64 protein-coding genes, 1 pseudogene and 2 riboswitches (2 of these 67 only partly in view) are annotated in these 57,391 nt (G+C 35.1%); of the genes and pseudogenes, 18 read left to right on the top strand and 47 right to left on the bottom strand.

Annotation, left to right across the window (positions count from 1 at the left end; genetic code table 11):
• Together SPD89_RS04745 and SPD89_RS04740 are read left to right on the top strand one after the other, a co-directional pair.
• Positions 1-347: the end of an ABC transporter ATP-binding protein gene (locus tag SPD89_RS04745; RefSeq protein WP_336260813.1), read on the top strand. The gene continues 460 nt to the left of window position 1, outside the view; the window shows 347 of its 807 coding nt (coding positions 461-807); its start codon lies beyond the left edge, outside the window; the stop codon is at positions 345-347.
• Positions 331-1,137, top strand: coding sequence for an ABC transporter permease (locus SPD89_RS04740; protein WP_336260812.1), 807 nt, complete (start codon positions 331-333; stop codon positions 1,135-1,137). Before SPD89_RS04745 ends, SPD89_RS04740 begins: the two co-directional genes overlap by 17 nt.
• Positions 1,138-1,475: 338 nt before the next feature.
• Here the strand turns inward: SPD89_RS04740 and ytkD are convergent, their stop codons facing one another.
• The 7 genes from ytkD to SPD89_RS04705 all read right to left on the bottom strand — a co-directional run bounded on the left by ytkD (position 1,476) and on the right by SPD89_RS04705 (position 9,986).
• Entirely contained in the window at positions 1,476-1,955 is a 480-nt protein-coding gene (gene ytkD, locus SPD89_RS04735; RefSeq protein ID WP_336260811.1) for an RNA deprotection pyrophosphohydrolase, read from the bottom strand.
• 83 nt (positions 1,956-2,038) lie between these two features.
• On the bottom strand, positions 2,039-2,371 hold the full coding sequence (locus tag SPD89_RS04730; RefSeq protein ID WP_336260810.1) for a hydrolase: 333 nt from the start codon (positions 2,369-2,371) through the stop codon (positions 2,039-2,041).
• A gap of 447 nt (positions 2,372-2,818) precedes the next feature.
• Positions 2,819-4,267: an o-succinylbenzoate--CoA ligase gene (locus tag SPD89_RS04725; RefSeq protein ID WP_336260809.1), complete on the bottom strand. Its 1,449-nt coding sequence runs from the start codon at positions 4,265-4,267 to the stop codon at positions 2,819-2,821.
• Positions 4,268-4,944: 677 nt separating this feature from the next.
• On the bottom strand, positions 4,945-5,763 hold the full coding sequence (gene menB / locus SPD89_RS04720; RefSeq protein ID WP_336260808.1) for a 1,4-dihydroxy-2-naphthoyl-CoA synthase: 819 nt from the start codon (positions 5,761-5,763) through the stop codon (positions 4,945-4,947).
• A 276-nt stretch (positions 5,764-6,039) separates the two neighbouring features.
• A complete protein-coding gene (gene menH / locus SPD89_RS04715; RefSeq protein ID WP_336260807.1) occupies positions 6,040-6,864 on the bottom strand; it encodes a 2-succinyl-6-hydroxy-2,4-cyclohexadiene-1-carboxylate synthase in 825 nt (274 codons plus the stop codon).
• The gene (gene menD, locus SPD89_RS04710; RefSeq protein ID WP_336260806.1) at positions 6,857-8,596 is read right to left on the bottom strand and encodes a 2-succinyl-5-enolpyruvyl-6-hydroxy-3-cyclohexene-1-carboxylic-acid synthase; all 1,740 of its coding nucleotides are present in this window, start codon (positions 8,594-8,596) and stop codon (positions 6,857-6,859) included. The genes menH and menD overlap by 8 nt, the downstream gene beginning before the upstream one ends.
• The gene (locus tag SPD89_RS04705; protein ID WP_336260805.1) at positions 8,583-9,986 is read right to left on the bottom strand and encodes an isochorismate synthase; all 1,404 of its coding nucleotides are present in this window, start codon (positions 9,984-9,986) and stop codon (positions 8,583-8,585) included. Before SPD89_RS04705 ends, menD begins: the two co-directional genes overlap by 14 nt.
• 227 nt (positions 9,987-10,213) lie before the next feature.
• On the opposite strand from SPD89_RS04705, the gene SPD89_RS04700 reads away from it, so the two are divergent.
• Genes SPD89_RS04700 through SPD89_RS04690 form a run of 3 tightly spaced genes read left to right on the top strand, consistent with a single transcriptional unit; the run spans position 10,214 to position 12,351 of the window.
• Positions 10,214-11,149 (top strand): 1,4-dihydroxy-2-naphthoate polyprenyltransferase, encoded by a 936-nt coding sequence (locus SPD89_RS04700; protein ID WP_336260804.1) that lies wholly within the window; start codon positions 10,214-10,216, stop codon positions 11,147-11,149.
• A gap of 20 nt (positions 11,150-11,169) precedes the next feature.
• Entirely contained in the window at positions 11,170-11,547 is a 378-nt protein-coding gene (locus SPD89_RS04695) for a hotdog fold thioesterase (RefSeq protein ID WP_336260803.1), read from the top strand.
• A 30-nt stretch (positions 11,548-11,577) separates the two neighbouring features.
• Entirely contained in the window at positions 11,578-12,351 is a 774-nt protein-coding gene (locus SPD89_RS04690) for an NRDE family protein (RefSeq protein WP_336260802.1), read from the top strand.
• Between the two features lie 298 nt (positions 12,352-12,649).
• Here the strand turns inward: SPD89_RS04690 and SPD89_RS04685 are convergent, their stop codons facing one another.
• Positions 12,650-13,237, bottom strand: coding sequence for an ECF transporter S component (locus SPD89_RS04685; protein ID WP_442961052.1), 588 nt, complete (start codon positions 13,235-13,237; stop codon positions 12,650-12,652).
• Positions 13,238-13,390: 153 nt separating this feature from the next.
• Positions 13,391-13,537, bottom strand: a riboswitch (FMN riboswitch).
• Positions 13,538-13,821: 284 nt separating this feature from the next.
• On the opposite strand from SPD89_RS04685, the gene SPD89_RS04680 reads away from it, so the two are divergent.
• Complete coding sequence (locus SPD89_RS04680) at positions 13,822-14,364, top strand: thioredoxin family protein (protein WP_336260801.1); 543 nt, start codon at positions 13,822-13,824, stop codon at positions 14,362-14,364.
• A gap of 920 nt (positions 14,365-15,284) precedes the next feature.
• Positions 15,285-16,466, top strand: coding sequence for a MalY/PatB family protein (locus SPD89_RS04675; RefSeq protein ID WP_336260800.1), 1,182 nt, complete (start codon positions 15,285-15,287; stop codon positions 16,464-16,466).
• 13 nt (positions 16,467-16,479) lie between these two features.
• Here SPD89_RS04675 and SPD89_RS04670 read toward each other — a convergent pair whose 3' ends face one another.
• Positions 16,480-17,055 carry a superoxide dismutase family protein gene (locus tag SPD89_RS04670; RefSeq protein WP_336260799.1) on the bottom strand — a complete coding sequence of 192 codons (576 nt, stop codon included), beginning with the start codon at positions 17,053-17,055 and terminating at the stop codon, positions 16,480-16,482.
• Between the two features lie 116 nt (positions 17,056-17,171).
• Positions 17,172-17,375, bottom strand: a complete 204-nt coding sequence (locus SPD89_RS04665; RefSeq protein ID WP_442961051.1) for a hypothetical protein — start codon at positions 17,373-17,375, stop codon at positions 17,172-17,174.
• Between the two features lie 652 nt (positions 17,376-18,027).
• Between SPD89_RS04665 and kapB the strand changes: the two genes are divergently transcribed.
• The 3 genes from kapB (at position 18,028) to SPD89_RS04650 (ending at position 19,699) form a co-directional block, all read left to right on the top strand.
• A complete protein-coding gene (kapB, locus tag SPD89_RS04660; protein WP_336260798.1) occupies positions 18,028-18,429 on the top strand; it encodes a sporulation phosphorelay system protein KapB in 402 nt (133 codons plus the stop codon).
• 14 nt (positions 18,430-18,443) lie between these two features.
• On the top strand, positions 18,444-19,151 hold the full coding sequence (gene deoD, locus SPD89_RS04655; protein ID WP_336260797.1) for a purine-nucleoside phosphorylase: 708 nt from the start codon (positions 18,444-18,446) through the stop codon (positions 19,149-19,151).
• 68 nt (positions 19,152-19,219) lie between these two features.
• On the top strand, positions 19,220-19,699 hold the full coding sequence (locus SPD89_RS04650; RefSeq protein ID WP_336260796.1) for a divergent PAP2 family protein: 480 nt from the start codon (positions 19,220-19,222) through the stop codon (positions 19,697-19,699).
• A 54-nt stretch (positions 19,700-19,753) separates the two neighbouring features.
• On the opposite strand, the gene SPD89_RS04645 is transcribed toward SPD89_RS04650, so the two are convergent.
• Complete coding sequence (locus tag SPD89_RS04645) at positions 19,754-20,449, bottom strand: 3D domain-containing protein (protein ID WP_336260795.1); 696 nt, start codon at positions 20,447-20,449, stop codon at positions 19,754-19,756.
• 116 nt (positions 20,450-20,565) lie between these two features.
• The gene (locus SPD89_RS04640; protein ID WP_336260794.1) at positions 20,566-20,877 is read right to left on the bottom strand and encodes a YuiB family protein; all 312 of its coding nucleotides are present in this window, start codon (positions 20,875-20,877) and stop codon (positions 20,566-20,568) included.
• A 497-nt stretch (positions 20,878-21,374) separates the two neighbouring features.
• Between SPD89_RS04640 and SPD89_RS04635 the strand changes: the two genes are divergently transcribed.
• Positions 21,375-22,361, top strand: a complete 987-nt coding sequence (locus tag SPD89_RS04635) for an NAD(P)/FAD-dependent oxidoreductase (RefSeq protein ID WP_336260793.1) — start codon at positions 21,375-21,377, stop codon at positions 22,359-22,361.
• A 394-nt stretch (positions 22,362-22,755) separates the two neighbouring features.
• Here SPD89_RS04635 and SPD89_RS04630 read toward each other — a convergent pair whose 3' ends face one another.
• Positions 22,756-23,112: a HesB/IscA family protein gene (locus SPD89_RS04630; protein ID WP_336260792.1), complete on the bottom strand. Its 357-nt coding sequence runs from the start codon at positions 23,110-23,112 to the stop codon at positions 22,756-22,758.
• Between the two features lie 103 nt (positions 23,113-23,215).
• A complete protein-coding gene (locus SPD89_RS04625) occupies positions 23,216-23,542 on the bottom strand; it encodes a YuzD family protein (protein ID WP_336260791.1) in 327 nt (108 codons plus the stop codon).
• Between the two features lie 158 nt (positions 23,543-23,700).
• Here SPD89_RS04625 and SPD89_RS04620 point away from each other — a divergent pair, with 158 nt between their 5' ends.
• Positions 23,701-23,952, top strand: a complete 252-nt coding sequence (locus SPD89_RS04620; RefSeq protein ID WP_336260790.1) for a NifU family protein — start codon at positions 23,701-23,703, stop codon at positions 23,950-23,952.
• Positions 23,953-23,997: 45 nt separating this feature from the next.
• Here SPD89_RS04620 and SPD89_RS04615 read toward each other — a convergent pair whose 3' ends face one another.
• The gene (locus SPD89_RS04615) at positions 23,998-24,963 is read right to left on the bottom strand and encodes a 2-hydroxyacid dehydrogenase (protein ID WP_336260789.1); all 966 of its coding nucleotides are present in this window, start codon (positions 24,961-24,963) and stop codon (positions 23,998-24,000) included.
• Positions 24,964-25,119: 156 nt separating this feature from the next.
• Between SPD89_RS04615 and SPD89_RS04610 the strand changes: the two genes are divergently transcribed.
• Positions 25,120-25,620 (top strand): phosphatidylglycerophosphatase A family protein, encoded by a 501-nt coding sequence (locus SPD89_RS04610; RefSeq protein ID WP_336260788.1) that lies wholly within the window; start codon positions 25,120-25,122, stop codon positions 25,618-25,620.
• 294 nt (positions 25,621-25,914) lie between these two features.
• Here SPD89_RS04610 and SPD89_RS04605 read toward each other — a convergent pair whose 3' ends face one another.
• The 3 genes from SPD89_RS04605 to SPD89_RS04595 all read right to left on the bottom strand — a co-directional run bounded on the left by SPD89_RS04605 (position 25,915) and on the right by SPD89_RS04595 (position 27,894).
• The gene (locus SPD89_RS04605) at positions 25,915-26,700 is read right to left on the bottom strand and encodes a TIGR01457 family HAD-type hydrolase (protein ID WP_336260787.1); all 786 of its coding nucleotides are present in this window, start codon (positions 26,698-26,700) and stop codon (positions 25,915-25,917) included.
• A gap of 109 nt (positions 26,701-26,809) precedes the next feature.
• Complete coding sequence (locus SPD89_RS04600; RefSeq protein WP_336260786.1) at positions 26,810-27,442, bottom strand: helix-turn-helix transcriptional regulator; 633 nt, start codon at positions 27,440-27,442, stop codon at positions 26,810-26,812.
• A gap of 11 nt (positions 27,443-27,453) precedes the next feature.
• Complete coding sequence (locus SPD89_RS04595; RefSeq protein WP_336260785.1) at positions 27,454-27,894, bottom strand: DUF86 domain-containing protein; 441 nt, start codon at positions 27,892-27,894, stop codon at positions 27,454-27,456.
• 143 nt (positions 27,895-28,037) lie between these two features.
• Between SPD89_RS04595 and SPD89_RS04590 the strand changes: the two genes are divergently transcribed.
• Both SPD89_RS04590 and SPD89_RS04585 read left to right on the top strand, forming a co-directional pair.
• On the top strand, positions 28,038-29,489 hold the full coding sequence (locus SPD89_RS04590; protein WP_336260784.1) for an amidase: 1,452 nt from the start codon (positions 28,038-28,040) through the stop codon (positions 29,487-29,489).
• A gap of 74 nt (positions 29,490-29,563) precedes the next feature.
• Positions 29,564-29,839 (top strand): hypothetical protein, encoded by a 276-nt coding sequence (locus tag SPD89_RS04585; protein WP_336260822.1) that lies wholly within the window; start codon positions 29,564-29,566, stop codon positions 29,837-29,839.
• Between the two features lie 56 nt (positions 29,840-29,895).
• On the opposite strand, the gene SPD89_RS04580 is transcribed toward SPD89_RS04585, so the two are convergent.
• Entirely contained in the window at positions 29,896-30,168 is a 273-nt protein-coding gene (locus SPD89_RS04580) for a YutD family protein (protein ID WP_336260783.1), read from the bottom strand.
• A 128-nt stretch (positions 30,169-30,296) separates the two neighbouring features.
• On the opposite strand from SPD89_RS04580, the gene SPD89_RS04575 reads away from it, so the two are divergent.
• Positions 30,297-31,289: a M23 family metallopeptidase gene (locus SPD89_RS04575; RefSeq protein WP_442961050.1), complete on the top strand. Its 993-nt coding sequence runs from the start codon at positions 30,297-30,299 to the stop codon at positions 31,287-31,289.
• A gap of 210 nt (positions 31,290-31,499) precedes the next feature.
• Here SPD89_RS04575 and SPD89_RS04570 read toward each other — a convergent pair whose 3' ends face one another.
• The 6 genes from SPD89_RS04570 to SPD89_RS04545 all read right to left on the bottom strand — a co-directional run bounded on the left by SPD89_RS04570 (position 31,500) and on the right by SPD89_RS04545 (position 36,970).
• Positions 31,500-31,604 carry a methionine/alanine import family NSS transporter small subunit gene (locus SPD89_RS04570; protein WP_336257425.1) on the bottom strand — a complete coding sequence of 35 codons (105 nt, stop codon included), beginning with the start codon at positions 31,602-31,604 and terminating at the stop codon, positions 31,500-31,502.
• A gap of 40 nt (positions 31,605-31,644) precedes the next feature.
• Complete coding sequence (locus SPD89_RS04565; protein ID WP_336260782.1) at positions 31,645-33,183, bottom strand: sodium-dependent transporter; 1,539 nt, start codon at positions 33,181-33,183, stop codon at positions 31,645-31,647.
• Positions 33,184-33,360: 177 nt separating this feature from the next.
• Positions 33,361-34,137, bottom strand: coding sequence for a sporulation protein YunB (yunB, locus tag SPD89_RS04560; RefSeq protein WP_336260781.1), 777 nt, complete (start codon positions 34,135-34,137; stop codon positions 33,361-33,363).
• 222 nt (positions 34,138-34,359) lie between these two features.
• Positions 34,360-34,662, bottom strand: a complete 303-nt coding sequence (locus SPD89_RS04555) for a YunC family protein (protein ID WP_336260780.1) — start codon at positions 34,660-34,662, stop codon at positions 34,360-34,362.
• 60 nt (positions 34,663-34,722) lie between these two features.
• Positions 34,723-36,126, bottom strand: coding sequence for a bifunctional metallophosphatase/5'-nucleotidase (locus SPD89_RS04550; RefSeq protein ID WP_336260779.1), 1,404 nt, complete (start codon positions 36,124-36,126; stop codon positions 34,723-34,725).
• Positions 36,127-36,142: 16 nt separating this feature from the next.
• Positions 36,143-36,970, bottom strand: a complete 828-nt coding sequence (locus SPD89_RS04545) for a sulfite exporter TauE/SafE family protein (RefSeq protein WP_336260778.1) — start codon at positions 36,968-36,970, stop codon at positions 36,143-36,145.
• A 349-nt stretch (positions 36,971-37,319) separates the two neighbouring features.
• Between SPD89_RS04545 and SPD89_RS04540 the strand changes: the two genes are divergently transcribed.
• Positions 37,320-37,592: a hypothetical protein gene (locus tag SPD89_RS04540; protein ID WP_336260777.1), complete on the top strand. Its 273-nt coding sequence runs from the start codon at positions 37,320-37,322 to the stop codon at positions 37,590-37,592.
• Positions 37,593-38,041: 449 nt separating this feature from the next.
• On the opposite strand, the gene SPD89_RS04535 is transcribed toward SPD89_RS04540, so the two are convergent.
• The 7 genes from SPD89_RS04535 to SPD89_RS04505 all read right to left on the bottom strand — a co-directional run bounded on the left by SPD89_RS04535 (position 38,042) and on the right by SPD89_RS04505 (position 41,349).
• The gene (locus SPD89_RS04535) at positions 38,042-38,758 is read right to left on the bottom strand and encodes a DUF4355 domain-containing protein (protein WP_336260776.1); all 717 of its coding nucleotides are present in this window, start codon (positions 38,756-38,758) and stop codon (positions 38,042-38,044) included.
• Between the two features lie 214 nt (positions 38,759-38,972).
• Positions 38,973-39,140, bottom strand: coding sequence for a hypothetical protein (locus SPD89_RS04530; RefSeq protein ID WP_336260827.1), 168 nt, complete (start codon positions 39,138-39,140; stop codon positions 38,973-38,975).
• A complete protein-coding gene (locus SPD89_RS04525; protein ID WP_336260775.1) occupies positions 39,124-39,267 on the bottom strand; it encodes a hypothetical protein in 144 nt (47 codons plus the stop codon). The genes SPD89_RS04530 and SPD89_RS04525 overlap by 17 nt, the downstream gene beginning before the upstream one ends.
• Positions 39,268-39,315: 48 nt before the next feature.
• Positions 39,316-39,477 (bottom strand): hypothetical protein, encoded by a 162-nt coding sequence (locus tag SPD89_RS04520; RefSeq protein WP_336260774.1) that lies wholly within the window; start codon positions 39,475-39,477, stop codon positions 39,316-39,318.
• 74 nt (positions 39,478-39,551) lie between these two features.
• Entirely contained in the window at positions 39,552-39,929 is a 378-nt protein-coding gene (locus SPD89_RS04515; protein ID WP_336260773.1) for a phage terminase large subunit, read from the bottom strand.
• A gap of 73 nt (positions 39,930-40,002) precedes the next feature.
• Entirely contained in the window at positions 40,003-40,605 is a 603-nt protein-coding gene (locus SPD89_RS04510; RefSeq protein WP_336260772.1) for a hypothetical protein, read from the bottom strand.
• 144 nt (positions 40,606-40,749) lie between these two features.
• A complete protein-coding gene (locus SPD89_RS04505) occupies positions 40,750-41,349 on the bottom strand; it encodes a DUF4352 domain-containing protein (RefSeq protein ID WP_336260771.1) in 600 nt (199 codons plus the stop codon).
• Positions 41,350-41,555: 206 nt separating this feature from the next.
• On the opposite strand from SPD89_RS04505, the pseudogene SPD89_RS22880 reads away from it, so the two are divergent.
• A pseudogene (locus SPD89_RS22880) lies at positions 41,556-42,276 on the top strand (site-specific integrase).
• Positions 42,277-42,280: 4 nt separating this feature from the next.
• Here SPD89_RS22880 and sufB read toward each other — a convergent pair.
• The 15 genes from sufB to SPD89_RS04420 all read right to left on the bottom strand — a co-directional run.
• A complete protein-coding gene (sufB, locus tag SPD89_RS04490; RefSeq protein ID WP_336260768.1) occupies positions 42,281-43,678 on the bottom strand; it encodes a Fe-S cluster assembly protein SufB in 1,398 nt (465 codons plus the stop codon).
• A gap of 171 nt (positions 43,679-43,849) precedes the next feature.
• Positions 43,850-44,278 carry a Fe-S cluster assembly sulfur transfer protein SufU gene (gene sufU, locus SPD89_RS04485; protein WP_336260767.1) on the bottom strand — a complete coding sequence of 143 codons (429 nt, stop codon included), beginning with the start codon at positions 44,276-44,278 and terminating at the stop codon, positions 43,850-43,852.
• Positions 44,265-45,488, bottom strand: coding sequence for a cysteine desulfurase (locus tag SPD89_RS04480; protein ID WP_336260766.1), 1,224 nt, complete (start codon positions 45,486-45,488; stop codon positions 44,265-44,267). The genes sufU and SPD89_RS04480 overlap by 14 nt, the downstream gene beginning before the upstream one ends.
• Positions 45,488-46,795, bottom strand: coding sequence for a Fe-S cluster assembly protein SufD (gene sufD, locus SPD89_RS04475; protein WP_336260765.1), 1,308 nt, complete (start codon positions 46,793-46,795; stop codon positions 45,488-45,490). Before sufD ends, SPD89_RS04480 begins: the two co-directional genes overlap by 1 nt.
• 20 nt (positions 46,796-46,815) lie before the next feature.
• Entirely contained in the window at positions 46,816-47,604 is a 789-nt protein-coding gene (gene sufC / locus SPD89_RS04470) for a Fe-S cluster assembly ATPase SufC (RefSeq protein WP_336260764.1), read from the bottom strand.
• 311 nt (positions 47,605-47,915) lie between these two features.
• A complete protein-coding gene (locus tag SPD89_RS04465) occupies positions 47,916-48,767 on the bottom strand; it encodes a MetQ/NlpA family ABC transporter substrate-binding protein (RefSeq protein WP_336260763.1) in 852 nt (283 codons plus the stop codon).
• 16 nt (positions 48,768-48,783) lie between these two features.
• Positions 48,784-49,449: a methionine ABC transporter permease gene (locus SPD89_RS04460; RefSeq protein ID WP_336260762.1), complete on the bottom strand. Its 666-nt coding sequence runs from the start codon at positions 49,447-49,449 to the stop codon at positions 48,784-48,786.
• Positions 49,439-50,470, bottom strand: a complete 1,032-nt coding sequence (locus SPD89_RS04455) for a methionine ABC transporter ATP-binding protein (protein ID WP_336260761.1) — start codon at positions 50,468-50,470, stop codon at positions 49,439-49,441. The genes SPD89_RS04460 and SPD89_RS04455 overlap by 11 nt, the downstream gene beginning before the upstream one ends.
• Positions 50,471-50,625: 155 nt before the next feature.
• Positions 50,626-50,740, bottom strand: a riboswitch (SAM riboswitch).
• A 74-nt stretch (positions 50,741-50,814) separates the two neighbouring features.
• Complete coding sequence (locus SPD89_RS04450; protein WP_442961047.1) at positions 50,815-51,132, bottom strand: thioredoxin family protein; 318 nt, start codon at positions 51,130-51,132, stop codon at positions 50,815-50,817.
• 17 nt (positions 51,133-51,149) lie between these two features.
• Positions 51,150-51,509, bottom strand: coding sequence for a toprim domain-containing protein (locus SPD89_RS04445; RefSeq protein WP_336260759.1), 360 nt, complete (start codon positions 51,507-51,509; stop codon positions 51,150-51,152).
• A gap of 96 nt (positions 51,510-51,605) precedes the next feature.
• A complete protein-coding gene (gcvH, locus tag SPD89_RS04440) occupies positions 51,606-51,986 on the bottom strand; it encodes a glycine cleavage system protein GcvH (protein WP_336260758.1) in 381 nt (126 codons plus the stop codon).
• A 19-nt stretch (positions 51,987-52,005) separates the two neighbouring features.
• Entirely contained in the window at positions 52,006-52,365 is a 360-nt protein-coding gene (locus SPD89_RS04435; RefSeq protein WP_336260757.1) for an arsenate reductase family protein, read from the bottom strand.
• A 531-nt stretch (positions 52,366-52,896) separates the two neighbouring features.
• Positions 52,897-53,880: a nuclease-related domain-containing protein gene (locus SPD89_RS04430; RefSeq protein WP_336260756.1), complete on the bottom strand. Its 984-nt coding sequence runs from the start codon at positions 53,878-53,880 to the stop codon at positions 52,897-52,899.
• Positions 53,881-55,196: 1,316 nt separating this feature from the next.
• On the bottom strand, positions 55,197-56,975 hold the full coding sequence (locus SPD89_RS04425; RefSeq protein WP_336260755.1) for an acyl-CoA dehydrogenase family protein: 1,779 nt from the start codon (positions 56,973-56,975) through the stop codon (positions 55,197-55,199).
• 63 nt (positions 56,976-57,038) lie between these two features.
• Positions 57,039-57,391, bottom strand: the end of a protein-coding gene (locus tag SPD89_RS04420) for an acetyl-CoA C-acetyltransferase (RefSeq protein WP_336260754.1). Its footprint extends 823 nt past the window's final position; only the last 353 of its 1,176 coding nucleotides appear in the window; the start codon falls outside the window, past its right edge — the gene reads right to left on this strand; the stop codon is at positions 57,039-57,041.

The raw sequence follows: 57,391 nt of genomic DNA, 5'->3' as shown, positions 1-57,391 counted from the left end.
AAATTCTATTATTCGATGAACCTTTTTCAGCACTTGATTATGTAACAAAATTAAAACTGGAAAATTTAGTGGCCAAATTGATGGAAACATATAACAAAACAGCAATTCTTGTTACACATGATTTAGGTGAAGCTATCTCCATGAGTGATCGTATCTTTTTAATGGAAACTGCTCCTGGAAGAATTGCAAAAACATTTGAGGTTCCAGAAGAATTGCGAAATGAAGCTCCTTTTTTCGTGAGACGTCATCCAAAATATCAACCGATTTTCGATAAGATTTGGAAGCATTTAAATGATGATATGTCGGATGAAAATAAAGGGGTGACAACTGATGAAAGAAACAATTGACAGAATATTTTACGATAATTATCTTAAAAAAATTCGATCCGAAACAAGAGTCGTAACTATTTGGCAGTTAATAATCTTTATTTTATTTATAGCAATATGGGAGATTGCTAGTAGATTTCGATTTATTGATCCATTACTATTTAGTTCTCCGACAAAAGTTTCTCAATTGATTTATGAAAAAATAATAGACGGTTCAATGTTAAATCACTTGCAATACACATTATTTGAAACAATTCTAGGCTTTATACTTGGTACAGTGCTCGGTATAATAATTGCAACTATACTGTGGACATCGCAAAAGTTTGCAAGAATATCCGACCCTTATTTGGTTGTTCTTAATGCAATGCCAAAAGTCGCTTTAGGACCAATTATCATCGTAGCTCTAGGTCCAGGTTTTTTATCGATTATAATAATGGGAGCTATTATTTCTGTCATCATAACAACACTCATTGTTTATTCAGCATTTAATGAGGTAGATCCAAACTATCAAAAAGTGCTAAAAAGTCTTGGAGCTACAAGATCGCAATGCTTTAAAGAAGCAATATTTCCTGCTGCCATTCCAACGATGATTTCTACACTAAAGGTGAATGTTGGTTTAAGTTGGGTTGGGGTAATTGTTGGTGAATTTCTCGTTTCAAACCAAGGATTAGGTTATTTAATCATTTATGGTTTCCAAGTTTTTGACTTTTCTTTAGTTATGTCAAGTTTAGTAATTATAGCGATATTTGCCGCATTAATGTATAAAGGCGTTGAAAAGCTTGAAGACTGGCTCATTAAACATACGACATAACTCAAGTTTCGGCAAAAAAAAATTTTTTTTGATCAAAATGGATCATTTACCACTTATAAACCCTGTTGTTAAAGGATCTCACTTTAATTTTTGCAATTGTAGTGACCAAATAAAAAATGAAAATGTTGCTACACGGGGATTTAATAAACCTTTGAATCGAAACTTGACATACTATTTTTTCTAAACGAGTATAAAAAATCGTTGAAATTGCTCACTTCATATACTACAGGGCTGTATCTGTAGCATTTTAGCCAACTAGAAGTGTTGCTTTTCAACGATTATTAGTTTAGACGTCATTCCGTATTAAATTTCATATACTTTTGTACCAGATCCGGTTTCTAATAATGTTTTTCCACATAACGAAGACAACGTGAAAGCACATCATCTTTCATCATAAAACTAAACCGCTTTTTTTCTTTAATGTTCTCAGGAATATCATCCAAGAGTACAGGTCCATTCGTTTCATAATATGTAGGCTGCTCTTTTAACGTTTCAATTGGAGCAAAATACACATTTTTAATAATCGTTCCATTTCTCCCGGTTACAAAATACTGGGCAATATAATATAATTTATTTACTACCCCGCCCGTTTCTTCCATTACTTCACGAACCGCAGCTTTCTCTGCAGTTTCCCCTTTTTCTACTTTTCCTCCTGGAAATTCCAGACCCCTACTGCGGTGCTCTGTCAGCAACCATTTATCTTTATATTTACAAATAATCCATACATGCTTAGGAGTTTTAGAAAAAGGTTGTTCTTGGAATGACAACTTCACTTCATTTTGATAATAATCTTTAAAAACATACTCCAAAACAACCAACTACCTTCAAATCCTTTTCTACTTCTATTGTATAGTATTCACTTAAAAATAGAAATGAAAGTGTTACTATATTGTACGAAAGTTTAGTTTTCAGTATCTATGGGGCGGTCTCCTAACATTCCTGTTTCTTCGATAAATGACTTCGTTGCGTCATCTCCTAGATCATAAATCATTTGATAAGCCTCTCTCAGGTTCCGGTCATACCTATCGTTTGACGGATCATTATGGTACGGAACAATTGGTACATGCGCTCGCCAAAATGTATCGTATTCTGCTACATCTGCTCCATCTAATTTTTTTCGTAGCAATAAAACTTCTTCATCAGTTGCTTCAATCGTAAACATATCATTATTTTGATATTGAATTTGTGAAATCTCTTTTGATTGTAAATTAACATAATACTTCTTTTTTTCCATTTCAGCACCTCCTACTATTAATTTGTCACATAATAAAAATTACATGCATCAAGGAAGGTGCTCACTGTAGAATAATTTGAATTAAGATTTTTCACCACTGGTAGGTACGGAAAAACTTCTATAAATCCTTATATAAAAAAAACTAATATTTCACTCACAAAATACTCACGGATTAGCTATCCCCTACCTAAACTAGAAGCATTAATTTATCTTAAGAAATAGTTAACGAAATAATCACACCGTTATTAGCAAGTACCATTGAATACGGGCATGTTTGAGCTTGAATCGTTACCGTTTTAGCCGGACAAAACCAAAAACGGGCATGATTCAAACCAGAGCAAAATAGTCGCAGCAAGTACCTCTTACAGGCTAGTCGCGTGACGCTTGGAACTACGATCTGTCCCGCCAACAGTAAATTTTATGTTACATGATTGATTTCCATGTGAATTAGGGCTGTAACTTTTCCTTTAATTTATGACGCATTATTTTGTTTGATGCATTTTTGGGTAGTGTGTCAACATAAATTATTTCTTTTGGCACTTTATAAGACGCTAAGTTGTTTTTTAAATGGTTCAGAATTTTATCAGCCGAAGTCTTTTTTTCATTCTCGACAACAAATGCAACAGGGATTTCCCCCCAAACATCATCTTTCTTTCCAACAACAGCAGCCTCAACAATTCCGTCCAATTCTAAAATGACATTCTCAATCTCAGAAGGATAAATATTTTCTCCACCGGAAATAATTAAATCTGAACGACGATCAACAACATATAAAAAACCGTCTTTGTCCATAAAACCTAGATCCCCTGATTTAAACCAATCCTCATGAAAGGATTCTTCATTGGCTTTTTTATTATTCAAATAGCCGTTCATCACCATAGGACCCTTCACCCAAATTTCGCCTATGCCGTCCATGTTCGGATTTTCAATTCTTAGGTCAGCTGGAAAAAGCGCTTTACCGGAAGAACCTGATTTTACTTTTGCATCAGCTAAACTAATTGTAACTATCTGTGAGCTTGTCTCCGTCATGCCGTAAGACTGAAATAATGGCATTTTCTTCTCCTCTATTTTTTTTAGTAAAGGATCCGGTACAGAGCCGCCCCCAAGCAGAATACAGCGAATATAACTTGGAAGTTCGTTTTCTCCAAGTTCATCAATCAGTTGTCGGAGCATTAGTGAAACAAGTGAGGCTATCGTTATCTTCTTTTCATTTAATACTTCATATAAATAGTTCGCATTATATTTCCCCATTAAATAAATAGGCATTCCATAAATAATATTTTTCATCAAAATTGAAAATCCTCCAATGTGAAACATTGGAAGGGTCAACAACCATTTGTCTTCATCAGTCAAACCTAAATTTAACATAGATCCAACTGCACTCCACCAATGATTACCATATGTATGAACTACTGTTTTTGGTAAACCTGTTGTTCCAGATGTAAACATCAACGTACAAGGTTTGCTCAAATCAATCTGTTTTGCCAGTTCCACATTGATCTCTGAAAGTAAGTTGATTTCGCCATATGTCTTTTGATTCGGATGCTCCAATTCTTTTTCATTTCGAAGTTCATCAGTTGTAATAATTAATTCTACTTCAGCTTGTTTGATCTGATAGGTTAGCTCTCTGTTAGACAGTCTCGTATTCAACATAACCATTGGAGTTTGTAAATAAGTAAGCGCATGGATGGCAATAATCATCTCAAGTTGATTCGTCGATAATATTGCAACTTTTGCTTGCGGGGTAATAGTAAGAGAAGCAATTTTTCGAGCAAAACGCTCACTATGCTCTTGAAGTTGTGAAAAAGTAAGCGAAGTTTCATCTGTCTCAATAGCAATTTTATTTGGAGAAAGCTCCGCTTGTTTTGTGAGCCAATGTGGCATAATTTGATTCATCGTAATGATACTCCTTATATAGTTAATTAAAAAAAGACCGAAACATGCGTAAATGATCCCACGCAAATGCGAAGATAATATATTTTCGACAGTTGAGGTTAAGACAAAAGCTAGAAGTGTTATTAAAACACAAATGGTTAAATTTATAATAGCCGCTACAGAAATATACTTCGCTTTCACCACTGGCATAAGAGCGACATCTGGGACTGCACAAGGTTCGTCCCATCAAATACACCTGTTCAAGCTGCACTACCCGCTGCTTTCACAGTATCTCCTTTACCGCCAGCGTTGATAAGCCCCTTTAGGCTTCGTCTTTTTAGTGTCTTATCGACGCTTTTCTTCTGGCGGGAGTCTCCATTTATTTCTTTCGTAAAAAATGAAATATTATTCTTGTTTCATAATCTACTATTTTGTTTTGTCCCGAGCTTTAAAATGCAAAAACTTGATAAATTTGTTAACCAATCCTATTCACTGCTCCAATGGTTTTCGCTACGAAATATTCTGATCATCAAGATATCGAGTCAACTTATAACATGTAGAATCTTACGCCATACTCATCTACAGCAGCCAATAAAAAAATTCCGAACTTACAAACCGACAAACTTTGATTTATAGTTCGGATTTCTTTATGACTAAAGTGGTTATAATAAAGCTTATTCTTGATTCACGCTACTATTTTAAGGGAAACGAGGGAATTGATCGAAATCTGGTTTCCGTTTTTCTTTAAATGCATCTCTGCCCTCTTTTGCTTCGTCAGTTGTATAGTATAGAAGTGTTGCGTCTCCACCCATCTGTTGAAGTCCTGCTAAGCCGTCTGTATCAGCGTTAAACGATGCTTTTAGGAAACGAAGTGCGGTTGGTGATTTTTCTAAAATTTCCTCACACCATTGCAATGTTTCTTCTTCTAGTTTCTCTAAAGGAACAACAGTATTTACCATGCCCATTTCATAAGCTTCAGCAGCACTGTATTGACGACATAAATACCAAATTTCACGTGCCCGTTTATGACCGACCATACGAGCTAAATATCCTGCACCGTAACCTGCATCAAAACTACCAACTTTTGGACCAGTTTGTCCAAATGTTGCGTTTTCTGAAGCAATCGTTAAATCACAAATAACGTGAAGTACGTGTCCGCCACCAATTGCATACCCATTTACCATAGCAATGACTGGTTTAGGGATCGTACGGATTAGTCTTTGTAAATCAAGTACATTTAGACGAGGAATTTCATCATCCCCGACGTATCCACCGTGACCGCGAACAGATTGATCTCCACCAGAACAAAAAGCTTTATCTCCAGCACCTGTTAAAACGATCACACCGATTGATGAATCGTCACGAGCATCAGCAAAAGCATCGATCATTTCATTTACCGTTAGTGGTGTAAATGCATTATGTTTTTCCGGTCGATTCATCGTAATCTTAGCTATGCCATTGTATTTTTCAAAAATAATCTCTTTATACTCTCTAACCTTTTCCCAATCTACTGTCATATTTCGCACCCTCTTTTATGTATATTTTATTTCTATAAAGAAGACTTAGTTCGATGGATTTATAAAGCCTCATATAAACTTAGTCGCCCTTACTTCGGAATTTTGCGGCACTTATCCCACTCTAATAGAGGATGTTCAAAAAGTCCGGTGAAAAATGACACATCGCATTTCTTCTTTAGCTTGCTTTTCCGCTACTCACATATTTAACTGCAAACGTTCCGTTGCTCAAGGCTACGCCGCCTCGAACTACTCGGTTCTTCCTTTTTGAACACGCACTTATAGGCGAGAATTTAGTAACGCTTTGGAAATGAACTCCATTACTATTTTATCAAACTTTTCCACTTGTTCAACATGTACGGTATGTCCTGACTTTTCAACAATGATCATTTCAGATAACGGAAGCAGGGTTTCCATTTCCTGATTAATTTTTACATATTTTTCATCTAAAGCTCCTGCAATCAGGAGTACGGGAATTGTTACTTCTTCTAACTTATCCCACCAAGACGGTTGGGTGCCTGTTCCCATAAACAAAAGAGATTCTGCCAGTCCTTCCGGTAATTGTGCAAGTCGTTCGTTGCGGATCGACTCTTTCATTTGATTTGATAAATTTTTTTGTGTCGCAAATAAAGGGATATTTTCCCAATAATACGTGAAACTTTCTACACCATTTACCATTATTTGTTCAGCTAGTAATGCATCCGCTTCTCGTCGTTTCCTTCGTTCTTCCTCTGTTTTTAATCCGGGTGATGCACTTTCTAAAATAAGCGAGTGAACATATTCAGGATAATATAATGCAAATGATAAGGCAGTTCTTCCTCCCATTGAATAACCTAATAGATGAGTTTTATTAATACTTAATTGGTCAAATAGCAATTTTATATCTTTACAAAAATGCTCCATCGTCCGTGGAGATTTGACTTTTGTTTTTCCGTGACCTGGTAAATCAATTGTAATTACTTTAAATTTCCTAGACCATTTCTTAGAAAATGTTTCCCATGTATTACTTGTCCCTGTAAACCCGTGCAGTAAAACTAGTGGTTCTCCTTCTCCACAAACGTTATAGTAATAGGTCGCATCTCTGATTGTCATTGTATTATTCATTATTTAACAACCTCTGCTCTAGTTTTTCCCATAACTCTCTGTGCCAAACAACATTCTCGTTTCGATCTGTTTGAACCTCGATTACAGAAAGACCCCCTTTTTTATAGGCTGATGCAAGTGATTCTTTGAGAGTTTGTTTTGTATGGACCAATTCATAGTTCCCTTCATACATGGATATTGCCTTTTCAAACGAAATATCGAGTGGTGTACCAAATAGTGCCTCAAAGTGCTTCTCTTCCTTTGATTGAGGAAGGAATGAAAAGATTCCACCGCCGTTATTGTTAATCAATAAGATGGTTATAGTAAGTTGATAGTGTTTTGCTGCAAGTAAACTATTTAAATCGTGGTAAAAACTAAGATCTCCTATCACTAAAGTTACAGGTTGATTTGTCGATGCTGCTACACCAAGTGCACTAGAAACCGTACCATCTATTCCGCTAACCCCACGGTTTGCATGCACAATTATCTCCTTATCCGTCGGAAAGAAAAATGTATCTACATCTCTTATTGGCATACTGTTGCCAACAAAAACTCTACTCTTATAGGGAATAACATTCATAAGTTCCCGAACCGCTTCACCTTCCGTTAACTTTTCATTATTAGTCTGACTTAATGTGATACTAGCAATTTCCTCCATCTGTTGCCACTTACTAAGCCAATCTGAGGTAGATTGTACATGTTCACTTAAGTATGCCAATTCCTTGCAAAATGAACTACCATTTGCGAATACAAATTCACTTGAATGGTTTGTCGGTTCTCTCATATCTTCATAGTCTTCAACTACAATTTGTAAAACATCCTCATGTTCTTGTAAGAAAAAGAGAAACGTTTTTGATAGTGGCATTGCTCCAAAACGAATAATATAGTCAGGTTTCAACTGATTACGAAGCTGCTCAGATTTAAATAACGCATCATATGTTGAAATAATTGTCGCTTTTTCATGCGTGCCTGATCGTAATTGAGATAATGGATCTGCTAATATAGGAACCTTTAACCTACTGCTTAATAAAGTAATTTGTTCACCAAGTTCCTGATTAAATTGCGATCCACAGACTATCAGACCTCTTTGTTTGTCTGCAATTTTAGCATATAAAGATTTTAATTGGTTTTGATCTAATCGCTTCGTTCCTTCATAAGCAAAGTTATAGCATGAGCCATTATTTTCACCCCACAAATTCTCTAATGATAAGTCAGGTAAAAGTGGTTCTCTAAACGGAAAATTCAAATGAACCGGACCAGGATTTCCATGTTCCGCTTCTCGGACTGCGCGTGCAGCCCTTCCTCTAACATAGCGTAACATTTGTTTTGTACTTTCTGGCGGTGCCATTTCGTGAAACTCTTTTACAAAATCTCCATACATATTCATTTGATTAATCGTTTGGTTTGCGCCGATTCCTCTTAATTCATGAGGGCGATCTGCAGTAAGTACAACTAACGGTATCCGCGCATAATAAGCTTCTACGATCGCTGGAAAATAGTTTGCAGCAGCTGTACCAGATGTACAAACGATGGCTACAGCTTTATTGGTCTCTTTTGCAATTCCTAATGCAAAATAAGCGGCTGAACGTTCATCAATTAATACATATTTTTTAATTTTCTCATGCTCACTAAATAAAATTGCAAGCGGAGTTGACCTAGAGCCTGGTGAAATAACGACTTGAGTAAGCCCGCTACAAACTAGTTCATCAACAAAATTAGCTATGTAGCGTGTTAAATTTTCAGTATGATTCATCCGTATCCTCCAAAATTGTCAACATTGGTAAAAACTTCACATTTGTTTCCTCATATTCCATTTCTGGATCAGAATCTCGCATCACTCCACATCCTGCAAACAGCGACACTTCATCATTTTGCACCAGACCGGAACGAAGTGCAACTGCAAATTCACTGTTTGCTTGGCTGTCCAACCATCCTATCGGAGCACCGTACCAACCTCGGTCCAATAATTCATTCTCTCTAATAAAAGCTAATGCTTTATCTCTTGGTACACCACCCAACGCAGGAGTAGGATGCAGTTTTTTAACGAGATCAAAAACGGTATATTCTTCTTTTAACCGTGCAGTTACTGGTGTATATAAGTGCTGTAAGTTTCTTAATGGAAAAACAACTGGTTCATTAGGAATGTTAATATTATCACAATATTTTTCAATACTTTTTTTAATCATCTGAACTACGTAATCATGCTCTTCCCTATTTTTCGGATCGTTTAATAATGCATGTGCAATCTTTTCATCTTCCTTCATTGTTTTACCTCTTGGGGAAGTCCCTGCTAAACAAGTCGATAACAGTTTTTCACCTTTCACTTGAACTAACCTTTCCGGTGTTGCTCCCAGAAAACAATTATCCCCATGTTCAAACGCAAATATATAACTGTTCGGCTGTGTTTCTTTTAACCTTCTTAACATACGCCCAATAGTTGCTTGACGATTTAATTTCAAACGCATTTCACGTGCTAGTACTATTTTATTGACCTGTTCTTGTTTGATGTTTTGTACAGCTAGTTTGACCGTGTTTTTCCACATCTCTGGTTCTATTTCTTGTTTTGACAGTACTTTTTGTTTTGGTTCATAACTAACTGTAGAAGGATGTAATAACATTTCTTTAACTAGGGAAACATTATTCACTACTCGCTCTACAGCAGTATTTCCATCGACATGTAAGTTTGCCGTTAAATAGTAGTTGTCTTTGTCCTGTATAAGAACATATTCAGGTATCGTTAATTGACTAGTTGGGAATTTATCCCACAATTTACTTTTCTGTCGTTTAGCATCAAATGACATTCCCCCTACAGTCACTAACCCTGTCCCCAGGTCTTCATAAGGATTATAAATAAGCGCATCTTTTCGGATGTTTCCCCATTGTTCTTCCAATCGTTGAAATCTATTTTCGTGAGCAATTATTTTCTTTACACTTCCAATTCCAACCAAAGTAAAATCATTTGAGCTGTTCGTCCAAAAAATACGATCTTTATTCAGTTCCTTCGCAGTTTCAAATACGGACAATAAATCAACAGAGTTTATTTTATTTGTCCAGCTAATTAATTGTTTACTATTTGTTTTATTTGCTTTTTTCACTGCATTATCTAAAAAGGATTGAAACGTCATTTCCTTTAATTCAATCATGTAAAAACCTCCAGTAAGCCGTAGCATTTAGGCTACCCTTCTATTTTATTCTCTTTTCCAATGATTCTCAAGGAAAGGCTATAGGCGTGTGTTAAATAGCTTTCGTACATAAAGGATGGAGAATATGATTATAACTAGAAAGGTTTTGTAAAATTGACATGAGGCTGCAAAATCCATACTATTAAATAGAGGCACAGTTTAATACGATAACAGTTAAGGAGATAATAATGAGTCACGATAAAATGGATATAAAGGAAGCATTAAATGAAAAAGAAGGATTTCAAGTATGGTGGCGGCTGCTTCGACCCCATACATTAACTGCATCATTTGTCCCTGTTTTCGTTGGAACGATGTTTGCCCTCATTCATGATAATACATTTCATATCAGACTTTTCTTAGCAATGTTAATTGCTTCTATATTAATCCAGGCAGCAACAAATATGTTTAACGAATATTATGATTATGTACGCGGTTTGGACACAGAAAAGTCTGTCGGTATTGGTGGAACGATTGTACGAGATGGGGTTCAACCAAAAACAGTCTTGCAATTAGCATTTGCTTTTTTCGGGATTGCAATTCTTTTAGGTATATACATTTGTATAGAATCCAGTTGGTGGATTGCAGTAATTGGTGCTGCGTCTATGCTGATCGGCTATCTTTATACAGGTGGACCATTTCCGATTGCTTATACACCATTTGGTGAACTTTTTTCCGGATTTCTTATGGGAACTGTTATTATTGCAATCAGTTATTATATTCAAACATTAATGGTTACAAAAGATATTATTTTTGTTTCTATCCCTGTAGCCATTTTTATTGGAGCTATAATGTTGTCTAACAATATTCGCGATTTAGATGGCGATAAAAAAAGTGGTCGAAAAACAATTGCTATTTTAATTGGTCGAAAAAATGCCATTATTTTTTTAGCAACAATGTTCTTTGTCGCTTATGCAATTACAGCTAGTCTTATTTTAACAGGTATATTGCCTATTTGGTCATTAATTACTTTCCTTAGCCTCAAAAAAGCCGTTGATGTTATTAGCGGGTTTATTGGTAAAACAAAGCCGCTTGAAATGATGCCTGCCATGGTTGCAACTGGTAAAACAAACTCGATATATGGTTTCTTGTTAGGTATTTCTTTAATTTTAGGCAAATTATTTTAAACCTAGGTGGAGGATAGAAAATGAACAATCAATTAATGGAAGCTTTAGGAATTGAAACAGTGCTATTAGATAAAGACAAAGTAGTGATGACGATGCCGGTAGATGAGCGAACACATCAGCCGGCAGGTTTTTTGCACGGCGGAGCGAGCGTCCTACTAGCAGAAACAGTTGCTAGTATAGGTGGTTTTTTGAATATTGATCAAGAAAAAGAAGCTATATTTGGAATGGAAATTAACGCAAACCATATACGTAGCAAACAAACAGGATCGGTTATTGCAATTGCTACGCCACTTCATATTGGCAGAACAACAATGGTATGGGATGTTAAAATAAAAGATGAAAATGATAAGTTAATTTGTGTTTCCCGTTGCACACTTGGAGTAGTTAAGAGAAGGTAAAAGCAATCGTTCAAGAAGGAAGGGATCGGCATGTGTATTATCAGTTTCCATTTCCAAGACCATCACGAATATAAATTAATTGTTGCCGCAAATAGGGATGAGTTTTACGAACGCCAAACAAAAGCAGCCCATTTTTGGGAAGATAAACCGAACATCTTAGCTGGACGAGATTTAAAGGCGCTCGGGACATGGCTTGGAATTTCAAAAGATGGCAGATTTGCAGCCCTTACAAATTATCGAGATCCAAAAAGCGAAACAATAGATAAAAAATCACGTGGAGAAATTATTACTTCTTTTCTTACAAGTACTAAAAAAGCTCCCGAATTTCTTAAAGCGCTTGATAAAAATAGTGATCAGTATAATGGGTTTAATGTGTTGGTCGGAACACCGGATGAACTTTATTATTACGGAAACAGACAAAACAAAATAGTTAAGGTGGATCCAGGAACTCATTCAATTAGTAATCACTTAATGAATACACTTTGGCCAAAAGTAAGTAAAGCACGAACAAATTTGCAAGAATATGTACGAAACACTGAAAATATTGATGTAGAAGAAATATTTTTACAATTACATGATCGTGAAATCGCTGAAGATGACTTATTGCCTGAAACTGGAGTCGGTCTAGAACTTGAAAGACAGCTATCACCAGTATTTATTAAAACAGAGAATTATGGTACAAGAGCTTCAACAGTTATACTCATTACGAAAGATAATCATGTCACATTTATTGAACGAACATATAACAATGGTTCTTTTAAAAAAGAAAATAAGTTTACATTTAAGATAGAAACATCCCGTTGAACGATTGATTAACATCGTTTAACGGGATGTTTTTTTACTGTTCTAACTTTTAAAATAGTAGCTGCGTCTAGCTGCAGCGTTAAAGCTGCTGTAACGCAATTTTTTTCACCTTCATACGTCGGCTACGACGCATAACAAATCTTTGCGGTGGGCGAACTTTTAACGCAGTCCTGGGTGTTGCGACAAAAATCTTTACAGTGGGGCGAACGAAAGTGCAAATGCTCTTCGATGGGACGAGTAAGCGCAGTTCCAGTCCCAAGACGTAAACTCTTAGCCTAAAAGATCCTTTCGCCTTGTCTTAACTAGCAACTTTTATTTGTTTTTGTTCAATCCATTGTTTTAATTTTATAAATACAGGTACAAATAACATACTAACAATAAGCCCTTTTACAAAATTAAATGGCAATACACCACCAACTACAGACGCCCATTTAATTGTATCATTCATTTCCCATCCCATTAACCAAGCATATGCCGGGAGTATAAGTAAATAGTTAAGTACACTCATAATAACCGCCATTGCTATCGTTCCAATTACGAGACCAGAAATGACACTTTTTACCCCACGATATCTATGGTACAAATAAGCTACCGGTAAAATATAAAGCGTTCCTGCAATAAAATTAGCTGTAACTCCAATGGGGTCTGTTGCGCCAGAAGCGACAAAGTAAAGTGCATTTTTCATGAATACTACTAAAACTCCTGCAAGCGGTGAGAATATGAGCCCCGCAATCAATGCTGGAACATCACTGAAGTCTACCTTTAAATAAGGTGGTAACAAAGGTAATGGAAAACTAATAAAAAATAATACAAGTGATACAGTTGCAAGTAAAGCTAAAACAACAAGTTTAACTAGTTTTGATGAGCGATTATCAATCTGCATCATCTTTCTCCTCCTTCATCTATATCGATCCATAAACATTTGATGAAGGATAAGCTAATTATTTCACTTACAATAAATAAAACCCTAAAACAAATTAGTTTTAGGGCATTTTTATCGTATGGAAATTAAGCACAATTATAAATTGTACTATATTAGCTTCATCTTCTCCCATCCAGACTGTAACTGTCGGCTTTGGATTTTCACCAAATCAGCTGTCATATCTTAATATAACAGGTCACGGGCTTTAGTAGCATTCTACTATTTACCGTCGGTCGGGAATTTCACCCTGCCCCGAAAATGGAATCGATATGTTATTGTATGTTTAATATAGCTTAAGTACGTTAGAATTGCAAATATATAAGGTTCTTGTTTTTATTCATTCGCTACTTTATGTTCAATGGTCAACAATCGGTCAACATGTTGACCACTGAATTAAAACTATATCTGATTCCTCCAAGAATCAAGATTTTAAACTATCGTATGATATAAACATCCTTTAAAAAAGTGACTAATATTTACGTTTTCATATCTTTTTAGTACACTATAAATAATAAATGAATGAATAAAAAAAAGGAGACGATATGTTCATGAATCTAAATGATTGGTTCGATAAAGGGATTGAGAAAGAGGAATATATGGCCGCTCTTGATCAACATCGTGATTCTTTTATGAAAATCTACAATAATTTTAAAGTTCCAGAACAGGATAAATCATTACTTAAAAGCAAATCTCATTTACGAGTAGTAGTCCTAGCCGAAGTATGGTGTGGTCATTGTATGTTAGACGTACCAATCCTGTTACGTATTGCAGAAACTGCTAATATTGCGGTACGCATTTTACCACGTGATGAACATTTAGAACTTATGGATAACTATTTAACCAATGAAAAAAGATATATACCGATTATAATTTTTATTGACGAAGACGGAAATGAAGTAACCAAATGGGGACCTATGGCACCAGAAATTGCTACTTTTGTTGAAGAGCTTAAAACAGGAATGCCAGAAAAAGACGCACCAGGTTACAAAGAAGCTTTTAAAAAATATGTTGATGCGATAGGTGACACTTTCCGAAATGATGAAAAGTTTTGGAATTATGTTTACGAAGACATTAAAAAAACACTCCCTTAATAACAGATAGTTGCATTTACCTATCGGCTGTTAAATCTTCACAGTTGAAGGATACTGTGACGTAACGATTTATCACCGTTGGGGCTCTACCTCCGCTCCGGAATGTGAGTCGATTAACAACATGCAGAGTCCAGATCTAAGATGTCGAGTCGATCTGCAAGATGGGTAGTTTCGATATTAATCGTGACCGTTTTGGGTAAGGGTCATAAAAAAAGGGCATGTTTCGGTATTAATCATGACCGTTTTGGGTAAGAGTCATGGAAAATGGGCATGTTTCGGTATTAATCGTGACCGTTTTGGGTAAGAGTCATAAAAAAAGGGCATGTTTCGGTATTAATCGTGACCGTTTTGAGTAAGAGTTATAAAAAATGGGCATGTTTCAATATTAATCGTGACCGTTTTGGATAAGGGTCATAAAAAAAGGGCATGTTTCGGTATTAATTGTGACCGTTTTGGGTAAGAGTCATGGAAAATGGGCATGTTTCAATATTAATCGTGACCGTTTTGGATAAGAGTCATAAAAAACGGCGAATCTTTTTCCAAGATGTCGAGTCGATCCGTATCGATTTATTAATAAGCAGAGCCTAACGTCACAGTTTATGGATTTTGTTCAATAACAACAATTTCTTCAATGGAGCGAGCAGTGCGCAGCCAACTATTTTAAGGAACTCTTTCAAAATTAACCTTGATCATTGAAACATTTTAAAAACTTTAAAAACTTTTTTAAAAAATTTATTTTTTTTGTTTAAAATATTTTTACGTGGGTATACTTAGTAGTGTAAGACTTTCTCGTATTCCCCCTGTAGGCAAAGCGTATAATCGCTTTGCTCTTTTTTTGTTCTAAAACCGCATTATTCGTTTTTTTCCAATTACTTCTTTATAATAAAAAATAAATAGAAAGATATAAGGAGGAAAATAAAATGGCTGATTTTCAAACTGTTTACAATCGGAAAAATACACATTCCTACAAATGGGATCATATTCAGACGGTTTTTAATACAGATGACGTTTTGCCAATGTGGGTTGCAGATATGGATTTTAAAGCGCCAAAAGCGGTAAATGATGCTTTAAAAGAACGTGCTGAACATGGAATTTATGGTTATACCATTATTAATGATGATATTAAAAAAAGTATTGTTAATTGGGTGAATTATAAACATGACTGGGATATTAAAGAAAGATGGCTATCCTTTAGTCCTGGAGTAATTACAAGTTTACATACTGCCATTCAAACTTTTACAGATGAAAACGATAAAATCTTATTACAAACTCCAGTCTATACTCCTTTTTTTAATATTATTAGAAATGGAAAACGTGAGGTCATCGAAAATTCGCTTAAATACAATGGAGAGAAATATGAAATAGACTTTAATAACTTTGAAGAGAAATTACAGCAAGGTGTAAAAGCATTTATACTCTGTTCTCCGCATAACCCTGTTGGCCGAGTTTGGACAAACGATGAATTGCTTGAGATGGCTAGATTATGTTTAAAATACAATGTTTTAATATTCGCAGACGAAATTCATGCTGACTTAGTATTTAAAGATTATACGCATACCCCAATAGCATCATTATCGGATGAAATCGCTAAACAAACTATTACCTTTATGTCCCCAACGAAAACATTTAATTTGGCCGGACTACAAGCATCCTTTATTATAACATCAGATACTAATAAACGTTTACTTCTCGATAAAAAGCTTGCTCAACAAGGTTTCAGTATGTTAAATACGATGGGTATTATCGCTTTAGAAGCGGCTTATAAACACGGAGCAGACTGGCTAAATGAATTAATGGAAGTAATAGAGGATAATAAAAAATTTGTAAAATCGACCTTGGAAAAAAATACGAATGGAGTATTAAAAGTTGTTGATTTAGAAGCAACTTATCTATTATGGGTAGACTGCCATAAACTGCAGTTTGACGATAAATCTTTACAGAAATTTATGATTGAAGAAGCAAAAGTTGGTCTTAATCCAGGTTCCGCATACGGTAAAGATGGAGAACAATTTATGCGAATCAATATTGCTTGTCCAAAGGAAACATTAAAAGAAGGTATAAATAGAATCGTTGATGCAGTAAATCAACTATCTAAAAAGTGACGTTCCCATGACGTTACTTTTTCTTTTCCTTTTCAGTCGGATCTGTCGGCTCTTGATTATCTGTTCCACCTTTTTCACCTTTAATTTCACCACAGATTATCCGTTCACCGGAGTTTCCACTAATTTGAGACATCCCATCATCCGCTTCAGCCGTTATTACAAGGGAGGTGCCACCACGTTCGGTTAATGAATTCTTTTCCTTTAATAACGTCGCATCATTCACAGTCAGCTCTGTATCTACTTTTCCGCTACTATCTGCTTCTACATTAGGTAAATCTCCAAGATGTGGTCCTTCTGGATGTAATAAGCCATGTTTCTTTTTTTCAGGATTAAGATGATTTCCTGCACTTTTAAAATCGGGAGCTTCACATTTTCCAATTTCATGTATATGAATACCATGGAAACCAGGTGTTAATCCTTCAAGCGTCACTTTAATTTTAACACCTTTTGGATCCTCGGATAATGTAGCCCTTCCAACCATGTCTCCATCCCTATTGTACATGTCAACCGTTTGAGATGTTTTAGGCTGTTGTGTCAATTGACATGCAGATAAGAAACATATACTAATAACGATAAAAAAATAGCGCATTTGGAATACTCCTTTTGTCGAATCTTCATTAGGAGTTTTTAGTATATGCGATTTCTAAATATTTACTAATCCTAGTGTCATATTTGAGCAATTAAAAAACCTCTCACCGAGGATATTTATTTCTCGTTGGAGGTTTCGTCATTGTTAGTATAATACTTGTTAAGTTCATATTTTTCTTCTATAATTTTTTCTTCTTTCTTTGATTTTTTATAAAATAAATACATCGTTGCGGTTGCACCGATCATAAAGATCACGAGCATAATAAACGCAGGAATATATTCTGATTTATCTTCCGGAAAATATAAAAACATCATATCCATTTCGTATCACTTCCTTTTTTAACATTATACCAAATCTGCTCTTGCAATAAAAAGGAACTAGATATTATTCGATAAATTGTAATTGTTTTGCCATATTCGTTTTTAAGATTTGCGATACTTAAATATAGCAGTTATTGTTTTTTCTTCTCTTTCCACCTATTCTTTATAAGCAATCCAAGACGTCTTTATGGCGGAGTAAGTACCGACAGCGGTAGCTACTATAAAATCCGTCCATAAATATTCCAGCGTACAGATTATGACGATGACTATAAAAGATGGAAATTGAAAAGCCGAGTATAAACGTAGTGTAGGAAAGTATAGTCTGGAATAGGAAAAATTTTAAATAATTGCGTATAACAATTAAAGGAACAGCAATTACACCATCCCAATAGTTTATATGTATGATTGGAAACTCCATTGGATCAATCCTTTTTAAATTGTTAGACACTCTCCTCCAAAAGTGTTGGTTTAGTATTTTCAAAAAACGCGAAAATATGAACAATAACCAAATTAGTAACCCTTTATCATTTTCTTATGATTGTTATCACTAGACAAAAATCAAGTAATGAAAAAAGGATAGTATAAGTTAGACATACTATTATATTTTTGCCACAATAAGAATAACAACTGTTTTAACGAAGGAGGAGTTAATGTGCAAACGATTAAGATTGGGGATATTGTTAAAACACGATATAATTCCGGAACATATATAGGGGAAGTATTGGAAGATAGACGGAATTTTCTATTAGTAAAAATTTTAGCTGTATTGGAGCATCCTGCACAAGGGGATCTTCATAACCCCGGTCAAGTTGAGGGTGTTGCTTTTCATGAAAGAAAAGCACTTGCATTTAACGAAAAAATGAATGCTCGAAAAAGGGATACAGAGATCTTTGAAGGTGAAGTACCAGACTACGCAAACTCTCTAAAAAATGCTCTGAATACGATTAAACAGAAATTAAAGGATGAAAACTCTGAATTCGGGCGATTATCTCTATCAAGAATTCAAGACTTGGAAGAACACTATTATAATAAAATTTTTCAAGAATCATTATAAAGGAGCGAAATAAGATGAGTATACATATTGGCGCAAAAAAAGGAGAAATTGCAGAAACAATTTTATTACCAGGGGATCCACTGAGAGCAAAATTTATTGCCGAAAATTATTTTGAAAATGTTATTCAATATAATGATGTAAGGGGAATGTATGGATTTACAGGTACGTATAAAGGGGAACGAATTTCTGTCCAAGGGTCAGGAATGGGCGTTCCATCCATATCTATTTATGTTAATGAATTGATTTCAGAATATGATGTTAAAAAGCTAATTCGTGTAGGTACTTGTGGTGCTATGCATGAAAATATTAATGTACGTGATATTATCCTTGCACAAGGAGCGACGACTGATTCACAAGTCAATCGACTCGTTTTTGGAGGAATTGATTATGCACCTTTAGCAGACTTTAACTTACTTAAAAATGCATATGAAACTGCTGAACAAAAAGGATTAACGACTCATGTAGGAAATGTATTTACAAGTGATGTTTTTTATCGCGATAATGGGGAAGAAATAAATGCATTGCTCAGTCGCTACAAAGTACTTGCTGTCGAAATGGAAACTACTGCTCTTTATACGTTGGCAGCAAAATATGACCGACAAGCACTCTCAATATTAACAGTTTCCGATCATATAATTACCGGTGAACTAACAACATCAGAAGAAAGGCAAACTTCATTTCATGCAATGATGGAACTAGCTTTAGAAACTGCATTGAAGTAAAGTTTTCTGTTGTTCATACATGCTTATAGGTGCTATACTTTAAACACCGACAAAAGAAGGTGAGTCATATGGCAAGTATGTTTACTAATTTCCCTTTAATATCTGCACTTGCTGCTATTCTTTTTGCACAAGTTGTTAAAGTGCCTATTCGATTAATTATAACGAGAGAATTTGAACCTGGACTTGTTTTTGGAACTGGTAGTATGCCAAGCAGCCATTCCGCTGCTGTTAGTGCGTTAACTACTGCAATAGGTATCTCTGAAGGTGTAGGTTCTATTCCCTTTGCCATCGCATTTGTTTTCAGTATTATCACGATGTTTGATGCGTCAGGTGTTAGACGGGAAGCGGGCGAACATGCTATTATCTTAAATCAACTTGTTAAAGATTTTCAAAAATTTATTGACGAAGCGACTCACTGGCATAATAAAGCAGAATATGAAAAAATTGCTGAATTAAAAACGCTCTTAGGTCATAAACCAATCGAAGTGTTAGTCGGAGCTTTGACCGGGATAGGGATTGCTTTTTTAATCCATCCTTTATTTACTTAAACTCAAATAAAAAAAGACCTATCGTTAATTTTTAACAACAATAGGTCTTTTAATTTATGATTTCTGTCTGATTTGTTCTCTAAACACTTGTAATGCTTCGTTTTCATTCAATGCAACTAATTCTTGTTCAGTAATTTGTCCATTTCCTTTTTTCACAACATACACTTCTATTTCTTGTTTACCCCAATTTGAATATACTTCGTCAACTGTATCAAAATAGAGATCAATTTTATTACCTTTAATCGCTCCACCGATATCTGCCACAACTCCATACCCATAATCTGGTATATACAAAATCGTTCCTAAGGGAAAAACAGATAAATCAGCAGCGATCGTCGAATACAGATCACGCTTTACCTTTATTCCCGAATAGGTAATCCCATATTCTGGATGTTCAGGTGATTTTCCTGTTGACTCAACTCCTGCCGTATAGCCTGTGGCAACAACAGTTGTAGTCGGGTATTGATTAAAATCGATCGCTTCTTCTAATGTTTCTGGTCCATCGATCTCCTCACTGGAAATATACTCTTTACGCTCTATTAACTTATTTAAATTTTTTTCTGATAAATAGTACTGTCTTTCGTTCATATCATCTGTTGTCTCTGTTTTGATGTCTGTTACTTCAGTAGTTGCCAAACTTTCTCTCACATCGAATATTGTAATATTTGTGAGCGAACTCACTGTTGTGTATATGGCACCGATAAAAAGAAGTAACATGATTATTTTGTACATAATATTTTTAATAGACATCCATAACACCTCTTTGGAAGTCATCTTTTCCAATAAAGAGGCAATCTATTCATTTTTTTTTAAAATTTAATAGATTAACAACAAACTTTGCATATAAATATTGATGTTTTAACATGTTAAAACATCTGATAACCGCTCTTACGTAAATATTTAATAACGAATCCAGAAACGATTGTACCAATAAAACCAGATAATAATATTACATTATCAACGACTGGAAGAGATGTCATTTTTGAAAAAGTACTTGAGAAAGCATTGCCAGGTTCTGTAAAATACTCACCAAATGTACTATCACCTATAATTAAGGATATTACAAATGGATAAAAAATAGCCATTAACCAAGTACGTCTTAAAAGCATATTTAGGATAAATGCTATTCCAAAAAAGATTACAAAATATAATAACATAGATACAATAAGCTGAATCAACGATTTGTCCCCTTTCAACTTTTACTGATACATAATGAAACTGCCACAAGTTGTGCCAGTTGACCTAATGACCGTTTATTTTTACGATTATACTGTTTATAATTTTATAGTTAGATAATGAAAAAAGCAAAGACAAGGCCTATTACCCATTTTTAAAAAAATTAATTGTGAATAATTTGTTTTAATTTTACAATACTTATTTAAGTGTGCGTTCAAAAAAGAGAATAAAAAAACCCGTCGGCTAAAGGCGCTGACGTCCTGTCAGCAACGCCGACACTAGCACGTCCTGTGCGCGGAAGTTCGAGCAGCGGACTTTTACAGGAGGTCCGTGTTGCCCACAGGACGTGGCCGGTTTTAACGGAAGATCCCCTATCGCAGTGTCATTTTTACCGGACTTTTTGAACATCCTCTTTAAGTCTCAATATTTCTGAGATAAATTCATTTATGATAAGATAAGTATAAGGTAAAAATGGCAGGTAGAGTGTGGAGGGAAAATAATGACAGAGAAAAAATATGATATTACGATTATTGGAGCAGGCCCTGCTGGTCTGTTTACAGGTTTTTACGGTGGGATGAGACAGGCAAGCGTTAAAATCATTGAAAGCTTACCACATACAGGTGGTCAGTTAACAGCGCTGTATCCTGAAAAATATATTTATGACGTCGCCGGATTCCCAAAAATCCGTGCCCAAGAGTTGGTAAATAACTTAGAAGAACAGCTTAAACTGTTTGATTCGACACTTGTGTTAGGACAATCGATTGAAAAAGTTGAAAAACTGGAAGATGGTACATTTAAACTTATCTCAACGGGTAATGACATACATTATTCAAAAGTAATAATTATTACGGCTGGTAACGGTGCCTTTGAGCCTCGTCGATTAAATATTAAGACTTCAGAAAAGTTTGAAGGTAAAAACCTTCATTACTTTGTTAATAATATGAATCAATTTAAAGATGAAAAAGTTGTAATCTTAGGAGGCGGTGATTCTGCAGTTGATTGGGCGCTTATGTTAGAATCTATTGCAGAAAAAGTTACACTCGTTCATCGTCGTGATGAATTTAGAGCTCATGAAGCCAGTTTAAAACAGTTAACTGAATCTAATGTAGAAATATTAACCCCTTTTGTACCAACAGATATTGAAGGTACTGATAAAATTGAGCGTCTTGTCCTTCAGGAAACAAGAGGCGAAAAAATTATTAAAATTGATCTTGATTCGGCGATTTGTAATTACGGATTTATTTCAAGGCTCGGCCCAATTGTGAACTGGGGATTAGACATCGAAAGAAACAGTATCGTTGTTAATTCTAAAATGGAAACAAATATTCCTGGCATTTATGCAGTTGGTGATATAAATACGTATGAAGGGAAAGTAAAACTTATTGCTACTGGATTTGGAGAAGGACCTACGGCAATTAACAACGCAATGCAGTATATGAATCCAAAAGCAAGAATACAACCAAGACATTCAACTAGTATGTTCTAATGGATAAGACTTCATTTTCCATCATTTTTGCACATAATAAATTGCACTCATATTTTATCAAAACAATGTTGCTGAGATAATTTGAGAAATTAAGAAATCCGAACTATAATTCAAATTTTCTATAAGTTGAATCTAATTAGTTCGGGTTTTTCATTTGGTTACCTTTGAAAATCAACTCTGATAAACTGACGTAAGTCTCTGCATTTTAACTCGACGTGTTACCAATAGACTCGACGTCTTGGAGAATGACTTGAAGAATGACTCGATATTTTGGAAAGCGAATTGATCTTCCCCATTGGTGATTAAATTGTTATTTTACAGTTTAATTTAAAAGCGAAGTGAATTGTTAAAGTTTCCACAAACAAAAAAGCCTCCGCAACAAGGCGAGGCAATTTTAACAATCTCCAGGAGTTCCAACCTTATCTTTTGTACGAAAAGAAGAACCGCAACCACATGATACGATAGCGTTTGGATTATTGATACTAAATCCTCCCCCCATCATATTTTGTTTAAAATCAATTTCCGTATTCTCGATAATCGGAATATCTTGTTTAAAAATCACAACCGGTATTTCATTTATTTCAAACACTTCGTCTAGCTCTTCATTTATTTTATCATCAAATCCAAGTGAATAAGATAACCCACTGCACCCTCCACCTTTAATACCAAAGCGTAACTTACTGTCGCTTGACTCTTCTTTCATCATTTCTTTTATCTGATTACGTGCATTATCTGTAATTGAAATAGCCAATGTATTACCTCCTCTTAGAATATTTCATTACATCTTACCTTTAGTATACAAACTGGCGAAACTTCATTCAAATAATTGATTCGATGACAAACTTTTCTATGCCTTAAATTTGCCGAATCCCTTTAGCTTCTATAGTTTTGAATATCGTTCTTAAATGTGGAACCCCTTCTGAAATAATATCATTATCTAAAAGAATTAACGGATAAAACAAATCTTCTTTCACTATATGTTTAATCATTTCTTGATGTTTATATGCATATTGTTCAGGATTATCCATATCGATATATTTATATGAAAATTGATCTGTCCCATATTTTCTAGATATAGCCGCCTGTAACCATTCATACGTATCTTTTGATCCAGGTGCACCAACACAACTTGCACAAATTTGATTTCGTCCATAAACTTCTATTTTTAAATTTATACTCAATTGTCTCTTCCTTTCACAAATTGTCATCATGTATATCGATTCATTACCGTAACTGAAAACAATTTTCATTTACAAAAGGTTAAAAAACAGATAAAATATAATTAGGATAAATTTATAACTCGTCACCTCATATATTATATTATCTAAGATTTTTTACTATGTTTCGGAAAGGAGAAATCACCCAAATGAAAGAACAAGTACAAGAAGTGCTAAATAAATTACGCCCATTCCTTTTACGAGATGGCGGAGACGTGGAACTAATTGATGTTGATGAAAATGGTGTAGTCCTACTTCGATTAATGGGTGCCTGTGGAAACTGCCCAAGTTCTGCGATCACGTTAAAAGCAGGTATCGAACGTGCTTTAACAACAGAAGTTCCCGGCGTAACAGAAATAGAACAAGTATTTTAATATACAATTCGAAAAAGAATCCATTGCATATGGATTCTTTTTCATTTAATAAATAGGTGTTTTAGGTTGTTTACCTTGAAAAACAAGATCTATATTTTCTAGACATAATTTAAGCATTTTTTCTCTTGTAGCCAAACTGGCAGAGCCGATATGAGGTAACAGTACAACATTCGTTAACTTTGTTAAAGGATGAGTAGATGATATAGGCTCTTGTTTAAATACATCTAAACCAGCTGCTCGAATAATTTTTTTATCGAGTGCTTCAAATAAAGCATCTTCATCAACTACTCCACCACGTGAAGCATTAATGAAAATTCCAGATGATTTCATCGTTTGAAATGCTTTTTTATCAAACATATCTACGGTTGCTTCAGATAGCGGTACTAATGATACAACAAAATCAGATTCCTTCAATAAATCTTCAAAAGAAACATAGGTGGCATTCAGTTCATTTTCCACTTCTAAATTTCTACTCCGATTATGATATAAAATATCCATATTAAACCCTTTTGCCCTTTTAGCGACCGCTTCTCCGATACGTCCCATACCAACAATTCCAATCGTCTTGTGATGGATATCTGAGCCCGCTAACATAAATGGAGACCATTCTCCCCACTGATCATTATATATGTAATTTGTTGCCTCAATTAAACGCCGTGCTGTTGCCATTAGTAATGCAAATGTAAGATCCGCAGTCGTTTCCGTTAATACATCAGGTGTGTTTGTAACAATAATTTTATTTTTTTGGGCGGATTCTAAATCGATATTATCGTAACCGACGGCCATATTTGCGATGATTTTTAAATGAGAAGCATATTGACAAAATGCTTGATTAATTTTTTCGGTTATTAAACAAAGTAATCCATCAGCTTTTTTTGCTTCTTCATATAAAATATCTTTAGGCACTGGTTTACTTTCACTTGTCCACATTGTAATATGCAACCGATCTTTAAATGGTTCCAATAAATATTCAGGTATCTTGCGAGTAATATAAATAGTAGGCTTTCTCATTACATCCACCTCTTTTAAATATCATTTTATCTATTTTAACATAAACGAAAGAGTTTTAAGTTACATTTATTAGTGATAAACTGTACATATGGAAGATTTTTACGGATTTTATTCAGTTTCTATATAATAGAGTTCATAAGAAAGTGGTGATGGAAAATGCAAGAAAAGCAAAGTGAACTAGAAAGGAAAGCCCGACAATGTCTAGAAGAAAGAGGAGTATCCATCAATGATATTTCCGAATTAGTTTATTATTTGCAGTCTAATTATTTCGAAAACTTGAGCATGGAAATTTGTAGACATAATGTCAACAGAGTACTTTCAAAAAGAGAAGTTCAACATGCCGTCCTGACAGGTATTCAACTTGACATATTAGCAGAACAAAATAAATTAGCCGAACCTTTACAAGATATTATCCATCGAGATGAAGGATTGTACGGAATCGATGAAGTGATTGCTTTATCAATTGTTAATGTTTATGGTTCCATCGGTTTTACAAGTTATGGATATATTGATAAACAAAAACCCGGAATATTAAAAAAATTAAATGACCATTCTAACGGAAAAGTAAATACATTTTTAGACGATATTGTCGGAGCAATTGCGGCGGCAGCATCGAGCCGGCTTGCTCATTCCTTAGCCGGGGATATACTTGATTAATTGAAGAAAAGTGTAAATCTAAAACTTTGGTAATTTCCACAATGAAGGCAACGCGCCGCGGACAATTTTATCTGCTTTTTGGCCGGTTTTTGTCCGCGAGAGCGCGCCGCAGACATTTTCATACTTTTTTCTCGTATTTTTATCCGAAAGAGCACACCGCGGAGTTTTCTGCTTTTTCTCGTATTTTTGTCCAAGAGAGGCGCAGCGGACATTTTCTTCTGCTTTTTTCTCTGATTTGTCTGAGAGAGCACGAAGCCGTCCAATATGTGCAGGTATATTACCATATTTGGTATTTTACGTGGTCACTTTATCAAATCCTTTTTCTATCCATTCAAGTAAATTCTCCATTACAAATGTTGGCTGAACTTCAACCTGTTGTAAATCTTCACTTGTACTGTAACCCGTTAATACCATTAAGGTATCAATTCCGGCATAGATACCTGCCTTAATATCTGTTTCATAATTATCACCAATCATTAAAACATCTTGCTTCTTTATTCCGATCTTTTTAATTGCTTCTGTCATTATAATTGACTCTGGCTTACCGACGATCAAAGGCTCTACTCCGGTACTTACTGCTATGGAAGACGCAATGGCACCATTTCCTGGGATTAATCCCTGTTCAGTTGGAATTGCGGCATCTTTATTCGTTACAATAAATTCAGCCCCTTCACGGATTAATAAACATGCTTTTGCCAATTTATCATACGTAATCTGTCTATCCAAACCGACAATAACATAATCACAATGTTTGTCCGTTACAATTAAACCTTCATTTTCTATTGCTTTTACTAATCCAGTTTCTCCTATAACATAGCAACGTACTTGATTGTTTTTATCTTTAATATGTTTTGCCGTTGCCATAGCAGATGTTAAAATATTATGTTCTGTTGCTTTAAGATCCAATCTGGTTAATTTGTCAACGAGCATTTTCATTGTATACGTGGCATTATTTGTTATAAATAGGTAGGGTATGTCACGGTCATTTAATAAATCAATAAATTGTTTTGCCCCATCAATAACCTCTTCACCGCGAAACATTGTTCCATCTAAATCAATTAAATATCCTTTATAATCCATTCGTACCTCCAAATAACAATTATTAGATGATGATTTTTTCTCTACAAATAAAAATGGCTTACAGTCAGGATGACGTAAACCAATTTATACATTAATTAGGGATAGCGCATTATTTTTCAGGTTTTGTAATTGTCCAACAACAGTATTTCGCACCTTTCGTCATACAAGACTGTGCTTTAACCTTGCTATTAGGAAATATATTCCGATAAATATCCTTTTCATTATTACAAATTTGGCTATAGTTTGAGGCCAAATTAAAGATTGGACAATTAAAATTTTTTACTTCATAGTCGCCTGATGCAGTTTTCTCATACTCAATCATATATCCTTTTTCTTGTTGAATTTCGGCAATTCGTTTAACTTTTTCATCAAAGTCTATATTCTCCATGCGAGAAACTAACTCCGCTTCTTCGCGTTCTTTTCTCTTCAACAATAAATCATTAACTACCTCTTCTCCTTGTATATCCTCTAGATCTTGCAATAACTCCAGCGGCAATTGCTTGTATTGATTAGGAAATGTGTTATGACCCTTACCCGTTAATAAATAAAGATGAAAGGGACGACCAATATCTTGCTTAACAATTTTTTCTTTTACAAATCCTTGGCGTATTAAATCATTAAGATGTCTTCTTACTGCAACTTCTGAAATTGAAAAATATTTCATTAACTCTTTAATTGAAATTTCACTATCTTTTTTTAAAATATGCAAAATTTTCTCTTTTGTTGACGTTCGTTTATTCATGCGACTCCCCCCTAGGGCTCATTAGAAAATGCATTCGCAACTCCCAACTCGTTATCCAAATACGTACGAATATGGTGACTAAACTGTTTTAAAACGTCTTTATTCGTAAATAAAACTTCCTTTATACGTTTATGATCTATATTCAAATATTCCTGGACAAGCATTTGTCTTAAATCAATAATCGCTTTATAACTTGCTTCATCTTGTTCCGTGATTACTTTTTCATCGACTAAAATATCGATAATATCATGATAACTTCCCGGATCTCTCATAATAAATCCGTCAATCATCAAATTCCCAACATCTAAGATTGATTCAATAATCGTATGGCTTAATCGTTCTAATCCAAGTTTTTCTATTAATGAAGCATATTGTTTATCGTTAATTTCTTGGAGCAATGAATCCATATAAGTTAAAATTTGTTCTATTTCACTTCTATTAACAAAATACATATTGTGACCCCTCACTTACCATCTGTATCTATCTTTATCATACCATAAATTTCAATATAATCTAAACTTATTGTTTAATTATAACATTGCTGTCCTTCCATGCTATACTTATAAGTAGAGGTTACTTAGAAAGGGTGAGTGGCATGTCTAAAGTGATTAATTTAAAAGTTAAAAATAATTTATTAAATTTAGACGCTACTGAAATCGCTGAATTGATTAAAGAAAGAAAAGTGACAAGTGAAGAGGTTACTTCAACTTTAATCGGGCATATTAAAAAGATCAATCCTTCCTTAAATGCAGTTGTTGAAGAGCGATTTAGTGATGCGTTAAAAGAAGCAAGAGAAAAGGATAACACTATTGACACCACTAATTGGAATAACCAACCGCTTTACGGAGTGCCGATCAGTATTAAAGAATCCATACATGTCAAAGGAATGAAAACAACTGGCGGTATTGTACATAGAAAAGATTTAATCATGTCAAATGATGCTTCGGTAGTTGAAAAGTTAAAAAAAGCTGGGGCAATCATATTATGTAAAACAAATACCCCTGCACTCTGTTTCTGTCATGAGACAGATAATAAGCTTTATGGCAGAACCAATAATGCTTGGAATAGTAAACGAACTGCAGGAGGCTCCAGTGGTGGCGAAGCAGCTTTAATCGGGGTTGGTGGTACACCGGTGGGTTTGAGTTCGGATATTGGAGGATCCATTCGATTTCCCAGTCATTTTAACGGAGTGGTTGGATTTAAGCCTGGAAAATTTCAAGTTTCATCTGACGGACATTTTCCACCAGACAACATTCCATTAAAAGCTAGAATGTCAAGTATCGGTCCAATTGGTAAATCTGTCAGAGATATGCAGCTAGTCTACAATATCATTAAAAGGCAGAATGAAAAACGAGCATTTTATGAGAAAATGCAAATAGAGATCTTACCAAACGATAATGGTTTTCCTCTATCCGAACCAACTTCTCTCTTTTTGGATAATATACATAACCATTTGCAAGATTATTATCAAACGAACATATCAATTCCTCCATATTTTAACGATAGTGCGATTATTTGGCAGGAAATTATGTCTGTTGATGGTGGAAAAGAGATTAGGGACCTAGCATTTAATACAGACCGTCCTAACCTCTTAAAGTATTATATGCAAGAGAAGTTAACGAAAAAAACGACAACTCATCTGTATTTAGCTTGGGCTTTAATCGGTGCCAATTTATACAAGCCTTCACAAAAACGTATAAAGGAAATTGAAACTTTTATTGAAGAAGGCGATCGTGCATTAAATAGTTATTTAAAAAATCGCTTGCTCGTTTTTCCGGTTTATCATCGAAGTGCTTTAAAACATGGTGAATTGTATAAAGAAATTTTCTCTGTTAAAAAAACGTATACTGAGTTTATGCCTTATATTGCTTATGCGAATGTTTGGGGACTACCTTCCTTAACCATTCCAGTTGGATTTGATGATAATCATCTACCGATTGGCATCCAAATCATGAGCAGAAATGGCAATGAACATGCCATTTTCAGGTTAGGAAAATTGCTGGAAAATAAATTTGGAGGCTATATTCGCAGTACATATCATGATTAATTCTTATTTAGGAAGTATTTCCATTTTTTTATTCTTATACATCCAAAACAATAGGAAACAATAGGATGGAAAGGATGGTGGAAATGAAAAAAGATAAGCAGAAGGAAAAATATGATAATCGTTTTTCTGAAATTTCTAATGTAGAAAATTTACACGATTCACTTATTCCCGAGGAGTTTCCAGAAGGGGCTTTTGGTTCACCGATTAACAAACAGGAAAAAGTAGAAAGTAAGTCAACAGAATGGGAACAGGGACAACAACGGACAAGTGCCTTTACTTATCCAGACAAAGAGCGGCATGACGACTTACCACGTCAAACTCCTGGGGCTCATCCTTTACATGATGAATAAATATATATAAGGCTGTCCAATTTTGAAAAAATCATCAGTTTAATGGACAGCCTTTTTTAATCAACTTTTTTAAGTACAAAATATGCACAGCCAAAATTACAATATTCATATAAATAATCTTCTAACATGTCGATTTTTGTATCATAAGATGCTTTGACATGTTCAGAATGATAAAATCCTTTTAATCTTAACTGATTATAGCCCCAGTCTCCAACAATATAGTCATACTTTTTTAATATATCGGAATACCGCTCATTAAGTGCTTCTTCTTGAAAACCATTCTTAATGTTTCGGATCAGTTCATATTTTTTACCATTTAATTCAATCATTTCGAATCCCCTCATAGTTAGTACGTCTAGTTTAACATATTTTTTGACTTTTTTACATGTATGAAAAGTCGAATAAACTCCACAATAAAGAATAAGTTTTTTATTAAAAAATTTGTAAAGGAGTTAATATGTTGCAACAGACAATTCGGTATTTATTTAGAATTTGTATTATACTTATCCTACTCCTATCATTTACAAACTTTCATACAATAGCAGAAGAAAAAAAGAACAAGTATCCACAACGGTATGCACTTTATAAAAAAACCGAAGCAGTATCCCTTGTTCCTTGGTACTATTTAGCTGCGATGGATCAATATGAACGAAATATTGATAAGGAAAAAGAAAAGGAAGATCCACTAGTCTCAATTAGTTTCCCTGAAGAGCTTTGGTATGGACTAGGTAATAGTAAAAAAATAAATGATGTACAAATTATCGAAATATTTAATGGAATAGGTAAAGATGGAAATGGGGATGGCAAGGCAAATCCTAATAATCCAGAAGATATTTTATTAACTACTGCTATCATGCTTACGAAAAATGGATTATCAGATGATGATATTAAAATCAGTTTATGGGATCATTATCAGCGTGATTTATCCGTTAAAACAATCACAAATAACGCAACAGTATTTAAGCATTTCCAGTCAATTGAATTAACAGATCGAGATTTCCCTGTTTCTATCGACCATAATTATAGCTATCGAAGTACGTGGGGAGATGGCAGAGGGTTTGGTGGAAGACGAATCCACGAAGGTACTGATATTTTTGCAAGCTATGGAACGCCTGTTAAATCAACAACTTATGGGGTTGTAGAATTAAAGGGATGGAATTTGTATGGAGGGTGGCGAATCGGTATACGAGACATCTTTAATATCTATCATTATTATGCGCATCTAAATGGTTATAATGATGAAATAAAAGTTGGTGATATCGTTAAACCTGGAGACGTTTTGGGAAGTGTTGGTTCCACCGGATATGGACCGCCTGGAACAGCTGGAAAGTTTCCCCCCCACTTACATTATGGTATGTATCAAGACAATGGTAGAAATGAGTGGTCATTTGATCCGTATCCTTATTTAAAAAGATGGGAGAGAATAGCACGAGAGAAAAGAAATAAATGATTAATTGAGATAAAGTATTTTAATCATAGAGAAATCCGAACGATAATGCAAATTTCTAATTAAAATTTGCATAAGTTCGGATTTCCTTTTTATAACTCGCTTCGAAACTGCTTTTAGCAAACGACTGCCAGAGTCTCGAACAGGACGTTAGTGTCGATGACTTCACAGTGTAAGAAATCATTGAAACATTATGTGTCAAAGCTTTTGTATTTATCTACCTTTTGCCTTGTTCACGGCGTTTACAATACTTGCAACAAGGCCCCCCCAAATAATAACAATACCGATCACCATCATAATAAGTGCACTAGCGCTCATTATATTCACCTTCCCTAAAGGTTATATTAGAATTTTCCTACTATTTAACATTACTTATATCTTCCGTTTCTTCTTGAGTAGCGGAATTCGACTTCCATTTAATTAGTGACAATAAGATACCGTTTACGAGGGCTCCAATTGCAAGTGACCAACCGCCCCACATAATAAACATATCAGAATACCCTTCATAGTTTCCTGTATCAGTGTCAAAACCTTTGGTAATATTTAATCTTAACAATTCAAACATCATATAACCCAATACAACTGGCGTAATGACTAACAAACTTATCGTCCACCATGATCCAATTCGAATATCAGATATTTCATTTGCATGGTTTTTAAACGTCCCAAGTTTACGTAAAATCCAAGCAATTAAGATCACTTCCACTAATCCTAATGCCGCCACACCAAACTGGTTAATAAAATAATCAGCTGCATCTAAGAAAAAGAGTCCACCTTGGGTAGCGAAAATAAGAGAAAGAACTGCTGCTAACCCTCCACCAAATAGGACAGATTTCGTCCTGGAAACATTAAACTTCTCAGAAACCCCTGCAACATATGTTTCAATAATGGAAATTAACGAAGTGAGCCCTGCCAGCACGAGCGATAAGAAAAATAATAACCCAAAAAACTCATTAAACGCTGGGAACTCATTAATAATTGCAGGGAACACGACAAATGCCAACCCTACCCCGCCATCAACTACTTCATCTATTCCTACCCCTTGAGAAGTCGCCATAAATCCCAATATTGCGAAAACTCCGATACCAGCTAGAAGCTCAAAGGCAGAGTTACTAAACCCTGTAATAAATGCGTTATTAGTAATATCGGATTTTTTAGGTAAATAACTTGAATAAGTAATCATAATAGCAAATGCAATTGATAAACTGAAAAATATTTGCCCATATGCTGCAACCCATACTTCAGCACTAAATATTTGAGTAAAATCTGGTTGGAAAAACGCATTTAAACCTGTTATCGCTCCTGGTAATGTAATCGCTCTAATAACAATTATTGTAAAAACAATAACTAATAATGGAATCATAATTCTATTAGCAATTTCAATACCACGTTTTACTCCACGGATAAGCAAGCCTAAAACGAGTACCCAAACGATGATTAAAGGAATTAAGACACTTGGTACTAAACTACCGAATTGTCCTGGTACTTCAACTAGTTTCAAATAATCTCCAAATAAAAAACCTTCTGTATCTTCACCCCAAGCTAAATTAAAGGAAAAAAATGAATACGATATTGCCCAGGCAATAATTACAGAATAGTAAGTGGAAATTACGAAGGCAACTAATACTGCCCACCAACCAATTCCTTCCGCCTTTTTATTCATCCGACGATAGGTTAATGGTGCGGAACCGCGGTATTTATGACCCATTGTGAATTCCATGACTAAAATTGGTATTCCCGCAGTTAATAAAGCGAAAAGATAAGGAATTAAAAATGCTCCTCCTCCATTTTCGTAGGCAACAGCTGGAAAACGCCAGATGTTACCCAAACCGATCGCAGAACCGACCGCAGCTAATACAAATCCCGCCCGTGTCCCCCACTGAGAACGCTCTTCCATACGTGTTTCCCCCTTTTTAATTAGATAGGAAGTTTAATGGAAAATAGATTGTCATTGCATACGAAAGCAAACACAGCATCTTATTTCCCATTAATACCCATCTTTAATTGTCTACATTATAGCAATAGTTCACAATTATGTCAAAATTAATTTTATTTTCAATCAATTACACACATATCAATTTGAATTAGATTCACGAGGAACTGAAATAGATGGTCCATCCCCAGAACCAGCATTGTAAAACTCAGGAACGTCTCCCATGATAACGCGCGAATCTATAAAAACTTTTGTACTTACATCGGCAGTCTCTGTAGAAAACGGTACAACAACTCTAATATGAACTTCAATTGGCATATAAATTTCAATTAAAGCTGCATTAACTCCAAATTCCTTTACTTCATGAACCACATCGGATTGAATGCTTCCAACGATTTCAAAATGTACAGGTATTTTCGGCCCTAAGTTTGCAAGTATTGAATTCCCTGTCGCCTGACCAAGTGGAATTTCAATAACTGTTGGATCTTTTTCCGGCAAGTCCCCAACAGAATCTCCAAATTCTAAAGGGGGTAAGTCAGGGCCATCGATTTCAAGTTGATCTCCTTTATTCATTCCATATAGAAAGTATTCCGCACGTTCTGTAGCTGTCCTTAATGCTAAATTGACGGCTTCAGAATTCCATCCTAATGTAGCTACATTTCCATTGTTGTCCATTTCCGTTATAACGAGATCATCAAAGCTAATATTTTCTGTAGATTTAACCGCGGAATTAATTGTTCTTGTCGCAAATTCAATTGTTTTATCATTAGCAATATTCATCAATGTAGGCCTAATCCCCCGATCGATAAGCCAAAAACTTAAGAATAGTACACTTATAAAAATAATTGTAGTCATCAATAGTAAATGACGTACTGGAGGTGGAGACCTTCTATATGAATATTTTCTACGAAATCGCAAAATAAAAACCCCCCTAAAACAATGTATGAATGTTTTAGAAAGGTTAGACTAGTTGTATGAATTTTAGAAAACGAAGCCTTTAGAAAAGGAATTACAATGACAGAAAATCATGCTTTTTTTCAGGACATCAGATTTTTAACCAAATAATAGTAAGTAAATTCTACATTTCTTAACTGTAAATAAATACATGATATATTCGTTTCCAACAACATAATTTTATTATTATGCTATTTTTAACAACGCCTCTTTCCCTGTCATCCCTTCTTCCCAACCGTATTCCTTCGAAGCGTCCGTTATACTTTCTAAAGGGGCTTCTAGTAATTGTTCAATCGTTCTTACACCAACTGCCCTGCCAGCAATTACTTTTCTATCTTTTAATTTTTCATTCAGTATATTTACATCCAAAGCTGCACACATAATGTAACCAACTTCATTACTTACAATTAGCAAATTTGTTTTTGGTAATTCAACCCGAATAGCAGTAAAAATAACACCATCAATGTCGATTGGATTAATCGTAATCACATTATCTCCCTCCAAGCATTAACACTATACTGTATGCTTGAAAGTGATTTTTGACACAAATTAACCTCTTATATGGCGATACTCCATTAATGTTTTTACCAAAATTTCACGTATAAATTCTGGTAAGTATAATTTTTTCTCCTTCGCTCGTGCAATTTCAGGTAGTAACCGTCCAAATGTAAATGTATCTGCAGTAACTAACTTATATAAACGTTTAGATTCTAATGGTAATCCGTTAAAAAGAACTGCTTTCACATATTCTTGTCCATTATTATGAAAAGCAGTTACGACATCCAAATTTGCAAATACCATTCTACCGATGACAACACCTCTAAACCCAAATCCTTTTAACTCTAAATTAATTAGCTCTTCAGTTAAAGAAACCCGGACCACTTCCTGGATTTCATCTCCAGATAATGTGACTACACAAGGATTGATTGGATGTGGGCAAATACGATGAACGTCTTTATATGTAATATCACCTGGTTGAAAGTGATCAATTAAAAGACCTGCATTTAACATTGCAAAATCAGCATCGGTCCAATCTAGTAGTTTCTCTGTAAGCTGCTTCATAATGGCCGTTTCTCTAAACCAGTCCACGTTGATCGGTTTATCAATATGAATGATTTTTTTTCCTAAAATTTGGTCAGCATTATTTGCAAGTATTGCTAATTGATTTTCCGTATGAACATCTGGTGTTAGATGCGTAATATTTGTTGCATATGCTTCTTTATTTGTAATTTTCTTCTCTTCATGGTCCCAAGTAATTCTTACTTCACCCACATATGAACAATGTTTGCCGGCAGCAGTAAGTAATGTCTGGTCGACTATTTCTCCTGTTCGCAGTAAATGATGAGTATGTCCTCCAATAATCAAATCAATAGACGGAAATCTTTTGGCTATTTCCTTATCTTCATCTATTCCTAAATGAGATAAAAGTACAATAACATCTGTCTTATGTTGTAATTTTGTTAACTCTCTATAAATAACTTCATGAGCTGAATTTACATTCCATCCTAGTAGATGGTAATAAGGGTTAAATCTTGCGGTAAGGCCTAGAAGTCCTATTCTAACTCCACCTTTTGAAGTAACTGTATGAGCTGGCAATAGCCATGAAGGATTCTCCGACAATGTACATTCTAAATTAGAACAGATGACGTGAAATTGAGCTTGATCATAAAGATGATAAAGGTCTTCATGAGCAAGTGTTATTCCTTCATTATTTCCTATTGTAACAAAATCATATCGAGCATTATTTAATAACTCAACATTTGCTTTTCCCATCGATGCTTCCGTTATTGGATGAACACGATCCATATGGTCACCAATATCTATCGTCCATGAAGACTCTCCCCGTTCTTTACTCTCTTTTCGTTTATTCTTTAAGAAAGTAACTACCCGAGGCCAATGATCGAAATAACTATGTAAATCATTTGTATAATAAAAATGAATGTTTTCTTTCATAAATGAATACTCCCCATTATAAGCTCTCCCATATTAATCGTAACGCAACAATAACAATTACAATCCGTAAAATCCATTCGAGCGTCTTTCCTTTAAACAATTTGCTCGTTTTGGCACCTACTGTTCCTCCGATATAAGAACCTATTACAAAAAATAATACATATGCCCAAACGATATGTCCTAAAACAATATGTGTCGTCGCACTGATAAGACTGATGAAAAAAATCATAAACATCGACGTTGCGATTGCGACTTGAATAGGTATCCCAAAGAAAAGAATCATTGCCGGAACACTAATTGTTCCTCCACCTATACCAAATAAACCCGATAATCCACCGACAGCAAACGACAATATAAATGCTGGCACATACGTAACATTATACTGATACGTGTCTCCATCAATTTCAACCGTTCTAGTATACTTATTAATTTCCAATTGTTTATTTTTCATCAATTTTTGACGATCTACTAACATCATTGCAAAAACAATCAGCATTAAAATTCCGAAATACAAAGAAAAGTCATCTGTATCTAGTAAGGTGTTAATCCATGATCCAATAACACTACCTGGAATACTACCTATTAAGAAAATTACCCCTGTTTTGATATCTACTCTTTTAAGCTTATAATAAGCTAAAGTAGACGACAAGCCTGTAAACACCATTGTAACAAGCGAGATTCCTACAATTGCTTGTGGATTGGCCCAAGAAAAGCTTGCAAAATTATCATATAAAAATAACATGGCAGGTACAAAAATTATTCCCCCACCTAGACCTACCAAGCTTCCAACAAAAGCTGATATAAACCCAATTAATAATGATATTATTATGACCAAGTTAATCACTAACCCTTTAAATTATTCGTATGTATTATAGTAACACCCATTAGAAACGTTTACTAGGAAAGCATATCGAAAGTCAAAGATTCAAAATAATTGTCTGAGAAAGGACAACCCGAAGTGGGATGCTGAATTTATCTTTAGTTTTTCGAATTCCATCGCGTAAATAAATTACTGTAAAACTGCTATATATCCCAACTTACTTTTTAAACAAAACACATTATTGTTATTTAAAATGTTCATTTGCTTACATTGTCTATTTATTTAATTCTTTCACCTAGAAGCGACATCATGCATAAAATAACTGTAACAGTCAGTACAAATAAACATTGGCAACTCACTAGGAGCGAAGATTATGTATCAAAACGACATAAAAAATGACCAAAATAGTACGGAGACCTTAAATATAGCCGCTAAACTCGCAGTAGTTGGATCTGCTATAAGCACAATAGGTGATGCCATCTCAACTATTTCAGAAGTAATATCGTTAGAAGAACTAATAGCCTCCGATGCTCAGCAGCAACAACAGCAAGAAGAACAAAATAAACAACTTCAATTGATGCAGCAGCAAATTGATGATCTGAAAAATGAATTATCTAACTTAAAATCTGAAGTCGATAAAATTTAGTTTTAGTATTTTATGATTCATCATTAAATAATTAATGGCCGGCAAACAGTCGAGATCTTTCTATCACTATGTTGTTGAATTGTTAAACAAATTAGGATTTATGGGAGTGAAAAGAAAGGATATAATAGCAATTCGATATCACGATCGTGAAGCTTAGAATCGAGAGCGCAACTAAGACATTCGCCCAAAGGCTTGGTGAATGCCTAGTTTTTTAATTATTTTTATTTTTCATTGTATAATAGAAGCGAACGTTCCTATAAAAGGGATGGAAAATAAATCATTACGGGTATGGAAAATGAATCAAATCAATTCTTATAAAAAAGTATATCTAAGAAATGATTCATAAGACTGGATTATCTGATTTTGACATAGGTTGGACTTGAAATGTCTGTTATTCTTTACATACACATTTTTTAATGGTGGACGCATTTGATTATTCTTTTGCCGAATTAATGAAAGTTGGTCTGTATATAGATAGCTAAAAAAAGACAGAAGATTCTAGCCTGTTCTGTAAGATTACGGTGCTCCTTGCTAAACGGATTCTTAAAGCCATTCTGTTGGGTTTGAGTCTTTGGTGGTTTTCCTTTTAGCTTTTCTTTCATACGTTCATCTGAAATCTTATCCACGAGGGCACTAAAAGCTTTAACAGCCTCATTGGTCTTTTCTGCATCTTCACGTACAACAAAATCAAGTATTTCATCTGTTGCCGTAATGCCTGAAGCGGATAACATTTTTGTTGCTTCTTTGCCGAGTTCAAAACGATTTTGAGCTGCTTTCAACTCTTCATTTTCACGTTGAAGCTTTTCTAACTCATATTGACGTTTTTCGTCAGCATTCATCTTAGCAAGCTTTTTAGCTTCATCAATGGCATCCTGCTTATCTTTTTCGAGACGATTAACACGGTCTTGGACAATCTTGTCTAACTGTTTTTGTGTAAACTTTGGCTTGTCATCATCTTTCGGATCATCGTTTGATAGATCGTCATCTTTCGGATCATCATCTTGTGGATCATCGGCTGGATTGTCACCAGGATCATCATCTTGTTCAGCAAAGAATTGTAAATTAAGCGGTAAACCTCTTTCAGCTCTGCTCATAAAACTTGAAGCAATGTCTGCTACTGTATAAGGTGTTTCTTCTGCTATCTTTTTATTTTCATCATTAGTCATTTTGGAATCTCCTTTTTTATAGACTTTGTTGTCTGTATAATCCTTGCACAGTTTAAAGCCTTAGGCATGTTTTGGGCATAAAAAATAAACCTATAATGGCTTAAAGTAATTAGGCATTGCAACCGTATCAACTAATGCCAGCCTTGCACCTTTTGACGCCATGAGCAGTTTTGGGCATAAGAAAAGCACCTAATGCTTGTCTGCTCGGTGCATGTTACTCAACTAATTCATATGTTTTTTCAAATATATCAGGCTTGCATGGATAAAACTCACCATTCACACCTTTAATAATGTAGTCATTTTCAACTGCAAGCATATCACCTTCAAGTGTAGGGATAACTAGACCTATTCTTTCACCGCTGTCACTATTCAACACCTTCATCAGAATAACACCCATGTACCCCATCTTCACCCCAGGGCAGGGTAATAAACTCGCATACTTTGCCCCAGTTTTCCCAAGTGAGCTTAACAGCTTCGATAATAACTGGTTTCTTACGATATTTAGCCATTATTACACCTCCTTAAAACCGCATAAAATAGCACCTAACTAATTTTGCTTAGCCGTCATCTTGTTGACGTTTAACCTTTTCCATCACCTTATCAATTTTTCGTTTGTTCTCTCTTTTCTCCTCTTCAGTAAATTCAACTTTACCAATCGTTTCACCTTTAGGCGGATCATGCCAACGGGGATGAGAGAATAAATCGTCTTTTTTACTCATCGTATTCCTCCAAGAATACATAATGCGTTCCTTTGTATTTTTCATTTCCAATAACCCTTTCAAACCAAGCATATTTAATTATACCCCCGGCCTAAGTTAACGGATTTTAATTTTCTAGGATTGTCTGCAGCTTTAAATACTATTTTTTGTCCGGTCGGGAAAATAATCTGCATAGGTGACACTTGAAATTTTAATGTGTGCGCTATTCCTAACTTGTTGGCACTCCATTCAAATTGACCAAAGACCGTTTCCCTTAATACGTTTTGATAACGCCTGAAAACGACTGCATTCGCATCAGCGTCACTCAACATACCGATTAGTATCTCCACACTTGCAAACGTAGATTTAGTGGATCCACGTCCACCTTTTAGCCAATACTCATGATTCATATTTTGCTTAACTTCATGATGTAACTCGTAGAAAGCAGGCGCTATAACATTAGTCAGATTCACTTCGCCATTTCACATTGCACCTACCTCCCCATAATTCATAATAAAAAGACACCCAACTGGATGTCTTATAATTTTATTTAAAACCCTCTACATTTACGTGATCTGTATATTTATCTTTTAAATTCTTATAGATACCAGGATGAATATAATAATAATCCGCCTCTGTCAATATACGCCATTCTTCACTATAAGCCATATCGGAAAAGTTATCATAGTTTAATTCTTCAAATGATTCTCTGCTATAGTTATATTTTATTACTGGTTCTACAGATTCATTTCCCTTTTGATCTACCATTGTTGTTGTTAATTCTATGTAAACTTCTTTAACATTTTCATCTTTGAAACCTTCATGCATTGCTTCGAACATATCGTATACTGACATAAACAATGTGTTTTCACTGAATGTTGTTTTACCTTCACCCACAAGAGTAAGTGTTCCATCTTTCAATGTTGCCTTATCCACATTATCGTTATCTTCTTCTATTGCCTCATCAACAGTTCTATTACTCTTTCTTTCTTCTTCGGCTTTTTTCTTTTCCTCTTTTTTGGTTTTTTCTTCTTTTTTATCGTCTTTTTCCTTTTTTTCAGCTTCTACTTGCTTGTCGACAGTTTCTACTTTTTCTTTATCTTCTGAAGTAGAGCCTTCGCCACCTACAATCCAACTACCAATAATCAAAATGGCTATAACCCAAAACCACCATTTTTAAAAAATTGGTTTTTTCTCTTTACTTTTTTCAGGCATTTCTACCAACCGCCTAATATGTTATTTACATTATCGGATAGTTGGTAATATTTATCAAATTGTTATACCACAATTCCCCTACTTCGCTTCATCTTCTGTAAAAAACCATTCTGCATCTTCAACGTCGGCTGAGTAGGACCCAAAATGTAAAGTATATTCAGATGACTCTGATTCTGGAATTTCGAACAACATTTGGCTATCATACGATTCTCCCGGTTCAATTGTTCCTGTTATTCTATCAACAAATTCATAATCATAATAGGAGATTTCAGTAACTTCATTCCCTTGTGTATTTTTCAATAATAAACGGATACCTAGGATATCTTCTTCCTCAAATGCCTCATCACTTAAAAATTCGACTGTATAGTCAATTAATACAAACACTTCATCATCATTATTAGGTATAATTCCATCTCTTTCCGTAAATATTTCAACACTTGTTGGCGTAATTTCATACTGTCCAAGTTCATCGTCTACAAGCCCTGTATCACCAAGTTTCATCACACCACTATTCACATTGTCACGATTGATTTCATTGGAATCCTCATTATTTTCTGCGTTTTCGTTATTAACCTCTTCTTCCGTTTCACCTGCATTTGTCTCTTCCGATTCATTTGAAAATCCACAAGCAGACAAGATTAATAACGAACTATAAATAACAAACAAATATTTTCTCACACTACCAACCTCCATAATTATGTATAGGTACAATTATGATAGAGTTGGTAAATATTTTCAATGAAAAATGCACCCATAATTAATATGAGTGCATTTTTAAAAAATATCTAATTACATTAAAAGAAATTTTCAATTATGCTGTTTATAATTTGGAAATCTTAAATAAAAATCCAGCAGAAAAAATTACTTTACCGAGACATAAAACGGTGAATGTCAAAAAAGATATTAAATACTACAATTTTGATGATTTAAATATTTTGCTCGATTATTTAAGTGAGTATAAGCCGCAACGATTTTCAGAGTATAATGTTTATTATGTTTTGGTGTATTTTTTGTCTAGAACAGGGTTACGAATTAGTGAAGCATTAGCTTTAAAATGGAGTGACGTTCAACAGAATAGGTTGGATGTTAATAAACAGACATCAAGAGATGATAACAACAGGTTAACTATTTCAACCCTAAAAAACAATCCCTCATATCGAAATATTGAATTAGACAAGAACATAGTGGAATTATTATCAGATTTCAGAAGACTGCAAAATAAGATGATATTGAAACATGAAAAATTTATTCGTAATAAGGACATGATTATTTTTCAAACTTACAATGGTAACTACATGACACCATCTACTACGCGACATGATAAAAAATCATTGTTTTGATGCGGGAGTTGAATATAAAGGAACACATGGGTTTAGACATAGTCATGCTGTATTATCTTTAGAAGCTGGTGCAGATTTATTGTATATTTCAAAACGTTTAGGACATGGATCCATACAAACTACATCTGACACATATTTAGATATTACGCCACAATATGAGTCATCGGAATTGGACAAAATAAGCAATCATTTAAACTCAATGTGGCACGAAAGAGGAAAACAGAAAATAACCCTCGCCACAAACGCAATTGTGACAAGGGTTTAGGGTATTATCCGATACTACCTTCCATTTCCATCGAAATTAAACGGTTCATTTCAACTGCATATTCCATTGGAAGTTCTCTTGTGAATGGCTCGATGAAGCCCATAACGATCATATCTGTTGCTTCTTGCTCTTCTAAACCTCTACTCATGAGATAGAAAAGTTGTTCTTCTGATACTTTTGAAACTTTTGCCTCGTGTTCAAGTGAAATATTATCATTGTAAATTTCATTATATGGAATGGTATCTGAAGTTGATTCGTTATCCATAATGAGCGTGTCACATTCAATATTGGCACGTGCTCCATCTGCTTTACGACCGAAGTGAACAATACCGCGATACGATACTTTTCCTCCATGTTTCGAAATTGATTTTGAAACGATAGAAGATGATGTGTTTGGTGCTAAATGATACATTTTAGCTCCTGCATCTTGGTGTTGACCTTTTCCAGCTAAGGCAATCGAAATAGTTGTACCTCGTGCACCTTCTCCACGTAATAGGACTGACGGATACTTCATCGTTAATTTAGATCCCATATTACCATCGATCCATTCCATTGTTGCATTCGCTTCACATGTAGCTCGTTTTGTTACTAAATTGTAAACGTTATTTGCCCAGTTTTGAATGGTCGTATAACGGCATGTAGCGTCTTTTTTTACAAAAATTTCCACAACTGCACTATGAAGGGAGTTTGTCGTATATACTGGTGCAGTACATCCTTCTACATAGTGAACAGATGCACCTTCATCTACGATAATGAGCGTTCTTTCAAATTGCCCCATATTCTCGGAGTTAATTCGGAAATATGCTTGTAGCGGTGCTTTTGCTTCCACACCTTTTGGCACGTAGATAAATGACCCACCAGACCATACCGCCGTATTTAGGGCAGCGAATTTATTATCTGACGCTGGAACTACTTTTCCAAAATACTCTTTAAATATTTCTTCATGCTCTTGAAGTGCAGAATCGGTATCAGAGAAAATAATTCCTAATTCTTCTAAATCTTTTTCTAAACTTTGATATACTACTTCTGATTCATACTGAGCGGAAACACCAGCAAGGTATTTTTGTTCAGCTTCAGGAATACCTAAACGATCAAAAGTTTGTTTGATTTCTTCAGGTACTTCATCCCAAGATCTACCTTGTCGCTCAGAAGGTTTAACATAGTAAATAATCTCATCGAAATCGAGTTCTGATAAGTCTCCACCCCACTGAGGCATCGGTTTTTTATAAAAAATATCCAACGCTTTAAGGCGTTCTTCTAGCATCCACTCAGGCTCATTTTTCATACGCGATATTTCTTCAACTACTTTTTTTGTAAGCCCTCTTTCCGTACGAAAGACAGATACATCTCGGTCACGGAACCCATATTTATATTCGCCAATATTTGGCATTTCTTTCGCCATTTTAAAAAACCTCCTTAAGTTTTTTTCGAAAGCTGTGAGAAAGAATACAACTTTCTTATTGCCCACTGGTTAAAGGTATCTCATCTTTGGACTGTGCTTTCGCTTGTCCCAACTCACGTATAACAACAGTTCCTACTTTATTTGTAGCAAATTTCAAGCAACTCGGGTAGTTTATTTGCTTACCTTCTCCATCGCTTTCCAAGCAAGTGTTGCACATTTAATTCGTGCTGGAAAATTGGATACTCCTTGCAATGCTTCGATATCTTCTAAACCAAATGCTTCTATGTCAACTTCTTCGCCTAACATCATTTTTGAAAATAAATTTGACATTTTTAATGCTTCATCTATTTTCTTGCCTTTTATTGCTTGGGTCATCATTGAGGCTGAAGCTAAACTGATCGAACAACCTTCACCTGTAAATCTCACATCTTCCACAACATCACTATCTAGTTTAAATTGTAAAAATATGCGATCTCCACATGTTGGGTTATTCATTTCAACTGTTAGTGATTCATCTTCAAAAGTTCCACGATTTCGTGGATGTTTATAGTGATCCATGATGACTTGTCGGTATAATGTGTCTAAATTAAAATGCGACATTCCCAAAATACTCCTTTGTTTTCACCAGACCTTCGGCTAAACGATCAATATCTTCTTCTGTATTATACAAATACATACTTGCCCTTGCAGTTGCTGAGACATTTAAGTGTTTCATTAAAACTTGCGCACAATGGTGGCCTGCACGAATGGCAATACCTTCTGTGTCCAAAACAGTTGAGACATCATGTGGATGAACATCATCTAGATTAAACGTGACTAAGGCTGCGCGTTTTGTAGGTCCATAAATGGTAAGACCATCTATTTCACTTAACCGTTCAAGTGCATATTTTGCTAATTTTTCTTCATGCTGCAAAATATTCTCCATTCCAATGTCCGAAAGAAAGTCGATTGCTGCGCCAAGACCAATTGCTCCAGCAATGATTGGTGTCCCACCTTCAAATTTCCATGGTAGCTCTTTCCAGGTAGAATCATATTTTTCAACAAAATCAATCATTTCTCCGCCGAATTCGACCGGCTCCATTTTCTCTAAAAGTTCTTCCTTACCATATAATACACCTATTCCCGTAGGAGCACCCATTTTGTGTCCGGAAAAAGCGTAAAAATCACAATCCAAGTCTTGAACATCAATTTTAAGATGTGGTGCACTCTGCGCTCCATCTACAACGATCACTGCACCATTTTCATGCGCAATTTTCGCAATCTCTTTAATTGGATTAATTGTTCCTAAAACATTTGAAACATGTGCAATAGCAACAATCTTTGTTTTATTTGTCACTGTTTCCTTTACATCTTCAAGAGAAATAGTGCCATCTTCTTGTAATGGAATATATTTTAATGTAGCACCGGTTTTTTTAGCCACTTGTTGCCAAGGTATTATATTACTATGGTGTTCCATTGGAGTAATAACAATTTCATCTTCAGCCGTTACATTTTGCAATCCGTAACTTTGTGCAACAACGTTTATACCAGTTGTCGTTCCGCGATTAAAGATAATTTCCGCAGTACTTCTTGCGTTAATAAAACGTCTTACTTTATCTCTTGCTCCTTCATATAAATCAGTCGCTTGAGAACCGAGAGTATGAACACCCCGGTGAACGTTTGAATTCGTTTGCCGATAATAATTATTGACTGCTTCAATTACTTTAATTGGTTTTTGAGCAGTTGCCGAAGAATCGAGATACACTAAAGGGTGGCCATTTACTTCTTGATCCAAAATGGGGAATTGTTCACGAACTTTTCGTACATCCATTAGCTTAATTTCCCTTCAATTAATTGTGTTAATTGATTTTTAATTGTTTCAATCGGCAATTCATTAACAACTGGTGCCAAAAACCCGTGAATAATTAGTCTTTCTGCATCTTTTTTTGTAATTCCACGACTTTGCAAATAGTAAAGTTGCATATCATCAACACGGCCAACAGATGCTGCGTGTCCTGCTGTTACATCATCTTCATCAATTAAAAGAATAGGGTTAGCATCTCCTCGTGCATCTCCGCTTAACATGAGTACACGTGATTCTTGCTCTGCATTCGCACGAGTAGCTCCATTGTCAATTTCACCAATTGCGTTAAAGATAGCCGTTGTACGACCGCTAAGCACTCCGCGTTGTGAAATTTGTCCATCTGTATCTAAACCAATATGCACTGTTTTTGCTGTAAAGTTTTGTGTTTGTTTCCCGCGACCAACTGTTACTGTTCGAGCATTTACCGACGAACTATTACCAATTAAATTAGTAACATTTTCAGATACTGTATACCCTTCGTTCATCTGGCCAAGTGCCCAATCAATTGTTGCATCTCGATATGCCACGCCACGTCGGTTAATATATGAAGTAGTACCTGCAGCAAAATGATCTACTGCGCCAAAAGAAACTTTTGCATTATCATAGGCAAATACTTCTGTGATTATGTTTGATACTGTTTCTTCTGACTCATTATCAGAAATGTAATTTTCTACATAAGTTACTTCACTATTTTCTTCAACCACTACAATGACATGATTAAATAGAGCGGCTTCACGATCTTCCTGCCAAAATATTGTTTGTATTGGCTCTTTTATTTCAATGTTTTTCGGAACATATACAAATATCCCACCATTCATTAAAGCTGCATGTAAAGCTGTTAACTTATGTTCATCAACTGCTACTGCATCTTTCATGTAATACTTTTGTACAAGTTCTTCATGTTCTTTAAGCGCTGTAAAAATATCTGTAAAAATTACACCTTTATCTTTTAATTCTTCGTCTAATGCTGCATAGGCAACTGACTGGTTACGTAAAATAACGATATTTTTTGGTGTATTTTTTTCATCAATAAAATCTTTTAATTGTTCTGGAACATTTTTTAAATCGGAAATTTTTTCTCCTTCTGCTCCGTGTTTAAATTGCGTGAAATTCCATCTTGTAATATTTGTTTTATCTGGTTTAGGAAGGTCGAGTGTTTGAGCTAAATCTAACCCTTCCAAACGTAGAGTTGTCATCCATTTTGGTTCATCATTTTCTTTTGAAAATTGTTCAACATATTTATTATCAAATGGTAACGTAGTAAGTGTGGTCATCGAACTATCTCCCTCCTACCTTAAGCTTTTTGACCGACCGTTTCATCTTCAATGCCGAGTTCTTCTTTAACCCATTCGTATCCTTCTTGTTCTAAACGTTCTGCAAGTTCAGCACCACCTGATTTTACAATACGACCTTGCATAACGACATGAACGAAGTCAGGTTTAATATAGTTTAATAAGCGTTGGTAGTGGGTAATAATTAAGCAACCTAAGCCAGTTTCTTCACGTACTTTATTCACTGCATCTGAAACGATCTTTAATGCATCGATATCGAGTCCTGAGTCAATCTCATCAAGAATGGCAATTCCTGGTTTTAACATCATTAATTGCAGAATCTCGTTTCGCTTTTTCTCTCCACCTGAGAAACCTTCATTTAAATATCGTTGAGCCAAGTTTTGGTCAATTTCTAAATCGTCTAATGCTTGATCCATTTCTTTAATAAATTTCATTAAAGAAATTTCATTGCCTTCTTCACGACGTGCGTTAATAGAAGAACGTAAAAAGTCAGATGTTGTAACTCCGCTAATCTCGCTTGGGTATTGCATGCCCAAGAAAAGCCCTGCACGTGCTCTTTCATCCACTTCCATTTCTAATACGTCTTCCCCATTTAAAGTAATGGACCCTTTCGTAACTTCAAATTTCGGGTGGCCCATAATTGCTGCTGCAAGCGTGGACTTCCCTGTTCCATTCGGTCCCATTATTGCATGAAATTCACCACTTTTTATTGTAAGGGTAATCCCCTTTAATATTTCATTACCTTCAATAGAAACATGAAGATCCTTTATTTCTAATGTAAACTCTGCCATATTGATACCTCCACATACTGTAGTGTATTTTATTTGGTTACTAACCAATTATCAATTTATTCTCAGTACAATCTTATCTGATTGAATGCAATTTATCAAATATAATGGATAATTAGGTGTCTATTTATATAGTTTTTTAATAAATACCTTTATAAAAGATTTGTTTGTTATTTCCAAATAAATTCTCATTTAAAGCCTCCCTATTAATAATTGTTCTAATTTAACAATAAACCAAAAGTGATAATTTGTAAAATAATTTTGGTTAACAAAAATGCTGATCCTATTTAAAAGGAATCAGCATCTTTATCATCTTAGTTTACAGGTACAACCGCACCGTCATAATTTTCAAGTATAAAGTTTTGAATTTCTTCGGAGTGAAGTACTTCAACTAATGTATTTAACGCTTCATTATTTTCATCCTCCGTTTTAACAGCAATTACGTTAACGTAAGGAGAATCATCTTCTTCTATAAATATGGAGTCATTCTGCGGATCGAGCCCAGCACCAATTGCATAGTTTGTGTTAATTACGACAAGTGCATCTTCTTCAGTTTCATATATTTCAGGTAAAAATGCAGGCTCATAATCTGGTGTGAATGTCAGTTTTTTTGGATTTTCAACAATATCATCAATCGTTGCATTAGCTGCCTCAACCCCATCTGCTAACTCGATTAAACCAGCTTTTTGAAATAAACCTAAAATACGACCATGATCAGAAACCGAATTACTCAAAATAACTTCTGTCCCTTCAGGAATGTCTTCCATATCTGTAATTGATTTTGAATAAATTCCAATTGGTTCAATGTGGATGTTGCCAATATGAGTTAATTCATAACCTGTATCAGCAACTGTTTGCTCTAAATAAGGTATATGCTGGAAGTAGTTAGCATCTAATTCACCGCTTGCTAAATCATCGTTCGGTAAAACATAATCTTCATAAGGTTCTATTTCAAGTGTAATCCCTTTTTCAGCCAAAATTGGAGCAGCTTCTTCTAAAATTTCCGCATGTGGAACACTTGATGCTCCAACTTTAATTGTTACTTCTTCTTGTTCTGTTTCTGTATCGTCACTTGTTTCTTCATTCGTATTGTCTGTATTTCCGCCTCCGCAAGCTGCTAATACTAAAATAAGTAGAACGGAAAATAATGTAAGTAGTCTTTTCATTTTATAAAAATCTCCTTTATCTTTTGTCTAATTTTTTTGAAGTAAAGTCTCCAATAAATTGGAAAATGAAGACGATGAATACGATTATTACTGAACAAATAAATACAATATCAAAGGCTCTACGCTGGAATCCAGCATAATATGCGTAACTTCCAAGGCCACCCGCACCAATTGCACCTGCCATTGCCGTATAACCAATAAGCGCGATTGCGGTAACAGTTATTCCTGAGATTAAAGCAGGCATCGATTCAGGAAGAAGAACTTTAAAAATAATAGATCGTGTACTTGCTCCCATTGATTGCGCCGCCTCAATAACTCCTTTATCTATTTCCTTTAAAGCAATTTCTACTAACCTACCATAGAATGGAGCGGCACCAATAATTAAAGCTGGTAAGGCTGCATTCGGTCCTCTAATCGTCCCAATTAAAAAATACGTAAATGGAAAGAGTAGAAGTATTAAGATAATAAATGGAATTGCACGAAACACATTTACTATTGTTGCTGTAATAAAGTTAATCACCTTATTTTCCCAAAGTCCATCTTTGGCAGTTAAGTATAATAGTAATCCGAGTAACACACCTATAATAAAAGTTCCAGTTAATGAGATTAATGTCATATAAAACGTTTCATACGTCGCCGTCATTAGTTTATCCCAATCAATATTAGCAAAATTAAGTGTCATCTCGAATCAGCTCCACTTCAACTGAGGCTTCTTTAATAAAGTTAATCGCTTTTTCAATTTCAGCTTTGTTTCCTACCATTTGAACAATTAAGGTACCTAACACACCATTTTGTGTCTGCGTAATTTTTCCTTGGATAATATTCGTATCAACGGAAAACTTTTTCGATACTTCACTAATTAAAGCTTCATTTGCAAATGCTCCTAAAAAATGGAGGCGTAATACTTTTCCATGTTTCTTTACATTATTGAGAATGTCCGCAACACTTTCTTCTACGTCTGGATTTGCCATCACTTGTTCCACAAATTTTTTCGTAATAGGTTGTTCTGGGTTAGAGAACACATCTAGAACATTACCAGTTTCTACGATCTTCCCTTTCTCCATAACAGCAACCCGATCACATATTTTGCGAATCACATGCATTTCATGTGTTATTAAAATAATCGTAAGGCCAAGTTTTTGGTTAATATCCACTAGCAAATCTAGAATTGAATTAGTAGTTTCTGGATCTAGTGCCGATGTAGCTTCATCGCAAAGAAGCAGTTTCGGATCATTTGCAAGTGCACGTGCGATCCCTACACGCTGTTTTTGCCCTCCGCTTAGTTGGGAAGGATAGGCTTTTTCTCTTCCAGTTAGCCCAACCAAATCGATCAGCTCTTGAACTTTCTTTTTCTGTTCTGTTTTTGGAACACCTGCTATTTCTAGTGGAAAAGCAATATTTTCCTCCGTCGTTCGAGACCATAAAAGATTAAAATGTTGAAAAATCATCCCGATTTCTTGCCTGGCTTGTCTTAACTTTTTGCCTTTTAGTTTAGTCATTTCTTTTCCATCAATAATAATGGATCCATCCGAAGGCTCTTCCAAACGATTTAGTAGCCGTACTAATGTACTTTTCCCCGCACCACTGTACCCTATTACCCCGAAGATTTCTCCTTCCTTTATTTCTAATGATAGGGAATCTACTGCTGTAATCGGGCTTTTATCTAGTGTAAAAACTTTCTTTAAATTTTGTATCGATATCATGATTTGCCCTCCTTTTACATCGTTGGTTTGGGAAACTATGAAATTCGCATAACATTAGGTACATACTCTAATGCCACCCTGTTTACTCATTCAGATACAATTAAAAAAGTCTTCCTGTAAGAGAACAGAAAGACTTAACAATCTATCTTCACATTCTCTCATCTATCAAAGCATCTGCTTTGCAGGATTTAGCACCTTTCAATTTTGGAAGTAAAATTGAAGGTTGCCGCGAATTCATAGGGCCAGTCCCTCCATCGCTCTTCATAAGAGTTAAGATGTATTCCTTTTTATTGATAACAATAAACAATATAGCATTATATCTGTTTTTATGTCAAGTAATACGTTTAATTTTGTCGAAAGAGCTCGGGTACATACGTCCATACATAATGATATATATTTGCAACGGAAAAGAATGTATACACTTTTTCTTTAACTTGATCGTCTTTCATAACGAACAAACAAGGTACACTTTCCACCTTATATTTCTGCATAAATTCCGGGTACAGTGATGCGTTCATCTCATAAAAAATATCTTGCTGATGTGTTTTTTCGATTTTTTCTAAAAATGAACGCGCTACATGACAAGTTCCACAAAAAGGGGTATGAATGTATAATAAATAGTCACTTTTTTGTTCTAATTGTTCTGCGGTTATTTCTTGCAAAAGAATCACCAATTTCCTTATAACATCAAATACAATGGATCTATTTTAAAGTTATGTTTTACTAATTCATGAGCAATAATATCCAGAGGAGTTAGTTCAACTTGTTGATAATCATCCGGAATATACATTTGAATGGAATTGGGCAATTCAGCAGTTAATTGCTTCCTTAACCTTATTCCAGGTTCATCTGCATCAACAAAAATATATACATCACGATTATCTAGATCAAATTCATCTAACATTTCATCAAACTTTTCCACGCCAAATGTTCCGTGTGTACAAACGATATCGATTTCCTCTTTGATTATTTTTTGAACATGCATCTTATCGGATAAACCTTCTACGATAATAACTTTCTTATCATTTAAAATACCCAATGCTTTTCCCCCAATTTCAAGGTAGCCATCGTTGAAAGCTAGAAGTCTCTAAAAAACTACATGCACCCTTAAGGTAGGGTGCAAGTAATATTATTCCTATTTAGAAATATAAGCATTATATTCTTCAGAGGAAAGCAGATCATCTAGTTCTTCATCAGCGGACGGTTCAACAACGATCATCCAGGCTTGTTCATAAGGAGATTCATTAACATACTCTGGATTATCTTCCAAACCCTCATTAACTTCTACAACTGTCCCGCTTATTGGCGCATACAATTCTGAAACTGTTTTTACAGACTCAACACTTCCAAACGGCTCATTCACTTCAATTGTATCGCCTACCTCTGGAAGTTCAACAAAAACGATATCACCTAATTCATCTTGAGCAAAATCAGTAATTCCAATTCTAACATCGCTTCCTTCTCTTCTTACCCATTCATGCTCCTTCGAATAAAGTAAATCTGTCGGTAAACTCATCTCTAATACCTCCTAATTATTATATTGACCAATTGGCTTGAAAATCTTCTTCTTTAAAACCAACTGTTACCTTTTTTCCATCTGTTACAATCGGACGTTTAATCAACAACCCATTCGATGCGAGATAGCCTACCATCTCTTCGATAGTCGCATCTTTAATTTTATCCTTCATTTTTTGTTCTCGATATACTTTCCCACTCGTATTGAAAAATCGCCGTGCAGGGAGCTCACTTTTTTCAATCAAATCAAGTAGTTCTTGCTCATTCGGTGGGTTCTCTACTATATGTATTAAATTATATGTACGATCATGGTCGTCTAACCATTTTTTCGCCTTTTTACAAGATCCACAATTCGGATACCAATACATTGTAAGTGTCATGATCTACCTCCATCACGTTTAGCATTTACGACGATTATACCAAAGTATTCCACTTAAAAACAATATTGTGATTAGTTCAGTGGTTTTGGAGATATTCAGCGATTATTCGTAATAATTCATTGGCTTCACATTTAATTTTAGTGAATAACTAGAAAATTCAGCGCGACAACTCGATTCAGCGGATGGAGCCCTAAATTCGGCGGTTCAATAAAAAATCCAGCGCTAATGACAGTCAATTCAGCGATTCTCACGATGTTTCAGCGAATAAGAAAAAAATTCAGCGCGACAACTCGATTCAGCGGATGGAGCCCTAAATTCGGCGGTTCAATAAAAAATTCAGCGCTAATGACAGTCAATTCAGCGATTCTCACGATGTTTCAGCGAATAAGGAAAAAATTCAGCGCAACAACTCGATTCAGCGGATGGAGCCCTAAATTCGGCGGTTCAATAAAAAATCCAGCGCTAATGACAGTCAATTCAGCGATTCTCACGATGTTTCAGCGAATAAGAAAAAAATTCAGCGATCACCTTTTAATGTATTAATTTATTAGGTATCACTTCATTATTAAGTATATACTTTCTCCCATTTGTGTTTCCAAAATAATCAAATCCTAATCGTTGCATAAGTCTTTTAACAATATGAGGTGAGTCTATCTGTAAAAAATCTCTTAACTCTTTATTTTTAGCTTTATTACTAATTAACAGTGAAAAATCTTGAATTGCATATAGAAAAGAATTTGTAGAAGTGAACTTACATTTCGGACAAAACATTTTTGAACGGTGCCATATCATAGGGTGGTATGAACAATCATCGCAAATTACCCCCTTAATTAATTCATTTGCACGTATATTATAAGCGGATAAAATATCCTTATCTTCGGGAGTGTGCTCTGCTATTAATTGCTTAGCGATTAGTTGAATATCATCCTTCGAAATGACTTGTTCGTGTTTATCGGCCAAAGCATTAACTCTAAAGTTTAATTGATTACTATGGATAACTTCTTTTGGAATTTCTTGTTGAGTGATTGATTTAATAATCGTACTTGGGAAGCTGATAACAACCATCGTATAAATCGGTATATTGTTCAAACCTCTTTGTTGGAGCCACTTTTGAAGCCTATAACGTTGGAGATACGCTTGAGGAATTGGATTTTGAAACCCTTCTTCTGTACCATTTTCTCTTACCCGAATAACCTGGCCATTATCACCAAACAATATGGTACCTCGCCAGTTTTTTATTTCTAAAATCAGAATAAAAAAAGGCGAAAGGGTTAATGTGTCAATTTGAAAAAAACCTTGTTCATCCGGAATTCTTATAGAAAGCAAAAAATGAAAAAAATCTTGTTCTAAGAATTGAAGATAAAAATCAACCGCCTCTTCACCCCGTCTTTCCGCTAATTTCTTTTGTAAATCGTTATGCACGTGACTTTTTTCAATATGATCATTGTACATTCTCCCATCCAATGCATACAATTTTTTTAATATTATACTTATTTCTCGCTCCTTTAGAATCATGCTATCCCTACCTTTTTCTATAGAATAAGATAGAACATGATATTCTGCAAATAGGTAAAAACTCTTTTTAACATTGCTAGAGTAAGAGAAAATACAATTTTAATAAATAGGAAAGTGCATTTTAGAGTGCTCAATCCATATGGAAAATTAATTTTAATGTTATTTATATTTTCAGCGAATCAAATCAAAGTTCAGCACAATTATTACGTGATTCAGCAATTTTAGTTATAATTCAGCGTAATTGTAAATCTATTCAGCGCATTCCACGATTATTCAGCGAATAACAAAAAAATTCTGCGGCGGTACCTGATTCAGCGAATTGGCTCTCGGATTCAGCGATTGCAATGGATAATTCAGCGTAATTGTAAATCTATTCAGCGCATTCCGCGATGATTCAGCGAATAACAAAAAAATTCTGCGGCGGTACCTGATTCAGCGAATTGGCTCTCGGATTCGGCGATTGCAATGATAATTCAGCGTAATTGTAAATCTATTCAGCGCATTCCGCGATGATTCAGCGAATAACAAAAAAATTCAGCGGCGGTACCTGATTCAGCGAATTGGCTCTCGGATTCGGCGATTGCAATGATAATTCAGCGTAATTGTAAATCTATTCAGCGCATTCCACGATTATTCAGCGAATAACAAAAAAATTCTGCGGCGGTACCTGATTCAGCGAATTGGCTCTCGGATTCGGCGATTGCAATGGATAATTCGGCGTAATTGTAAATCTATTCAGCGCATTCCACGATTATTCAGCGAATAACAAAAAAATTCAGCGGAGATGCCTGATTCAGCGAATTGGCTCTCGGATTCGGCGATTGCAATGATAATTCAGCGTAATTGTAGATCTATTCAGCGCATTCTGCGATTATTCGGCGAATAACAAAAAAATTCTGCGGCGGTGCCTGATTCAGCGAATTGGCTCTCGGATTCGGCGATTGCAATGATAATTCAGCGTAATTGTAAATCTATTCAGCGCATTCCGCGATTATTCAGCGAATAACAAAAAAATTCAGCAGCGGTACCTGATTCAGCGAATTGGCTCTCGGATTCGGCGATTGCAAGGATAATTCAGCGTAATTGTAAATCTATTCAGCGCATTCCGCGATTATTCAGCGAATAACAAAAAAATTCTGCGGCGGTGCCTGATTCAGCGAATTGGCTCTCGGATTCAGCGATTGCAATGGATAATTCAGCGTAATTGTAAATCTATTCAGCGCATTCCGCGATTATTCAGCGAATAACATAATATTCAGCAATAGGAAAACCTTTAATAATTAGAATAGCCCCCATTCAGGGGGCTATATCTACTATTAAACTACATATCTTTCGGCATCAATAATAACTCGAGCAATTTCACGTTTTTTTGCAATTACATTAATAGGTGTGTGACGCGTTAGTTTACGTAGGGAAGATAGCATCATGCGGAGATTGTCTCCTTCTTCCACAGCGATTAGAATTTCTTTGGCGTCGGCTTCGATTCGATTAAATGCTTCTTGGACATATACTTCTGTATATAGAAGTTTTTGTTTATTTTTCTCTTCACCAGTTGCATTAATCGCTTTTTCTGTTCGTAAAATTGCCGATTCCATATTGTACACTTCTGCAACCATATCGGCTAGATTTGCTAAAATTTCTTGTTCGTCTTCTATTTTTTGCATGTATTTTTGAGCGGCTAATCCGGCACCTAGTAAAACAATTTTCTTGGCATTTTTCACCAAATATTTTTCTTGTTCTAATGCTTCTGTACCGACTTCTTCAGGCATCATCATGAGTAGCTCTTCCTGTAATCCTTGTGCTTTTTCAAGAAGCGGTAGTTCACCTTTTAATGCCTTTTTCAGTAAGGTTCCTGGTACTAATAAACGGTTAATCTCGTTTGTTCCTTCAAAAATTCGATTAATACGTGAATCCCGGTACATTCTTTCCACTTCATATTCTTGCATAAATCCGTATCCACCATGCATTTGTACCGCTTCATCAGCAACATAATCGAGTAATTCTGTACACATATATTTGTTCATGGAGCATTCGATTTGGTATTCAGCAATTGCTTTTGCAACTTCACGTCCATCTTTTAATTGCTCTTCTGACAAGGAACCCATCTGTTGTTCGAATAAGCCTACTGTACGATAAACCGCACTCTCATTTGCGTAAGTTTCGGCTGCCATTGTTCCAAGTTTTTCTTGTGTTAACGTAAAACTTGAAATCGCACGATCAAATTGCTTTCGCTCATTTACATATTTCGTAGCTAACTCAATGCCAATTTTAGCTCCGCCAACTCCACCAATTGCTAGCTTATAGCGGCCGACATTTAAAATATTAAATGCAATAATATGGCCACGACCTTGTTCACCTAGTAAATTTTCTACTGGAACTTCAGCGTCCTCTAACACTAATGTACGAGTGGAAGATGCTTTTATTCCCATTTTCTTTTCTTCTGGTCCTACAGACACACCAGGATAATTGCGTTCCACTATGAAGGCCGAGAAATCTTCTCCATTAATTTTGGCATAGACAACGAAAACATCAGCAAAATCAGAATTTGTTATCCATTGTTTCTCCCCATTTAAAATATAGTGAGTTCCAGCTTCATTTAATGTAGCAGTAGTTTTGGCACCAAGCGCATCGGAACCTGAACCTGGCTCTGTTAATGCATAAGCAGCAATTAATTCACCTGTTGCAAGTTTTGGTAAGTATTTTGCTTTTTGTTCATGATTACCGAAAAATACAATTGGTAATGTTCCAATTCCAACATGAGCACCGTGTGTTATCGAAAAACCACCTGCACGAGCAAACTTTTCTGTAATTAAGGATGAGCTAGTTTTATCTAATGCTAAACCACCATATTCTTCCGGTATATCAGCACTTAATAAGCCCAATTCTCCAGCCTTTTTTAATAGCTTAACTGAATGTTCAAATTCATGGTTCTCTAAATTATCAACTAAAGGCAATACTTCTTTTTCAACAAATTCTTCTGTCGTATTAGCAATCATCTTATGCTCATCTGTAAAATCCTCTGGTGTAATAATATCTTCGCCTTTTAAATCTTCTACTAAAAAAGAGCCACCTTTAAATAATTTTTCTTCTGTCATTGGTAAACATCCTTTCGTAATTTATTGATAGGAAAGGGGGGAAATACGCTCCACCCTTATTTTCTAAATCAGTTCAAATACCCCAGCTGCACCCATTCCTCCACCAATACACATCGTAACAACGCCAAATTGTTCATTCCTACGTTTCATCTCATGCATGATAGATAGTGTTAATTTTGTACCTGTCATTCCTAGTGGGTGACCAAGTGCAATAGCACCACCGTTTACGTTTACTTTTTCTGGATCGAGTCCAAGCGTTTTAATTACTTGAACAGACTGTGATGCAAATGCTTCGTTCAATTCAAAAATTCCAATATCGGAAAGTTCAAGCCCTGCAAGTTTTAACGCTTTAGGAACCGCTTCTATTGGGCCAATCCCCATTACTTCAGGCTCTACTCCAGCTACCGCAAAAGAGC

The sequence above is a fragment of the Pseudogracilibacillus sp. SO30301A genome (assembly GCF_037072025.1).
GTDB lineage: Bacteria > Bacillota > Bacilli > Bacillales > Amphibacillaceae > Pseudogracilibacillus.
Note: the sequence above shows the minus strand (reverse complement) of the source record. Positions and strands in the feature narration are given on the sequence as shown.

What these genes read in the sequence shown, in the direction of transcription:
- SPD89_RS04525 (WP_336260775.1), bottom strand. Translation starts at nt 39,267, where the DNA reads ATGGCTAAATATCGTAAGAAACCAGTTATTATCGAAGCTGTTAAGCTC.
- SPD89_RS04575 (WP_442961050.1), top strand. Translation starts at nt 30,297, where the DNA reads ATGTTGCAACAGACAATTCGGTATTTATTTAGAATTTGTATTATACTT.
- SPD89_RS04620 (WP_336260790.1), top strand. Translation starts at nt 23,701, where the DNA reads ATGTTTCGGAAAGGAGAAATCACCCAAATGAAAGAACAAGTACAAGAA.
- SPD89_RS04570 (WP_336257425.1), bottom strand. Translation starts at nt 31,604, where the DNA reads ATGAGCGCTAGTGCACTTATTATGATGGTGATCGGTATTGTTATTATT.
- SPD89_RS04685 (WP_442961052.1), bottom strand. Translation starts at nt 13,237, where the DNA reads ATGATGCAGATTGATAATCGCTCATCAAAACTAGTTAAACTTGTTGTT.
- SPD89_RS04695 (WP_336260803.1), top strand. Translation starts at nt 11,170, where the DNA reads ATGAACAATCAATTAATGGAAGCTTTAGGAATTGAAACAGTGCTATTA.
- SPD89_RS04670 (WP_336260799.1), bottom strand. Translation starts at nt 17,055, where the DNA reads ATGCGCTATTTTTTTATCGTTATTAGTATATGTTTCTTATCTGCATGT.
- SPD89_RS04425 (WP_336260755.1), bottom strand. Translation starts at nt 56,975, where the DNA reads ATGACAGAAGAAAAATTATTTAAAGGTGGCTCTTTTTTAGTAGAAGAT.
- SPD89_RS04465 (WP_336260763.1), bottom strand. Translation starts at nt 48,767, where the DNA reads ATGAAAAGACTACTTACATTATTTTCCGTTCTACTTATTTTAGTATTA.
- SPD89_RS04645 (WP_336260795.1), bottom strand. Translation starts at nt 20,449, where the DNA reads ATGTCTATTAAAAATATTATGTACAAAATAATCATGTTACTTCTTTTT.
- SPD89_RS04460 (WP_336260762.1), bottom strand. Translation starts at nt 49,449, where the DNA reads ATGACACTTAATTTTGCTAATATTGATTGGGATAAACTAATGACGGCG.
- sufB (WP_336260768.1), bottom strand. Translation starts at nt 43,678, where the DNA reads ATGGCGAAAGAAATGCCAAATATTGGCGAATATAAATATGGGTTCCGT.
- SPD89_RS04615 (WP_336260789.1), bottom strand. Translation starts at nt 24,963, where the DNA reads ATGAGAAAGCCTACTATTTATATTACTCGCAAGATACCTGAATATTTA.
- menH (WP_336260807.1), bottom strand. Translation starts at nt 6,864, where the DNA reads ATGAATAATACAATGACAATCAGAGATGCGACCTATTACTATAACGTT.
- SPD89_RS04530 (WP_336260827.1), bottom strand. Translation starts at nt 39,140, where the DNA reads ATGAAGGTGTTGAATAGTGACAGCGGTGAAAGAATAGGTCTAGTTATC.
- SPD89_RS04600 (WP_336260786.1), bottom strand. Translation starts at nt 27,442, where the DNA reads ATGAATAAACGAACGTCAACAAAAGAGAAAATTTTGCATATTTTAAAA.
- SPD89_RS04580 (WP_336260783.1), bottom strand. Translation starts at nt 30,168, where the DNA reads ATGATTGAATTAAATGGTAAAAAATATGAACTGATCCGAAACATTAAG.
- menB (WP_336260808.1), bottom strand. Translation starts at nt 5,763, where the DNA reads ATGACAGTAGATTGGGAAAAGGTTAGAGAGTATAAAGAGATTATTTTT.
- SPD89_RS04675 (WP_336260800.1), top strand. Translation starts at nt 15,285, where the DNA reads ATGGCTGATTTTCAAACTGTTTACAATCGGAAAAATACACATTCCTAC.
- SPD89_RS04520 (WP_336260774.1), bottom strand. Translation starts at nt 39,477, where the DNA reads ATGAGTAAAAAAGACGATTTATTCTCTCATCCCCGTTGGCATGATCCG.
- SPD89_RS04455 (WP_336260761.1), bottom strand. Translation starts at nt 50,470, where the DNA reads ATGATATCGATACAAAATTTAAAGAAAGTTTTTACACTAGATAAAAGC.
- SPD89_RS04590 (WP_336260784.1), top strand. Translation starts at nt 28,038, where the DNA reads ATGTCTAAAGTGATTAATTTAAAAGTTAAAAATAATTTATTAAATTTA.
- SPD89_RS04595 (WP_336260785.1), bottom strand. Translation starts at nt 27,894, where the DNA reads ATGTATTTTGTTAATAGAAGTGAAATAGAACAAATTTTAACTTATATG.
- SPD89_RS04680 (WP_336260801.1), top strand. Translation starts at nt 13,822, where the DNA reads ATGAATCTAAATGATTGGTTCGATAAAGGGATTGAGAAAGAGGAATAT.
- SPD89_RS04535 (WP_336260776.1), bottom strand. Translation starts at nt 38,758, where the DNA reads ATGACTAATGATGAAAATAAAAAGATAGCAGAAGAAACACCTTATACA.
- SPD89_RS04430 (WP_336260756.1), bottom strand. Translation starts at nt 53,880, where the DNA reads ATGATTCTAAAGGAGCGAGAAATAAGTATAATATTAAAAAAATTGTAT.
- SPD89_RS04540 (WP_336260777.1), top strand. Translation starts at nt 37,320, where the DNA reads ATGTATCAAAACGACATAAAAAATGACCAAAATAGTACGGAGACCTTA.
- SPD89_RS04650 (WP_336260796.1), top strand. Translation starts at nt 19,220, where the DNA reads ATGGCAAGTATGTTTACTAATTTCCCTTTAATATCTGCACTTGCTGCT.
- SPD89_RS04725 (WP_336260809.1), bottom strand. Translation starts at nt 4,267, where the DNA reads ATGAATCAAATTATGCCACATTGGCTCACAAAACAAGCGGAGCTTTCT.
- SPD89_RS04635 (WP_336260793.1), top strand. Translation starts at nt 21,375, where the DNA reads ATGACAGAGAAAAAATATGATATTACGATTATTGGAGCAGGCCCTGCT.
- sufD (WP_336260765.1), bottom strand. Translation starts at nt 46,795, where the DNA reads ATGACCACACTTACTACGTTACCATTTGATAATAAATATGTTGAACAA.
- sufU (WP_336260767.1), bottom strand. Translation starts at nt 44,278, where the DNA reads ATGTCGCATTTTAATTTAGACACATTATACCGACAAGTCATCATGGAT.
- SPD89_RS04550 (WP_336260779.1), bottom strand. Translation starts at nt 36,126, where the DNA reads ATGAAAGAAAACATTCATTTTTATTATACAAATGATTTACATAGTTAT.
- SPD89_RS04435 (WP_336260757.1), bottom strand. Translation starts at nt 52,365, where the DNA reads ATGACACTTACAATGTATTGGTATCCGAATTGTGGATCTTGTAAAAAG.
- SPD89_RS04740 (WP_336260812.1), top strand. Translation starts at nt 331, where the DNA reads ATGAAAGAAACAATTGACAGAATATTTTACGATAATTATCTTAAAAAA.
- SPD89_RS04605 (WP_336260787.1), bottom strand. Translation starts at nt 26,700, where the DNA reads ATGGATTATAAAGGATATTTAATTGATTTAGATGGAACAATGTTTCGC.
- SPD89_RS04610 (WP_336260788.1), top strand. Translation starts at nt 25,120, where the DNA reads ATGCAAGAAAAGCAAAGTGAACTAGAAAGGAAAGCCCGACAATGTCTA.
- SPD89_RS04565 (WP_336260782.1), bottom strand. Translation starts at nt 33,183, where the DNA reads ATGGAAGAGCGTTCTCAGTGGGGGACACGGGCGGGATTTGTATTAGCT.
- gcvH (WP_336260758.1), bottom strand. Translation starts at nt 51,986, where the DNA reads ATGAGTTTACCGACAGATTTACTTTATTCGAAGGAGCATGAATGGGTA.
- SPD89_RS04585 (WP_336260822.1), top strand. Translation starts at nt 29,564, where the DNA reads ATGGTGGAAATGAAAAAAGATAAGCAGAAGGAAAAATATGATAATCGT.
- SPD89_RS04730 (WP_336260810.1), bottom strand. Translation starts at nt 2,371, where the DNA reads ATGGAAAAAAAGAAGTATTATGTTAATTTACAATCAAAAGAGATTTCA.
- SPD89_RS04705 (WP_336260805.1), bottom strand. Translation starts at nt 9,986, where the DNA reads ATGATTGAATTAAAGGAAATGACGTTTCAATCCTTTTTAGATAATGCA.
- deoD (WP_336260797.1), top strand. Translation starts at nt 18,444, where the DNA reads ATGAGTATACATATTGGCGCAAAAAAAGGAGAAATTGCAGAAACAATT.
- SPD89_RS04690 (WP_336260802.1), top strand. Translation starts at nt 11,578, where the DNA reads ATGTGTATTATCAGTTTCCATTTCCAAGACCATCACGAATATAAATTA.
- menD (WP_336260806.1), bottom strand. Translation starts at nt 8,596, where the DNA reads ATGAATCATACTGAAAATTTAACACGCTACATAGCTAATTTTGTTGAT.
- SPD89_RS04700 (WP_336260804.1), top strand. Translation starts at nt 10,214, where the DNA reads ATGAGTCACGATAAAATGGATATAAAGGAAGCATTAAATGAAAAAGAA.
- SPD89_RS04480 (WP_336260766.1), bottom strand. Translation starts at nt 45,488, where the DNA reads ATGGATGTACGAAAAGTTCGTGAACAATTCCCCATTTTGGATCAAGAA.
- sufC (WP_336260764.1), bottom strand. Translation starts at nt 47,604, where the DNA reads ATGGCAGAGTTTACATTAGAAATAAAGGATCTTCATGTTTCTATTGAA.
- SPD89_RS04665 (WP_442961051.1), bottom strand. Translation starts at nt 17,375, where the DNA reads ATGGATATGATGTTTTTATATTTTCCGGAAGATAAATCAGAATATATT.